At 32.1% G+C, this 45,103-nt stretch carries 31 protein-coding genes and 1 pseudogene; 4 read left to right on the forward strand and 28 right to left on the reverse strand.

The window, feature by feature from the left end; translation table 11 throughout:
• Nucleotides 1-409 precede the first annotated feature (409 nt).
• From B5D15_RS11615 to B5D15_RS11625, 3 genes are read left to right on the forward strand one after another with little or no spacing between them, the layout of a single operon-like run.
• Nucleotides 410-1,072 carry a HEAT repeat domain-containing protein gene (locus B5D15_RS11615; protein WP_078697295.1) on the forward strand — a complete coding sequence of 221 codons (663 nt, stop codon included), beginning with the start codon at nt 410-412 and terminating at the stop codon, nt 1,070-1,072.
• On the forward strand, nt 1,065-1,715 hold the full coding sequence (locus tag B5D15_RS11620; RefSeq protein WP_179122288.1) for a YigZ family protein: 651 nt from the start codon (nt 1,065-1,067) through the stop codon (nt 1,713-1,715). The genes B5D15_RS11615 and B5D15_RS11620 overlap by 8 nt, the downstream gene beginning before the upstream one ends.
• Nucleotide 1,716: 1 nt before the next feature.
• Entirely contained in the window at nt 1,717-2,094 is a 378-nt protein-coding gene (locus B5D15_RS11625) for a CoA-binding protein (protein WP_078697297.1), read from the forward strand.
• Between the two features lie 156 nt (nt 2,095-2,250).
• Here B5D15_RS11625 and B5D15_RS11630 read toward each other — a convergent pair whose 3' ends face one another.
• The 4 genes from B5D15_RS11630 to B5D15_RS11645 form a co-directional block, all read right to left on the reverse strand.
• Nucleotides 2,251-3,354, reverse strand: coding sequence for a DUF5050 domain-containing protein (locus B5D15_RS11630; protein ID WP_179122289.1), 1,104 nt, complete (start codon nt 3,352-3,354; stop codon nt 2,251-2,253).
• Nucleotides 3,355-3,624: 270 nt separating this feature from the next.
• Nucleotides 3,625-4,395, reverse strand: coding sequence for a histidinol phosphate phosphatase (locus B5D15_RS11635; RefSeq protein ID WP_078697299.1), 771 nt, complete (start codon nt 4,393-4,395; stop codon nt 3,625-3,627).
• A gap of 101 nt (nt 4,396-4,496) precedes the next feature.
• Complete coding sequence (locus tag B5D15_RS11640; protein WP_078697300.1) at nt 4,497-6,284, reverse strand: ABC transporter ATP-binding protein; 1,788 nt, start codon at nt 6,282-6,284, stop codon at nt 4,497-4,499.
• Nucleotides 6,284-8,023 (reverse strand): ABC transporter ATP-binding protein, encoded by a 1,740-nt coding sequence (locus B5D15_RS11645; RefSeq protein ID WP_078697301.1) that lies wholly within the window; start codon nt 8,021-8,023, stop codon nt 6,284-6,286. Before B5D15_RS11645 ends, B5D15_RS11640 begins: the two co-directional genes overlap by 1 nt.
• Before the next feature lie 396 nt (nt 8,024-8,419).
• Here B5D15_RS11645 and B5D15_RS11650 point away from each other — a divergent pair, with 396 nt between their 5' ends.
• Nucleotides 8,420-8,584, forward strand: a complete 165-nt coding sequence (locus tag B5D15_RS11650; RefSeq protein ID WP_078697302.1) for a DUF1540 domain-containing protein — start codon at nt 8,420-8,422, stop codon at nt 8,582-8,584.
• Nucleotides 8,585-8,628: 44 nt separating this feature from the next.
• On the opposite strand, the gene B5D15_RS11655 is transcribed toward B5D15_RS11650, so the two are convergent.
• From B5D15_RS11655 to B5D15_RS15495, 24 genes and pseudogenes are all read right to left on the reverse strand, one after another.
• Nucleotides 8,629-12,987, reverse strand: coding sequence for a phosphodiester glycosidase family protein (locus B5D15_RS11655; RefSeq protein WP_078697303.1), 4,359 nt, complete (start codon nt 12,985-12,987; stop codon nt 8,629-8,631).
• A 99-nt stretch (nt 12,988-13,086) separates the two neighbouring features.
• Nucleotides 13,087-16,014 (reverse strand): insulinase family protein, encoded by a 2,928-nt coding sequence (locus tag B5D15_RS11660; RefSeq protein ID WP_078697304.1) that lies wholly within the window; start codon nt 16,012-16,014, stop codon nt 13,087-13,089.
• A 24-nt stretch (nt 16,015-16,038) separates the two neighbouring features.
• Entirely contained in the window at nt 16,039-16,953 is a 915-nt protein-coding gene (locus B5D15_RS11665; protein ID WP_078697305.1) for a DMT family transporter, read from the reverse strand.
• A gap of 306 nt (nt 16,954-17,259) precedes the next feature.
• The gene (locus tag B5D15_RS11670) at nt 17,260-17,922 is read right to left on the reverse strand and encodes a hypothetical protein (protein ID WP_078697306.1); all 663 of its coding nucleotides are present in this window, start codon (nt 17,920-17,922) and stop codon (nt 17,260-17,262) included.
• A gap of 172 nt (nt 17,923-18,094) precedes the next feature.
• Complete coding sequence (locus tag B5D15_RS11675; protein WP_078697307.1) at nt 18,095-20,431, reverse strand: PAS domain-containing sensor histidine kinase; 2,337 nt, start codon at nt 20,429-20,431, stop codon at nt 18,095-18,097.
• Nucleotides 20,432-20,811: 380 nt separating this feature from the next.
• Nucleotides 20,812-21,462 (reverse strand): sugar transferase, encoded by a 651-nt coding sequence (locus B5D15_RS11680; RefSeq protein WP_078697308.1) that lies wholly within the window; start codon nt 21,460-21,462, stop codon nt 20,812-20,814.
• 11 nt (nt 21,463-21,473) lie between these two features.
• Entirely contained in the window at nt 21,474-22,037 is a 564-nt protein-coding gene (locus tag B5D15_RS15725; protein WP_242948748.1) for an acyltransferase, read from the reverse strand.
• A 25-nt stretch (nt 22,038-22,062) separates the two neighbouring features.
• Entirely contained in the window at nt 22,063-23,400 is a 1,338-nt protein-coding gene (locus B5D15_RS11690; RefSeq protein ID WP_078697309.1) for a nucleotide sugar dehydrogenase, read from the reverse strand.
• Entirely contained in the window at nt 23,388-24,644 is a 1,257-nt protein-coding gene (locus B5D15_RS11695) for an O-antigen ligase family protein (RefSeq protein ID WP_179122290.1), read from the reverse strand. The genes B5D15_RS11690 and B5D15_RS11695 overlap by 13 nt, the downstream gene beginning before the upstream one ends.
• A gap of 19 nt (nt 24,645-24,663) precedes the next feature.
• Nucleotides 24,664-25,707 (reverse strand): glycosyltransferase family 4 protein, encoded by a 1,044-nt coding sequence (locus tag B5D15_RS11700; protein ID WP_179122291.1) that lies wholly within the window; start codon nt 25,705-25,707, stop codon nt 24,664-24,666.
• A gap of 13 nt (nt 25,708-25,720) precedes the next feature.
• Nucleotides 25,721-27,133 (reverse strand): O-antigen ligase family protein, encoded by a 1,413-nt coding sequence (locus B5D15_RS11705; RefSeq protein WP_078697312.1) that lies wholly within the window; start codon nt 27,131-27,133, stop codon nt 25,721-25,723.
• A 3-nt stretch (nt 27,134-27,136) separates the two neighbouring features.
• The gene (locus tag B5D15_RS11710; RefSeq protein ID WP_078697313.1) at nt 27,137-28,435 is read right to left on the reverse strand and encodes an ABC transporter substrate-binding protein; all 1,299 of its coding nucleotides are present in this window, start codon (nt 28,433-28,435) and stop codon (nt 27,137-27,139) included.
• Nucleotides 28,436-28,440: 5 nt separating this feature from the next.
• Nucleotides 28,441-29,979 (reverse strand): murein biosynthesis integral membrane protein MurJ, encoded by a 1,539-nt coding sequence (murJ, locus tag B5D15_RS11715; protein ID WP_078697314.1) that lies wholly within the window; start codon nt 29,977-29,979, stop codon nt 28,441-28,443.
• A 14-nt stretch (nt 29,980-29,993) separates the two neighbouring features.
• Nucleotides 29,994-31,097, reverse strand: coding sequence for a glycosyltransferase family 4 protein (locus B5D15_RS11720; protein ID WP_078697315.1), 1,104 nt, complete (start codon nt 31,095-31,097; stop codon nt 29,994-29,996).
• A 26-nt stretch (nt 31,098-31,123) separates the two neighbouring features.
• The gene (locus B5D15_RS11725; RefSeq protein ID WP_078697316.1) at nt 31,124-32,347 is read right to left on the reverse strand and encodes a glycosyltransferase family 4 protein; all 1,224 of its coding nucleotides are present in this window, start codon (nt 32,345-32,347) and stop codon (nt 31,124-31,126) included.
• Between the two features lies 1 nt (nt 32,348).
• Nucleotides 32,349-33,407, reverse strand: a complete 1,059-nt coding sequence (wecB, locus tag B5D15_RS11730; protein WP_078697317.1) for a non-hydrolyzing UDP-N-acetylglucosamine 2-epimerase — start codon at nt 33,405-33,407, stop codon at nt 32,349-32,351.
• 16 nt (nt 33,408-33,423) lie between these two features.
• Nucleotides 33,424-34,164 (reverse strand): N-acetyltransferase, encoded by a 741-nt coding sequence (locus B5D15_RS11735; RefSeq protein WP_179122293.1) that lies wholly within the window; start codon nt 34,162-34,164, stop codon nt 33,424-33,426.
• Nucleotides 34,164-35,258 (reverse strand): Gfo/Idh/MocA family protein, encoded by a 1,095-nt coding sequence (locus B5D15_RS11740; protein ID WP_078697319.1) that lies wholly within the window; start codon nt 35,256-35,258, stop codon nt 34,164-34,166. The genes B5D15_RS11735 and B5D15_RS11740 overlap by 1 nt, the downstream gene beginning before the upstream one ends.
• Before the next feature lie 28 nt (nt 35,259-35,286).
• Entirely contained in the window at nt 35,287-36,600 is a 1,314-nt protein-coding gene (locus B5D15_RS11745; RefSeq protein WP_078697320.1) for a nucleotide sugar dehydrogenase, read from the reverse strand.
• Between the two features lie 138 nt (nt 36,601-36,738).
• Entirely contained in the window at nt 36,739-38,580 is a 1,842-nt protein-coding gene (locus B5D15_RS11750) for a polysaccharide biosynthesis protein (protein ID WP_078697321.1), read from the reverse strand.
• A gap of 643 nt (nt 38,581-39,223) precedes the next feature.
• Nucleotides 39,224-41,341, reverse strand: a complete 2,118-nt coding sequence (locus B5D15_RS11755) for a SpoIID/LytB domain-containing protein (protein WP_179122292.1) — start codon at nt 41,339-41,341, stop codon at nt 39,224-39,226.
• 83 nt (nt 41,342-41,424) lie between these two features.
• Nucleotides 41,425-43,128 carry a phospho-sugar mutase gene (locus tag B5D15_RS11760; protein WP_078697323.1) on the reverse strand — a complete coding sequence of 568 codons (1,704 nt, stop codon included), beginning with the start codon at nt 43,126-43,128 and terminating at the stop codon, nt 41,425-41,427.
• 519 nt (nt 43,129-43,647) lie between these two features.
• Nucleotides 43,648-44,547, reverse strand: coding sequence for a UTP--glucose-1-phosphate uridylyltransferase GalU (gene galU / locus B5D15_RS11765; RefSeq protein WP_078697324.1), 900 nt, complete (start codon nt 44,545-44,547; stop codon nt 43,648-43,650).
• A 307-nt stretch (nt 44,548-44,854) separates the two neighbouring features.
• Nucleotides 44,855-45,103: pseudogene (locus tag B5D15_RS15495) on the reverse strand (transposase); the annotation flags it as partial.

Below are 45,103 nucleotides of genomic sequence, written 5' to 3' on the forward strand. Positions count from 1 at the left end.
ATTCTAAAACATCAGGTAGCTTAGCCTTTATATCTGTTTTGCTGAAGCTCTCGCTTTCTTAGCTGTCGGCACAGCGAACCCTTGAAAAACAAATCAGACAAATGGTATGCTGAATTTTTCGAGGGCTTATTTGTGCTGCCCTTATATCTGTTCCCTTCGCCCTCGTTAAGATCTCTTTACCATTTGGATGATGTTTGTCAAGGGCGACAGCTGCGCTACGCGCTTTTTTGAGTAACCACATTTTTACAATCAGTGATTTTTCATAGAACTTTTGACATTACCTATACATATAAACATTTTGTTTTAGATTATGATATAATATTAAGAAGTATACAACAACCCTTATAGATATTATCTATAATTTATATAGAAATTATATTATTTTAAAATAATAAAAAGGAAGGTCAATATGAATAATCTTTCTTGGAACAATATAAAAAACTTAAATGAAGAGGAAATAACATATATGCTTTATCTTGAGGGAAAAAGCATAGATATTATTAGCAGAATAAGAAATATGGAGAAAAACACAATTGAAAAACAAATAATTGAATGTAAAATAAAATATAGAGTGTTTGAAAATTCTAATTCAGAAAAGGACATAATAAATAAGCTTAAAAGATGTCATAAAAACGAAAGGCAGTCAATTATAAACCTTCTTTCAAATAAGGATAAAGAAAATCTTGAAAATTATCTTTTAGATAATCTTTTTAATGCTGCAAAGGAAGACTGCGGTTTTTATATTTGGCTTCTTGGAGAATTAAAGAGCAAAAGGGCGCTTCAGCCAATATACGCATTTTTAAAGTGTAATGATGGTAATATAAAGAGAATTTGCTGCTCAGCCATTGGAAAGATTGGAGATATTTCTTCAGAAAACCTTCTTATATCATGTTTAAGCGATTCAAGGCCTCAGGTTGTACAGTATGCAATAAAGGCTCTTTCTAAGATAAAAAGTCAAAAATCTGTTTTCTATCTTAATAAAATAGCAGAAGATGAAAATCAAAGGGAATATGTTAAAAATGCTGCAGTATCAGCTATAGAGGAAATTACAAAGGGTGATAATTTTGAATAAAGAATGTTTTACTGTTTTAAATCAAGTTGAAGTATCTTTTGAGGAAAAAAAATCAATTTTCATATGCAACATTAAAAGAATTGAAAATGAAAATGAAGCAATGGAATTTATAAATCAAATAAAGGAAAAATATAAAGATGCTACTCACAACGTTTATGCATATATAACAAATAACGGAATATCGATGAGATACTCCGATGATGGAGAACCTCAGGGAACTGCTGGTCCTCCTGTGCTTGAAGTTTTAAAACGCGAAGGATTAAACGATGTTGCTGCAGTAGTTACAAGATATTTCGGAGGCACACTTCTTGGCGCATCGGGGCTTATTCGAGCCTATGGTGCATCATGTAAAATGGGAGTCGATGCTGCTAAAAAGGTTAAAAGATTAGAAGGATGTATTTTTGAAATGATTTTTGATTATGATAAATATGGGAAAATACAAAACTACCTTCAGAAAAAAAATATTATAATAAAAAATTCTGATTTTCTTGAAAAAATAAATTTAATCATCGTCTGTTTAAAGAAAGATTTTGATAAAATTAAATCCGACATGATTGAACTTATGAATGGTAATGACATATGCAGCTTAAAATATGATATAATGTGTTATGTAGATGATGATAATAAAATTATGGAGGTTTAATATGGAAATATCCGAGTTTAAATCAAAAAAAATATGGGCTGTAGTAGGTAGCATACATAACAAAGAAAAATTTGCTTATAAAATCTACAAATTTCTTCAAGAAAAGGGATATATAGTTTATCCTGTTGACCCCTCGGGTAAAAGCATTGACGGTAAAAAAAGTTACACATCTCTTCTTGAACTTCCAGAAATTCCAGATGCTGTTGATATGGTTATAAATCCTGTAAAGGGTGTTGAGTATATTAATCAAATTAAGCAGCTTGAAATTAAGTATCTATGGTTCCAGCCTGGTGCAGAAAGCATGGAACTTATTGAAAGAGCATCCTCAAGCGGAATAAATGTTGTATATAACAAATGTGTACTTGTAGAGTTTAAATAATCATTTAAGGGATGAGCAATTATTTCACTCATCCCTTTGTTTTCTCTATAATTTTTCATTTAACACTTATAGAAACTAACTCTTCGGTATTTGGCTCAGTTTCCTATGTTTTTTTATAAATTATATGGTTATTTAATATATTCTTTACCATAAAAATCAATTTAATTCAATAATAACTTTTCCATTTTTATCTGCAGCCAAGCTCCTTCCAAGGAAGAAGTCTTCTTCCTTTTCCCATTTTGCACTATAGAATATAAAGTCTTTTTTCACTTCATAAACATAAAGAAGCTCTCCCTTTGCTATAACCTTTTTTTCTTTTCCATCTAATGAAGCTTTATAAAGTTTGCCCCTATCAAAGCTGTCTATATAGTAAATTTCATCACCTACCTTAAAACTTACTGATTTTATATCTGAAATTTTAGTAATTTCTTTAGTTATTGTATTCATCCTATATAATAGCATATCATCATCAGCATTGGTATAATATATATATCCATTTTTTATATCAAAATTTCCAATCCATTCATCCCCTGTATCTCCTAAAACCCTGCTGTTTATTATTTTTTTCCCATCCTTATAAAGACATAAGTCCTTTTCGTTTATATAATATACCGAAGAGTCATCCACTTTAAAATCGTATATCCCTCCTGATACTATCTTTCCTTTATCAGTACCATCAAACTTTACTTTATATATTCCATCACTTAATAGAAAATAAAAATAGTTATTATAAAAAATCTTTTTAAAAGAATTAAAGTAATAGCTGCATATTTGCTTATCTTTATTATCTAATTTATATTCCTTTCCGTTTATACTAATCTTATAATATTTATTGTTAGAAAAATAATAAATATAGCCGTTTAATAAATAAAATCCATCGGAAGGATCTATACTTCTTTTAGCTATACAAACCCTTCCTGTACCATCCTTGTTAATCCTATAAAGTTTTTTATTATCCGAATCATTTATATAGTAAACATACTTATCATCAACAATCATACCTGATAAAAGCATTCCATCTGTATAAACTCTGCTGTTTACTATTTTCTTTCTATCCTTACCATCATTTTTTACCCTATATATAAAACTATCCCTTTGGTCAATATAATAGATATAATTCCCATCTAAAAAATACATCTTTGGAATAATAAACTTAATATCTCTATTTTCTTTAATGGCATCTGCAAAAACTGCGGAATTAAAGCTAAGATATAATAAAATCAAGCAAAAAATAAAATAAACCCTAAGTTTTCTTTTCATATTCATTACCTCATCACTCTGTATTTCTTTCTAAATATATTCTTTAATCAAATAAATATTCCTTCCATTTTTAGGTAATGAATCGTGCACAAAATTATAGTATATATTTACATTAGCTATCAATTATTAATGTTTACCAATAATTTTTTTGTAAAACATCATAGTAAAACATCATAAAAATATTTTTTTCCCTAAAAAATCTAAATCATTAATATAATAATGTAATTACAATAGATTTATGTCATATGGCTTCAACAAAATATACAATTTTTATATTTTATATTCAACAGCTTTCCTTTCTTTAAAATAAACTGGAATAAGATTTGCTTCCTTTACTATTTCACAAGCCTCCTTCAAGCCTTTTTCAATATCCGATGCTCTATGGCTGTCAGAGCCGATGGTAACTGTTTTTCCCCCAAGTTCTTTAAACCTCTTATAAATTTTTAAAAGGTTTAAATATGCTTTTTTATCATCAATCCTTCTTGTATTTACCTCGAGGGATATTCCTTTTTTGACAGCATACCTTAACACTTCATCTATATATTCTCTATGTTCATCATAGTATATTTCTTTATCATCATATCTTCCATATCTTGCAATATAATCTATATGCCCGAGGCAGTCAATAAAATCATGGGTTTTAAGGCAATTTAGCATGAAGTCAAGGTATTCTTCATATGCCATCTTTTTACTCTTTTCAGCATAATATTCATCATAAAATATATCATATCCATTAACAACATGAATTGACCCTAAAACATAATCGAAGGAATAACCCTCTGCTATTTTCCTGTTTTGGCTTTCATAATCGTTTCTCATACCGATTTCTATTCCAAGAAGAAGCTTTTCGCTTCTATATTCACTATATTCCTCAAAAAATTCATCAACATTAAAGGTAAATCTTCCATCCTCATACAGTCCTAAATCCATATGGTCAGTTACTATAATTCCAACTCCGGTTTTTCTTGAAATATCTATTGCCTCTTTTATATCCATATTACAATCCGATGAAAATTTGGTGTGAATATGACAGTTAAACATATTAATACCTCCGTTTTTTAATACTACATCTAAGAGTATACAGCAATATAATAAATATTAAAAGTAAAGCCTGTAATGCTTTTTGCATTACAGGCTTTATATTATGCTCCTTCACTTAAAAATCTATACTGAGTCATGTAAAGGTCGTAGTATAATCCTTTACATCTTAAAAGTTCATCATGAGTTCCTTCCTCAATTATTTTTCCTCCGTCAACAACCATTATCCTGTCTGCATCCCTTATTGTTGAAAGTCTGTGGGCTATTACAAAGGAAGTTCTTCCATATAAAAGCTTTTTAATTCCTCTTTGTACTATTCTTTCAGTAAAGGTATCAATATTTGAAGTTGCCTCATCAAGTATCAAAATTCTCGGATTTGAAAGAAGTGCCCTTGCAAAGGATATTAGCTGCCTTTGGCCAACAGAAAGTCTCGATCCTCTTTCATTAACCTCAGTATGATATCCATTTTCAAGTTTCATTATGAATTCATGGGCTCCTACCGCCTTTGCTGCAGCTATTACTTCTTCATCGGAAGCATCAAGCTTTCCATATCTTATGTTTTCCATAATAGTAGTTGAAAAAAGAAATGTATCCTGAAGCATAATTCCCATTTGGCTTCTTAAAGATTCAATATCGACATCTTTTACATTTTTACCATCTATTAAAACCTCTCCCCTTTGTGCATCATAAAATCTGCTGATTAAATTAACTATTGTAGTCTTGCCGGCTCCAGTTGGTCCAACAAGGGCAATGGTTTCCCCAGAGTTTACCTTAAAGCTTACATCATCAAGCACGACTCCTCCATCCTCATAGGAAAAGGTAACATTTTTAAATTCAACATTTCCTTTAATCCTTGGCATCTTTACAGCATCATGTATGCTTACAATATCAGGCTTAGTATCGAGAATTTCAAAAACCCTCTCTGCAGCTGCAAAGTTAGTTATTAAAGAATTATAAAAGTTGCTTATATTCATTATAGGTCTCCAGAACATTCCTATATAGGATGTAAAAGCTACTAATGTTCCTACGGTTATATTTCCTTTATCTATAAGTTTTACACTATACCAATATACAAGAACAATACCTATTCCTGATGAAAACTCAATTAATGGCCAAAACAAATCCCCAAGTTTTACAGCTTTCATAAAAGCTCCCATCATCTCTTTTACAAGCTCTACAAAAGCTTTAGATTTTTTTTCTTCAAAGGTAAAGGACTGAACTACCCTTATACCAGAAAACTCCTCATGGGTAAAGGCATTTACGCTGGATCTTTTAGTTCTAAATACCTGCCACCTTTTTCTGCTCACTGTTTCAATAAAGAACATAGATAGTGCAAGAAAAGGAAGTATAACAATCGCCGATAGGGCAAGCTTATAATTCATAGAAAACATAACTATAGTTACACATATAAGCGTTAAAAGCTCAGGAATAAAGCTCGTTACGCTGTTTGTAAAGAGCTCCTGAAGGGAGTTAATATCCCCAATTACCCTCGCAAGTATTTTACCAACTGGCCTGCTGTCAAAAAACTGAAAGGATAGCTTTTGTATATGAGAATAAAGCTCATGTCTTATTGTAAGAAGTATGTTATTTGATATAGATGCCATGCTCTTTATTCTTATTCTCGATGCAAACATTGCAATAAGGTTTATCCCAACCATAAAAATCCCTATTTTTAAAAGCCCTTTCAAATCATCACCTGCAATATATTTATCTATTGCTGTCTTTAAAAGATAAGGATTGGCTATATTACATGCCATTACAAAAATCATAAGAAGTATTACTATAAATACTTTAAATTTATAGGGCTTCATATATTTAAAAAGCCTTATAGTAATCTCAAAATTAGATTTCTTTTTAATATCTTCATCCTGTTTAACTATATTTTTAGCCATTATATCACCTGCCTGTTAAATTCTTCAAAATCCTTAAACTGCTCGCAGTAAACTTCATAATATTTTCCTTTTTTCTTTAAAAGTGTATCATGATTTCCTCTTTCAACTATTCTTCCGTTTTCAAGGAATATTATCTCATCAGCGTTTTTAACTGCAGATATCCTGTGAGCAATTATAAACGTTGTAATTTTTTTATCGCCGTGGTAAAGATTTTTAAGAAGCTGATATTCAGTTTCTGTATCGAGAGCTGAGGTTGCATCATCAAGAATTAATACCTTTGCATTCTTTAAAATAGCCCTTGCAATAGATATTCTCTGCTTTTGCCCTCCAGAAAGGCCTATTCCTCTTTCTCCTATTATTGTTTTATAACCATCTTCAAACTCCTCAATAAAATCATGGGCACAGGCTTTTTTACACGCTTCATATATTTCATCCAATGATGCATCGATATTTCCTATCCTTACATTCTCCTCAATTGTTTCAGAAAATAAAAAGGTATCTTGTGAAACATAGGCTATATTTTCTCTTAACTGCTTTAAATCCATATCTCTTATATCAACGCCATCGAAAAGAACTTTTCCATCGCTTACATCATAAAATCTTCCAATAAGGCTTACTAATGATGTCTTTCCTGAACCTGTTGTACCCATTATGGCAATAGTCTGCCCCGGCTTTGCCTCAATATTTATATTTTTTAAGACATATTCATCATTATATTTAAAACTTACATCTTCAAAGTTTATTTGGCCTTTAATTTCCTTTAGCTTTACTGCATTTTCACTATTTTTTATTTCAGGTTCTAAGTCCATAATGTTAAATATCTTTTTAGCAGAAGCACTGCTTTGAGCCATAACGTTAGTAATCCAACCAAGCATTCTCATAGGCCATATAAGCATCCACATATATCCATTAAATTCAACAAGAGTACCAAGTGACAGCCTTTCACCTATAACAAGCATTCCTCCAACAGAAATAACTATTATAATCGATATATTGCTTAAAAATTCCATAACGGGAAAATGATTTGCAATAATTCTCGCCTGCTCCATATTTAGCTTATAACTTGTTTTATTCATTTCAAGAAACTTCAATATCTCATGTCTTTCCCTTGCAAAGGCTTTAACAAGTCTAACTCCTGCTATATTTTCCTGAGCTGTTGTATTAAGAATAGCAGCCTGATCGCTTATTTTTTCATAGGCCTTATCTATTTTCTTTTCAAGCATCAATGCAAAATACGCAATAAAGGGCATTGTTACAAGGCTGATAAGCGCAAGTCTATAGTTTATTTTAAAGAGTATTATAGAAGCTGTAATAAAATATATGCAGTTTTCAATAAAAATCCTGGTTCCAAAGGAAACATTTCTCCATACATTATCAACATCTTCTCCTATTCTCGACATAAGTTCCCCAGTATTCATTCCATCAAAATACTTAAATGGCAGGCTTTGTATATGCCTAAAAAGGTCTCTTTTTAAATCAATGCTGACTAATGATGAAAGATAGTCAAATAAATACTCATTTATATATCCTAATATGGACCTTGTTATGGATATTCCGCCTATCCCCAAAAGAACCATTACTAATAATTCTTTTTCTTTACCCCTTATAACTCTATCCACCATTATCTTTGAAAGATAAGGATTAAACATATCAAGAGCAATGCTTAAGAGCATCGCAGTAAAGGGTATTATAACATAAATTTTATACTTTGATACATACTTAATTAATACGCGTTTCATTAACTGTCCCCCCTATTAAAAAATAAAAGACCAGGATAATCCCATGGTCTTATAAAGTCATAAATAGTAAAAAGAATATATGCATAAAATAAGGCCATGGGTACTCAACCCACGACCTGTTGTTACACCTTCACATATTAGATATAACTCTGTCCACGGAGGCAGGCTGAGAATTTAGTTTTTGACGCAAAAAAACTTACAGAATATGCATTAGCATTGACTAATCTTTGATTATTAACTCTTAATTTAATCATAATCGCTACCTCCTTTTCTTAAAATTCATAATTTTAGTTTACTTCATTTTACCAGTACTGTCAATAGATAATAAAATCCTTCTGAATAAAAATATTTAGAAGGATAAATAATATATATGTAATTTATTTTGGAGGTGTTTATATGAATCAAATCAATAAAAGCATTGGTTGTAACGTTACAGAGTGCAAGTATCATGCACAAAATGAACCCTACTGCTCCCTTGATAGAATAGATGTTACCCATCATGAAGAGCCGGCAAGAACAAAAGAAAGCACCGACTGCCACAGCTTTGAACCAAAAAGATAAAAACAGGCTGCCTTAAGAAAAATTCCTTAAGGCAGCCTGTTTAATTATTTTGTATAGTCCTTCAAAATATATCCAATTTTACCATTAAAGTTTATTTTATACCAGCCGTTTACTTCATCTATAACCTCCACTTTTGTACCCTTTGCAAGCTTACCTAACTCTTTTCCTTTTATCGATGCTGTATCCCTTACGGTTAAGCTTGAAGCTGTAATCGTTACATATTTTGTTTTAAGCTTTACAACATCCACTTTGCATTTTGCAGTTAATCCTTTAAATTCAACCGTAATTTCCCCTGAAACATCTTTATAGGTGCTGCTTGCTGTAAATACTCCATTTTTTATACTTCCAAGTATATTATCAACTTTAAAATTTATAAGACTATTATCTATATCATAGGAATTGCCATAAATATCATAGGCTGCAGCTTCTAAAGTTACGCTTTTTCCTGATAATATAGAAATATAGGATGGAATTAAACTAAATCCCGCAGGTATAATATCATTTTTATCTGTAACAATAATTTTAATTTCTGCTGTTTTACCTAATAGATTTGCCCTTATATTAGCAGTTCCAGCTTTCAAAGTTTTTATAACCCCAAACTTATCCACTGAAACAACTGAAGGGTTATCCGTCTGCCATACTACATCCTTTTCCCTAAAGGATGTTAAAGGTATTATATAATCGCTATAAAGCATTGAGAAATCACCGTATAAGTTAATCTGTTTTGTGCATCCTGCAGGAAGTTTCATCTCTCCAGAAATATCCTTTAAAGTATCAAGTATAGATATATTTTGAACTACAGGTACAACCTTTTTGTATACGCTGTTTCCTGATACAGTAAATTTAGTATAGGATAAAAATCCTCCATCTTTTGGGCTTACATATCTTTTGTTTCCAGCATTTCCGTCTATTGTATAGACAACTCCTCCTACGCTATAGCTTTGAAACACGTGAAGATGTCCAAATACCACATTTATGTTCTTTGAAGGATATTTCTTTTTGTAGTCGCTGAGCATGCTTTCAAGCTTTGATGCATCTGATGAAACCATTTGATGTCCTGTTTTAAAGCTGTCCCTTGTTGGAACATGGGTATATATAAATATATTATTCTTATTTGTTTTATTAAGAAGCCTTTGAAGGTAGTCAAACTGGGTTGGGTCAGATGCTGTAATGCTTTGACCTATTGCACTGTTTAAAGATATAAAAAGAGAATTTCCAAATTCAAAGCTGTAGGTTGGAGAGCCAAAATTTTTAATATAGTTGTTTAAGTTTCCTGAAAAGGCTTCATGATTCCCTGCATTAAACATTATAGGCTTATTTTTAATTATTGAAACTTCCTTCTGCGCATCCTGCCATTCATCCTGTGAATCATTATCGATTATATCTCCGTTTTGTATAACAAGCTGTGAATTATCGCTGTTTATTATATTGTAAATCTCATAGGCATAACCTTCATCATGGCTGTCTGAAACAAAGGATACAGTAAAATTCTCTCCATTATCCGGTCCTTTAATTGGGTCAACTGTAAACTTATATGTGATTTTATCCGACATATTTCCTGCTTTATCCTTTGCATAAATTAATACTGTATGCTCTCCCTTTGAGAGATTTTCAGGCAGTGCATATCCCCATCCAGAATTCCAATCATAATAAGCAGAGAGTCTTTTATCATCAACATAAACAAAAATATCTGAACTTAAAACTCCTGAGCGGTTGTCCTTTATGTTAAAACTAATTCTCGGTGTTGATGTTTTTACCACTGAGTTATTTAATGGAGTTATATTGCTTATTACTGGGCTTTCAACATCCTTGTCAAGGTCAACAGTAAAAGTTCTTTTAAAATATGGATTAGCACTATTTGACAGCTTATCAGATGCTTCAACTTCAAAAGTATGAATTCCCTTTGTAAGGTTTTTAGCATTGTATGTTAAAACCCCTGTTGCTTCATTAAATGATGCAGTAACAGCTTTTCCATCAAGCCTTGTCCTAATAGACTTTTTATCAACCCCTGATTTATCTTTTATGCTTAATGATATCACTGTGCTGCTGCTATATACGTTTTTATCCGGTTTAAAATTATAAAACTCAGGTCCCTTAAAGTCTTCATTGTCAGTATAGGTAAACCTTATATCATCAAAATATACAGTTCCCTTATAGCTTAGGCTTTTATCGCATTCAACCATATAGAAATAATCGAGGGATATTGGAAGAGGCATATCAGATGGAATGTCAGCATCAACATACTTCCATCCAGTCCAGTTAATTCTTTGTACAATATCCACTGTTCTTTTATTAGATTCTCCATCGGTTAAAACTGCCCTAAGCCAAGGTGCACGTCCATCTCCATACACCCACATTCCTATCTTTTTAGGTCTTACAAAGGTAGTATAAAGATTATTTATATCATTTCCATTTTTATCTTCAAAGGTTGGTCTTATATTAATCGTCCCATTATACTGCTTTGTCCAGCCTTTAGTATCATAGCTTACCTTTAAGCTGTACTTTCCGCTTTTAGATACTCCTGATGCTATTGAAGCCGTTCCCCCAATATACCCATCTATGTTATAGCGTTTTAAATCGTTATGCTCAAAATTATCTATGACCATAGAATCCTGACCAACTATAACATTAATTGATGCCTTTAATCCTCCAGCCTCTGCAGTTACTGTACCATAGCCTTTTTTAGAAGTTATATTTAAAACTCCATTGGAATCTATGGTCCCTATGTTTCCTGTAACGCTCCATTTTGCTGCAGAGCTGCTAATTATAACAGGTATTTCTCCATCGCATTTAGCATCAAGATAAAATTGTTTTTTCGCTCCAGTTTGAAGTAAAACAGGGCCGTTTTCTTTGATGCTAAGTGAGTCGAGAGTATCAACGACATTAACATAAGCTTTTCCAGATGTAGATTTTAAGGAAGCAATAACATTCCCCTCAGATGCCTTTGATGCTGCCTTAAAATTCCCATTTGAATCTATGCTGCCAATTCCCCCTTCAGTGCTCCATACTATACTGCTATTTGAGAGGTTAATAGGGTTTAAATTAGTATCTACTCCCTTTAGATTAAACTTGAAATTAGAGTTTTTATAAATATAAATATCCTTGTCAACTATTATGTCTCCTGCTTCATAGGTTTTTGAGCTGCTGCTTACAAACAATATACCATTGGTAATGGCTCTTTCCCTTCCATCAGAAGGCCTGTTTACTACATCTATAAAATTATTTCCATAGAGCCTTACATTCATCTGTGTTGAGCCTCCGCCATCTAATGCAGCGGCTGTTACTGCTCCCATATCAAGCATTACCTTTGCCATTTCACTAAAGGTTATTCCATCGCTTATTCCTGAAGAAGGCTTACCATAATCCACAGCAACCGCTATTATTTTGTTATCCCTTGTAATGCCAACTGCACTTCTTGCCTTTCTTGCTGTTACCTGAGAATAGGCTGCACCGTTTTTTACCATTTCATCAACTGTTAAGGCTCTCCCATCCTTTACAATATATGCATAGGTTCCAATAGCCTCATTAATTCCCTTTTTATTAAAATCAAATTTAAATTTTATCTTGTCCCCTTCTTTCACATGGGACTTTATCCAGTCAAATTTAGTCCCGTTGCTTGCAATAACTACGCAGTCCTCAGGTATTTTGATGCTTTTGCTGCCAATACCTAAAGATTCAACGATTCCTTCATATTCAACTCCAAGTTTTATAGGAGATTTTACTCCCCTGACTATTGTTAATGCTCCATTTGATGCATAGCTTGAAAAGTCAATATTTTTACTTTCATTTATTTGAGGAGTTAAAACTATTATATTATTTTTATAGCTCTCTCTATTAATATTAAATATATCAACAGTTTCTCCATTCGCTGTCAGTTTGCCTTCCATGTAAATATTCTCAATAAAAGGCTTTTTATTTTGATCTATTCCAAATGCAGGATATATCTTCTCTTCACTTCTTGCAAAATACCCTGCAAGTATTGCACCCTCTTTTATCTGAGGTCCTGTACTGACACCTGTTGTCATGCTGAACATATCACCATTGATACCTGCCACAACGTTGTTTCCCTTAAATATCTCCCTTTGTATCTGCTGCGTTAATGTGTTATATTTGTTAACCGTATCCTTAGCCTTAGAAAATATTACGTTTACATCACTATCCTTTAAATCTGCTGTAATGATGTTCATCCTCTGCTTTACATTTGAAGATGTATAAATCTGCTTTTCAGTATATATAATGCTCTTTGCAATTTGCTTATTATAAAGTTCAATCTCTGTACCCTTTACCTTTTTTACATCGAAAGCAAAAATTCCTGCTGTAAAAAGCAGGGCTGTTAATAATGAAAATACTCTTTTCTTCCCCTTCATTACATCACCCTTTACCCTTATGTTATTTTTCATCATTATTCCAAAGCCTCCTTATACTGCATTCTACAAAATATGACGCTCAAAATATACATAATGTTCCAAAAAACACAGGCATAAAAATAGGGCATTAATGCCCTATTCAAAAACATTTATTATATCTTTAAAAATATCCTTATTTTCTTTTATCTTAACCTCGCTCCCGAGAACGCAAATATATTCATGCTTCATTACATCAAATAAAAGTCTGTCAAAGCTTCTTATATCTTCTACAGTCGTATCTAAAACCTCATCTCTTTCCCTTTGCAAATCCTCCTGTGTTAAATGGGTTATATAATTTATATCTGCCCTCTCGCCTTTGCCCGCTGGAGTTAAAGGATAATCGAGTTTTCCTATGGTTCCTATTATATATTTAGTCATCTCCCTTTCATCAGCATCAAAGTTCTTTAAATATTCAAAGACGCTGTTATATACCGACAGAGTTTCTTTAAGGTTTGGATCTCTATAGGATACAAAGGCTAAATTTCCTGTTCTGTCAATCCTCATAAAACATCCATAGGCTCCTCCCTGAACTCTTACACGATTCCAAAGATAATCTCCTGATAATATAGTTCTTAAAACCTGAATCCTTCCTGTATAGCCATACCCTTCCTTCATAAAATTATATCCCTTTGCAACGTACTGAACATTTCCTGGAGTTAAAAGTCCTTCGTTTTTAGCTTCTAAATCGAATTCATAATTAACAGGATTATATTTTCTGTTTCCAATATATTTTAAAAGCTCCCCTGAATTTTTCTCGAATACTGAATAGTCGTTTTCCTCTGTTGTAACGCTTATAATAAGATTATCCTTATTGAATATAATATCTGCAGTCTTTTTAAGGTTTGATATAATCTCATCAGCTCTATTATCATAGTTTTTCTCGATATCTGACAAGAATTTATAATAACTGAGTCCGTAAAGTTTTTCTACATATGCACCTGATTTTGAAAAATAAGAAAAAAGTCTCATAGACGATATAAGATGTCCCGATTGGGATATTCTTATCTCGGATCTTGATTTAATTTCTTGAATTATTTCTTTTAACCTCTTTTTATCATCAAATTTAGATTTTCCTACAATTTGACCTATAAGCTCTATAAGATTTGGAATCTTATCACATAAAGCCTTTGATTTTACTATTAATTGAGGATAAAACTCATCAATGTTTCCTTTTCCCTGATAAACCTCAACTCCAAAGTATATACCCCCAGTGCTTAAATTTATCTTTTTAGAAAGCTCTGAGTAACTATACTTTTCAGTATCTATCTTTCCTAATACATCAGAAAGTAAAGCTGCATAGGGTAAAAGCTCATAGGGCACAGCACCTGTATTAAAAAGAAGGTTTATATAGGCTATCTCATTAGTAAATATTGGATGAAAAAGAACCTTAACTTCATCTAAAGCCCTTTCCTCTATAGGAAGAACCTCTGCCTTAGGATTTATATCTTTAATTGAAAGCAGTGGAAGTTTCTCAAGGTCTTCCTTTGAATCCGGCTCTTCCTGTCTTTTTTTCAAAGCCTTAGTCTGACTGATTATATTTTCTATTTCATCTTCACTCATACTCTTTTTAATATCTGAAAGTTTTCTTTTAATATCCTCTGCCTTTTTCTCGGCAAGGCCTTTTTTAGGCACGAGGGATAAAAGAAGACTATGAGTGTTATTTAAAAGATACTCTTCAATAAGTTTTTCAAAATAATCTGTTTTCACATTCTCTTTAATTTTACTTAATGTTTTCCCATACTCAAGATGCATTGAGGGATTTTCATCATAGAGCCAGCTGTCCATAAGTTTTACATCGAATAAAAGTCCCTTAGGAAGCCCCTCTTCATCAGCTTCCCTTATTTCAAATTCTCTTTTATTAATGGAAGCCTCTATAAGCTCCTTATCTATGCCTTCTTTAACAAGCTTTCTTAAAGTATCAAAAACAACCTCTTTAAATTTTTCTTTCATCTCTATATTTGAGTTTTTAACTACTATTGTAAATACAGGCTGCATTATGCTCGAATCGAATTGTCCAAAAACATCCTTTCCTATATTAGCTTCAATAAGCGCTCTTTTTAGCGGTGCAGCGGGGGTTTCAAGAAGAAGGTGTTCAAGTATATTCATAGCGAGATAATTCTGTGCATCCGTAGATTTTCCTGTAACAAAGCTAAGGCTTAAAAAGGTTTTATCCTTTTCTTCCTCATTTGGAGTTATAGGGTACTCTAATGATACCTCCTTCATAGCATCAAAGGGTTTTTGCTCATTAATCCTCGAATCAACTTCTATCCTTTCAAAATCCTTTAGGTATTTTTCGTTTAAAAATTCAAGTTCTTTAAGTGTATCTCCATCTCCATAAAGATATATGTAGCTGTTTGAAGGATGATAATATTTCTTATGAAACTCAATGAATTTTTCCTGAGTAAGGTTTGGAATATAGTCAGGATCTCCTCCCGATTCATTTTTGTACGGGCTGTCTGGGAAAAGATACTGCTGTATTCTTCTTATAAGTATTGATTCTGCTGAGGAGAAGGCACCCTGCATCTCGTTATACACAACGCCTTTATAGGTCATATCCTCATTTTTATCGTTAAGCTCATAATGCCAGCCCTCCTGCATAAGTATTTCAGGGTATTTATATATATTAGGATAAAGGGCTGCATCCATATAAACATCCATCAGGTTGAAAAAATCCTTCTCATTTCTGCTTGCAAAGGGATACATTGTCTTATCAGAGAAAGTAAAGGCATTAAGAAAAGTATTAAGTGATCCCTTTAGAAGCTCTACAAAAGGCTCCTTTGTAGGGAATTTCCTTGAACCGCACAAAACAGAATGTTCAAGAATATGTGGAAGTCCCGTATCATCATAGGGAGGTGTTCTAAAACCAATTGAAAAAACTTTATTGTCGTCATAATTAGAAAGCTTATAAAGCCTTGCGCCGCTTTTTTCATGAAGAAACAGCAGAGCTGTAGAGTTTATTTCTTCTATTTTTCTTTTTTCAATCAATTTGAAGCCATTATAAACCTTATTAACTTCAAATTCCATTTTTTTACCCCCTTTATAATAATTTTAATTATTTTCTATTTTTCTTTCTTCACTCTTTTTAATAAAATCAAACTTAGCCTCAGTTAATAGTATTGCTAAAAATATAAATAAACATCCTAAAACCATAGTAAAAGTAAATCTTTCTTTAAGTATTATAACTGAAAGTATGCTCCCAAATACGGATTCTAAAGATAAAATTATCGCTGCATGGGTAGATAAGGTATACTTTTGTGCAACGTTTTGAACAAGGAATGCTAAAAGAGTACTGAATATAACAAGATAAAATATAGCAAAGAAAGAACTGCTGTTTATTCCATTAGGAAAAGGTTCAAAAATTACTGCAAGTATAAGGGATGCAAAGCCTGCAAAACCCATTTGAATTATTGAAAGAAGTATGGGGTCTCTATCCTGTGCATAATGGCCTATTGCTAAAATCTGTGCTGCAAAAAACAGTGCACATAGCAGAGTTAAAATATCCCCTATGTTCAAATCAAAGCCATTGCTGTTTATAGTCAAAAGTCCTATGCCGGACAGAGTTAAAAAAGCTGCTATCATTGACTGAATACCTGGGCTTTTTTTGCTTACTATCCAATATAAAAAGGGAACTATAACAACATATGTACCTGTTAAAAAGGACTGTTTACCTGCTGTTGTATATTGAAGTCCTACGGTTTGAGTTGCAAAGCCAAAAAATAAATAAACTCCTATTATAAATCCTGCTTTTATATCTTCCTTAGTTATATTTTTAATTCTCTTATAAAAAACAATAGAAAGAAATATAAAGGATAATAGAAATCTTATTGATAATATATAAAAAGGTTTAACATTATCAAGGGCATTTTTAACTGCAACAAATCCTCCTCCCCATATAAATGCTACAATAATCAAAGATAAATCCGCATAAAGTCCTTTTCGTTTATTAATTTTATTATTTCCCATATACACCCTCCAATATTTATGCATGCATTTTGATTTTATACCAATATTTTGATTTTAACAAGCTAATCTAATTTTATTTTTATCTATATTATTCATAAATAGCATGATTATATAAATTGTACCAGAAAAAAACAAATATTAAAAGCTATCAAAAGCATCATAGATTAAAACAAAGCCCATAATACTGAGAAAGCCTATGTAAAGATGACTCGCAGTATTATGAGCTTTAATAGTTAATTTTAAATCTTATTAAGCATCCAAAAACTATTGTATATAAATAATTTATGAATATAAATTGTGAGAGAATTATTGTTTGTAAGGCCTTTGGATTCTTTGCTTTACTTCTCTTATGCAGCAATTTAAATTGCTGCAGTCTTTACAGCTATGGAGCATTTTTATTCTCTCTAATTCTTTATCAGCACCATGTATATAGCTCATCGACTTCGAAGGATTTATTGCATTCCCTTTCATAACTGATATGCCATGATTTTTTGAAGTTTCTATTCTTTCTACGATATCCCTTTGGTATTCAATAGGTATCTCTCCATCCCCAGGGGCTATCCTGCAGGTTATACCTAAATCCTCCTTTGCTGCCCAGTCAAATAAATAGCTGTACATCTGGCTGTTATATTCAAAAAGCAGTGAGCTTGACATAGCATCAAGAAGCACTCCTTCAAGAAAGCTGCCTTTTTTAAACATTTCATCTATGCTTTCAGTTACAGTATTACCTAACGTAATAATACAATAAAGAATTTTACTGCAGTTTTTGATAGTTTCAAAATCGTATTCCCTATTTTTATCTTCAATCTTAAATAGTCCAACAGGTTGAATGTTTTTTTGAAGTAAATTTAATAAATCATCATAGGCCTTTGAAGCAGTTTCATGGTCTTCTATTTTATAATAGCTCTCTACAACTTTTAAAACATGATTTTTATCTAAGACAAATTTAAAATCATTAAAACTATACATCCAACCACCTCATATATATTATTACATACTTGTATACAAATGTGCAATACTTTTTTAATAAAAAAGCCCATAATACTTTTTGCCAATTTAAGTAATTGGATTATTAGTATTATGAGCTGTAAGCTGCTCTCAATTATACAAGTAAAGCTTATATTGATGATTAGTTAAAGATTTAATCGCAATATATATTTGAAAACTCAATATTTACATTTTGAATAAGTCTGCTGTCCTCAAATGTCTGTTTATTTTTGCTTTCCTCCAGTTCTATTATAAAATCAGGCAAATAAATTTTAAAACTGCTTCCTTTTCCTTCATTGCTTATAAGCTCTATCCTGCCGCCTAAGGCATCAACAAAAAGTTTTGTAAGGCAAAGCCCTATTCCTGTTCCATCACAGCTTCTTGACAGGCTGTTGTCTATTTGCCCAAAACGCTGAAATACAATGTCCTGCTTATCCTTTGGTATACCTATTCCCTCATCCTTCACCTCTAAACAAATGCTGTTTTCAATAGTAGAGATATTAACAAAAATATTCTTTTTAGGCTGAGTATATTTAATGGCATTTGAGAGAAGATTTAAAAGTATTCTCTCGTACTTCTCATCATCGATTGCAATTATTTTACTTTGAGTATCAGATATAAAATGAATATTTATATCCTTCTGCTTAGCATATATTGAAACTGATTCGGTTATATATCTTGTAAGCTTTACTATATCTATATTTTTCTTATAAACTTTTAAATACCCTGCATCTGCTCTTACGATATCAAGAAGGTTGTTAACAAGCCTAAGCTGCTGAAGGCAGCTTTGTTTAATCCTTTTTATATATCCTTTAGCTCTTTCTGAAAGTTCATCTTTGCATAAAAATTCCATGGCTTGAACAGCAGCACTTATAATAGAAAGAGGTGTTTTAAACTCATGAGTTATAAAAGAAAAAATCTCTCCCTGCATTTTAAGAAGCTTTGCAATAGCTTCCTTCTCTTCCACCTCATGCGTAATATCTATAATTATCATAAGTATTTCATATATTTCTCCCGATGAATTTAATATAGGCTGAAATATTAAATTAGAATAAATTTTTTTATCTTTTTTTATTATTTCAACGTTTTCAATTTTAACTGGGTTTTTATTTTTTTCCATTTCTAAAATATAAATATATGTCTCTTCTTTTTTGTAATCAATGGGGAAATATTTTAAAATATGATCCTCTTTAATCATATCAAGATTCATATGAAATCGGGGCACTATTTCTTTTATAAATTCCTTAGCTCTTTTATTCATCTCAATTATAACAAAATCAGGATAGGTTATCCTAACAAGCGGGAGTTCAAGGGAATCAATTATTTTATAAAAGTGCTCCATCTGAGTTTTTAATATTTCTTCATAATTTATCTGCTCAGTAATATCCCTAAAGCATAAAACTGCTTTTGCGATTTCCCCGTTTTTATCGTATATTGGGCTTCCAAAGGTACTGACATATACTGTCCTATCAGGCCGTTTTATGATTTGCAAAAAATTTTCTATTCTCTCTCCCCTGAGCACCCTGCATCCTATAAAGTTTTCAAAGGATATTATATTACCATCTTTATCATAATATTTTGTATTCTTTAATGAATCACCATATCTTTTTATACTATCAAAATCATAAAATATTTCCTTTATAGTATCGTTTAAAAGCTCATAATTTAATTCTTTATCAACAACAGCAATTCCATCGGATATATTTTTTATAATAGCTTCAAGCTCATCCCTTTGCTGTTTTATTATAGAAGCCTGCCTTTCAAGTTCCTTTCTCTTTAAAACATCATCCGTTATATCTTTTATACTCACTATGCAGCATTTTATTTCTTTTTTTTCCTTAATAGGTGTTATCTGTATATTATAATAGGCAGTATCGCCATTCGATTTTATATGCCTGTATTCCTTTACGTTATATCCTTCTCCTGTTTTTAATATACATTCCCATATCTTTCCCCAAAAGCTGCTGTTATAATTTGCTTCTATCTCATTCTTGATTTTTTTTCCTATTAGATTCTCCCTTTTGCTTGTGGATTCATATAGATATTTATAAAAATTTTTATTAGCTTTTAAAAGTATAAAATCTGGATAGGAAAAAAACGCTATGCCTAAAGAATTATCTGAATAAAACTGTATTCTCTCAAAAAAGCTAAGCTTTTGTCTTATATACTTTTTGTTCCTTTCTATAAAAGTATAAACATATTCTCCCCTTTTTTTCATTTCATCTTTTATTATTGTAACAACCCTGACTTTAAACATGCTGTCAAAAATAAAATACTCTTTTTTCCCAAATAAATCATTTTCATCAACTTCAGGGTAAATTCTAATAAGTTTAAAAACTTCTTCTATGCTCTTACCTTCTATTTCCTGCTTATCATAATTAATTAATTTAATAAAATTGCTGCTAACTTTTTTAATAATTCCATCTTTAACTATTACATAGGGTTTAAACTTTTTAGATTTATAAGGAAGCGACTTTTCACCATTCCCCACATCTCATTCCCCCAAAAAAAATTAATATTTTATATATTCTACAAATTTACAGAATATCCTCTTTTATTCATTACAAATGCTCCCAATATGTAAAATTTATATAATATAATTTATAACTATTTGTTTTTATGTAATAAATTGTTAACAGGTCATGACTAATAAATAGCCACAAGGAATGTATGAAAAAGTTTGTTACTCGTCAATTGGGTGGTATTTTTGAACATGAGGGAACATGAGGGACGGTTAATTATTATATTAATTAATCATAATATTTTATGCATGTCCCCCTAATTTTGCAGATATTGTGTATGAAATAAGTAACCGTCCCTCTAAAATAGCAATAATTGTTAACTGTCCCCTATAAAAAATAAAAAAGAGCCTTAATAGGCTCCTTCTCTCATAAAGACAACTTTAAAGGTTTTAAGGAATATTTTAAAATCAAGCCAAAGAGAAAAATTCTTTACATATTTGACATCATATTCAATAGTCTGTCCAATGTCCAGCTCCCCTCTTCCGTTAACCTGAGCTAAACCTGAAACACCGGGTTTTAATAAAAGCCTTATTTTTTCATAATCGCTGTAGAGCTTTACTATATCTGGTATCTCTGGTCTTGGTCCGATAAGGCTCATATCACCCTTTAATATATTTATAAGCTGTGGAAGTTCATCAAGGCTCGTTTTCCTAAGAAACCTTCCTGATTTAGTAATCCTTGGGTCATCCTTTTCCTGAAAAACGAAATTTTTAAGGTTTTCCTTATCTACTTTTTTGTTAAACAGTTTATCTGCATTTTTAACCATTGTTCTGAATTTATATATTGTAAAGGGTTTTCCCTTTAATCCTATTCTTGTTTGTTTAAAAACTGCCTCTCCCTCGGAGTCTATTTTTATCCATATAGATATAAAAAGAAAAAGAGGGCTCAAAATAATAAGCAAAACTAATGAAAAGATTATGTCAAAAAACCTTTTGATGGCAAACTGCATCTTCTTTTTATTGAGACTGCTTTCTATTTCTCTTAATATATCGCCTTCCATAGGACCCTCCTTTATTTTAATTCCTTAATGAATTTTGCAGGTACTCCTCCAACTACCGTATAATCAGGAACATCACGATTTACAACTGAGCCTGCCGCAACAACAGAACATTTTCCTATTCTAACTCCGCAAAGTATTGTTGCATTCGCTCCAATCCAGCATCCTTCTTCTAATATAACCGGAGCAGCCTTTCTTTTATAAAACCTGTTCATCATTCTATTTCCAACATCCTGATGGGTTAAAATGCTTACCCCTTCGGATAAAACTGCATCTTTTTTTATAGTTATACTGTCTGCCATGTCAAAGAAAACTTTTCTTCCTATAAAGCAGTTATCTTCTATTATAAGGTTATTATAATTAAAATAGGTGTTGTCGAGTATCATTCCAGGCCTTATATTTGAAGATAGGGATACCTTTGCTCCAAGAATATTTAATGCTGTTTTAATCTCCCTTTCATTGCAGTGCTCTATATATCTATTTATAATATAGTCGCCTGAAATTTTAGCCCTTAATTTAAGACATCCTACTTTTACTGAAGTTAAAAATTGTACCAACCATCTAAATAAACTTTTCAAGTTAATTCTCCTTTGCTTGAAGGTTTTATATTGACATAACATGTATTCCTTTTTCAATAAGCTCATTTTTATATTTTATGAATAAACTCTTAGCGTCGAATATTACTGCTCCATTTTTTAAATTATTTAAAAGATACTCTAAATCTATTGCGTCGAATTCCCTTTGCTTTGCAAGAATCATAACAGCATCCATGTTTTTTACAGCTTCATCTAATTTTTCAACTTTAAAATCATATACCGTCGGAACAACAGGGTCATAGGCAAAAACCTTAGCTCCCCTGTTTTTTAATATATTTACAATCTCAATCGGAGGGCTTATTCTATCATCGTTAGAATAATCCTTCATTGCAATTCCAAGAACTCCAATGCTGCTGTTTTTAAAATCTTTTCCTAAGCTCTTTAGCTTTTCTTCAAGCATAGTTACCATAATTTCAGGAAGGTTAGCATTTTTTTGTCTTGAAAGCCTTAATAAGTCAAGGCTTACACCAAGCTCCTGCGCCTTTGGCTCTAAATAATGATAAGCATTAGGGATGCAGTATCCTCCAACTCCAGGACCTGGCGTTAGAAGTTTTACTCTTTTATGAGTGTTAGCTACCTTAACAACTTCAAAAATATCTATTCCAAGGGCTTCAGTAAACCTTGCAAATTCCTGTACCATTGCTATATTTACATCCCTTTGAACGTTTTCAAAGACCTTTGATGTTTCTACTATCTTTATATTGCTTGCAGTTATAACATCAACTTTGCAAACTATTGATAAAAGTTCCTTTGCCTTATTTGCACTCTCTTCATTTATACCTGCAACAATCGTTGGCATATAAGCAAATTCTTCAAAGGCATGCCCCTCAGCAATTCTTTCTGAGGAATAGGCAAGATAGAAATCTTCTCCAGCCTTAAGATTAGACTCCTTTTCTAATATTGGAAGTATTTTTTCCTCCGTTGTTCCTGGAATTACTGTGCTCCTTATAACCACAAGGTCTCCTTTTTTAAGGTTTTTACCTATAACTGTGCAGCAATCTAAAAGATCCTTAATGTCGTGGCTGCCGTTTCTTATTGGAATACCAACTGTTACTATTATATTGTTGCACTCTTTAAGGGCAAGTTCCATATCAGCTGTTGCTCTGTATCTATTGCTTTTAAGTTCCTCCCTTAAAATCTCCTGAATAGTTTTTCCTTCAAAGCTTTCGGTATGATATGTTATTCCACTGTTTATGTCATCAACAAGCTCTTTAATAACATCTACTCCATAAACATTGCATCCTCTAAAGGAAAAACTAAGTGAAAGAGGGAGGCCAACAAATCCCTGTCCAAACACTGCCACGTTTTTATATCTTTCCTCTATTTTTTCAACTAAAATTCCCATTTTTTATCCTCCTGTTCTTCTAAAAAATTACCTTTATATAATAAAGCAATTATTATCCATACAAATACATTAAGCTGAGGTATAAACATCAAATTATTAAAGAAATTCTGGAAAATATATGATGCCCCAAAGCATAAAAAAGCTAAGGCATAAAGATTATATTTTTTACTATTTTTATAAGTATAATATATTAGATAAAATAGCATTAAATAAATACCTATGAAAAGGATTCCTCCAAAAATCCCAAGCTCTGCAAACATCTTTATATAGGAGTTGTGAACGCTGAACTTCCATCTTCCAAGGTATAAATCCTTATACTTTTTTACATACTCTGTATACCTGTAAAGATAGTTTCCGTTTCCAACCCCCGTCCAAAAATGTTCCTTAAACATTATAATACCAGTTTTCCAAAGCTTCAACCTTTCATTATTAGTAAGATTTGAAAAGCTGAAAATAGAAAGTATCCTGTTTCTTATATATGGAACTATAAGAGCTCCTCCAAAAATAAAGGGAAGAGATATAAGTCCCTTTTTGTACCTTATAAAAAATAAAAGTAAAAGTCCTAATCCAAATCCTACCCATGAGCCTCTTGTAAAGCTCATTAAAAGATTAAAAAGAAAAAGAATAAAAAGAAGTATGTTATATAAAATTTTAAGCCTTTTACCTTCAATCATATCAATTATTGGAATGAATATAACTGAATTTACTGCACATCCCCAATAGTTAGGATTTTCAAAGGTTGCAAAAACTCTTCCTCTTCCAAGGGGATAAACTGCACCTGCATCTCTGAAATTGGAAAGGTTAAGTACAAACTGCATAACCCCATAGAAATTTGCAAATATCATAGACAGAAAATAAAGCAAAAATGAAACCTTAATAAATTTATCATCAGCGATTATAATTATTAGATAGAAAAGAAGAACATATTCTAAAAACCTAAAAGTTTCAGATATTGCAGCTGCTTTATTTACGGAGTATCCTACAGATATAAGGCTAAGAAGAACAAAAAATATAATAAATATGTTTAAAAGTTTAATTCTTTTGCTGAAAATTGTTTCAAGGAAGGCCTTATCTTTAATACAAAAAAGTCTGATACAATATAAAGCCCCAATAAATATTGCAAGTCCCCCTAAAATAAAATCAGCAGACATGGGAAAATATTTTATCTTTACTTTAAGGGGCATAATAGGAACAATTAAAATAAAAGAGTACATAATTATATTAAATAATCTCTTTAAAAACATACAACCCTCCATTTATCCCCTATTTAATCATTTTTTCATAAAGCTCTTCTACCATTTTAATATTATTGCTCCAAAGAGCTTTATCTTCAATTATTTTTCTGTTAACTATTGAAGCTTTTTTTATCTTTTCTTTATTGCTGCAGCACCACAAAATAGATTCTTCTACCTCTTTGCTGTTTATTTCTTTAACTATATAACCATTTTCCCTATCCTTAACCCATTCTTTATTTGCAGGAAGATTTGAAACTATGGGGAAAAGTCCGCAGCACATAGCCTCAAGTAAACTTACAGAAGTTGAATCCGATGATGGTATAGAAATAAATACATCGTTAGTATAAAGAAGCTTTCCTATATCCTCAGGTCTATACCTTCCTGTAAATTTAACTTTATCTTCTATTCCATACTCTTTAACCTTATCTTTAAGCTTTTCCATCTCACTTCCATCTGCTGCAATAGTAAGATTTATGTCTTTGTTTTTAGAAAGTGCACTATAAAAACCATCTATTATTACATCTATGTTATAAAGTTTTTCAAGCCTTCTATTACTAATAAAATTCAAATTATTATTTCTAAACTCATGAATATAGTTTAAAAGTTCATCCTCAACTCCCATAGGAAATGTAAAAACCTTATTTCTATCCCCGCCAAGCTCAATAATTTTTTCGCTCATATAGTAAGAATCTGAGGTTATATAGGATGCCTTTTTAATAACATACTTTGTTATCATCCTTAAAATGAAAGACTTTTCAGGGCCTATAAGTATGTCAGAGCCCCATGTTGATAATATGAAATCATATCCCTTCATAGTTGCTGCATAAAGTCCGCAGGTATTCGCCTGATGGGCATGAAGTATATCAGGATTTATTTTTCTTATAAGGCTATGGACTTTTTTACGCATTTTAAAATAATTTTTAAGGCTGTAGTTTAAATAATGTACATTAGCCCCATCAATAACAGCATCTCTGTGGGATATGACATGTACCTCATGTCCTATTTTTGCCATTTGCTGTGCCCACTTTTTTGTATGACTAAGGGAAGCATTAGCCAAAAAACATATTACCACCTTTTCACCACCTTTACTCAATTTCTCTCTGATTTCCTTTAAACTCAATTATCATAAATACTGTCCATATAATTAATGTCATAGTGATTATTCCTTTATGCTCAAATTCCACACCTGTTAAAACGGAAAAAATCAAGTATGATATTAAACAGGCAACCTCTGCCCTGCAATTTTTAAAGTTTTTAACAGCATAGATAAATCTGCTTAAAATAATTATGAAAAATGCTGCTGCACTTATTATTCCAAATTCAACAGCTATTTGAAGCCAAAGGTTATGTGCCGCTTCAAGATTGTAGGAAGCGACTGTTATATTATCCCTAAGGCCCGTTGGCATCATATAGTATCCTTCAATAAGGCATTTCTTATAAACCTGAGCAAAATTTCCTCCCCCTACTCCAAAGGGGTACCTTATCATTATAAATAGGCTTGTATAAAGGGACTGGAGTCTTGCTATGCTCGATTCATTCATAAACAAATCCATATTAGTTCCACGCTTTAAAATAAACGTCATAGCAGGTTTTATAAAAACTATACCCAAAGCTATTAAAATATAAAATATTTTTTTATACTTTTTGCTTATAAGCATTATTAATATCGATAAGAAAAACGCTATCCATGCTCCTCTTGTAAAGGTTATAAAAAGTCCTCCTGAACACAGAAATAAAGATATAATTAAAAAGCTCTGTATTCTTTTGCTGTTTTTAGAATATAAAATCTCGTTTAATATAAAGGGAAGTATAAGTATTACTATTCCTGCAAATATATTTACATTATGATACCCAAAGGTAATGTTGAGCCTCTTTTCAACGATTGTTGAAGGTGTTATTCTGTTTGATATAATTTGAAATGCTCCATATACGCAGCTTAAATCGCACTGCAGTATAAAAGCATAAATTATATGTTTAAAGTTTTTATCTCTAAACCTCACATAAACAGCTAAAGCAAACATAACGGGTATAGCTGCTGCAATATAAGTGCTTGCAAAGCTACTTTTAATGTTATCTGAGAAAATAGCGCTGTTTAGAGAAAATATTACAAATATAAAAATATATATAATATAATTCAGCTTATCCTGCTGCTTATAATATACTTCCTTTATAAAATTTATTATATCTTTAATACAAAAGATAAATAAAGTAGTTATATATATTGTTTCATAGGTAATTTTAAACACAAACAATTCAAAATACACTGCTTTTCTTGCCGTAACGAGAAAGGGAAAGGAAAATATAAACAAAAGAATTGAAAGGTTAATATCCTTATTTAAAAAATAAACTTCAAAAAACAGAGCAAAGGTTGCAGCAAAAAGCATTGCTGTATCTTTAATCCCAAGATCTTTATAATTTAATATTGAAACCATAAAAGATAAAATAATTATAAATAATATAACTATATAATCTCTCTTTGTTAAATTATATCTTTTCATTTTTTACTCCTTATCAACTATATAGTCTTTTAAAAAATCCGGCTCCTGTTTTAACTTCGTATCCTTTAACTCGTTAAAATAGCTGTTTAGACTTTTAGTTACATTCTCAATGTTCTCCTGACCTTTAATCCCCTTATATATTAAATCGTTTACCTTTGAAAAATTTACATTAAAGCATCCAGTAGGATCATTTCCTTCAAAATCAAAATAGGAAACGTTATTGTATTCAGCATATTTATAATCTTTTACGTTCTTCTTTTCATTGTTTAATTTATCATACTCATCATAGAGCCATTTATAAACTTTTTTTACCTTTTCTGAGTCGTTATCGTTTTTATACATTACAAGAACGTTTATATTTGCATAATAATATTTTCTGCTAATTTGTCCATAAAATTTTGGAAGGTCAGTGATCCCCATATCAAAGCTTAGATTATTTTCTTCAAAATATTTTTTATCATCTCCTATGCTTATTATCATAGCAGCTTTTTGATTTATAAAATCTTCTCTTACTTTCTTAATACTTTTTTTATCAAAATCCTCGGGTATTAATCCTTCTTTATAAAGGTCATTATACTTTTTTATAATATCCTTTGCATAATTAAAGTTATATTCTCCATTTTTATAATCCCAAAAGGAAGTGTATATATCTCCCTTTGAAACGCTTGGCTGCCCAATCGAAATTTTTAAATCTCCAAAGTTTGATGCAGGAAATTCAAAGGGTATTACATCGGGATTTTGCTGTTTTATTTTCCTTGCAAAGTACAATAATTCTCCAAAAGTTTTTGGAGGATTTTCAGGGTTAAGTCCGCTTTTTTTAAAAATCTCCTTATTATAAGCGAATTTAACAGTTCCGCCTGAAACCTTAATGCCTATCGGGGTTCCTTTATAGGTGAAAATCCTTTTTGATTCCATTCCATTTGTATCAGTTCCTATTTCATCTAATGTATACACTTTTCCTTTATCAACTATATCATAAAAACCGAGCTGAAATATATCTGGCCTGTCCTTTGATTGCAGCGACAACCTTAAAAGGTTGTTGTACTCATCGCCGTAGTACTGATAATCTATATAAATATCCTTATTTTCTATGTTAAATTTCTTTATATCTTCACTAAGCTTTATGCTGTCAGAAGATTCCCTTGTAAAAAGTATAACAACAGTTTTTTTGCTCGATTGCTGAAGAATTTTTCTTTCCATATCTTTTCTAACAAAATCAGCTTTATAAATCAAAGATACTATAAGCATAAGGACAGTTATTATTATATATTCTGTTACCCTTTTTTTCGCATTAAACTTCAACTGCTTCACTCTCCTATTTTCTTTCTTTTCAAAATTCCCATAAGCATCTTAAACTCTTCTACCTTTAAAATGTTTAAAGCTATACAGTAGACGACAGCTCCTATAAAAGTAGAGACTGCTATTTTTAAGCTTAATATTAAAGTTCCTCCTTTTATTATGTTATCCATATATCTATATACTAAACCTACGATTACAGCCATTATTATCCCAGATAAAAGGGCTTTTAATAAAGTAATTATGTTTTTAAAATAATCCTTATATTTTATCTTTCTTATAATCTCAATGAACATTACTGTTGAAATAATAAGCGTTGAAAGGGTTGTTGACAGAGCAAGCCCGCTTATTTTAAATTTAGGAACAAGCAAAAATATTAATAATACGTTTATTGCTACGTTTATGAAACCGTTAATCATTGGAGTTACTGTATCCCTTGCAGAATAGAATATCCTGCTGAATATGTCAATAAGTGAATATCCAAGAGCTGAAAAGGATATAAACTTAAGGCACATAGATGTAGTCAAGGTTGCATTCCTATCGAATTTGCCATGCTCTAAAAGGAGAGTAACAACAGGAGTACTGAGTGCATATACTCCGAGAATAAAGGGGATTGCAACTATTAATATAAGGTTTATGGATTTTAAAATCATATCCTTAAACTCATCAAACCTTTCCGTTGCATATTTTTCTGTAAGGCTTGGATAAAGTACCGTTGTAATAGAAGTTATAAAAACAAGGTTTATTATGCTGTTTATTTTATAGGAATAATCATATACAGAGATACTTCCAGCAACAAGATTTGAAGCAAAATTTCTTCCTACCATGAGGTTTATCTGTGACACCGCTGTGCTTATAATAGTTGGAACTGACAGCTTTAACATTCTTTGCACGTTGCTGTCCTTTAAATTTATATAGAATTTGTATTTATAACCTTTCATATATGGTCTTTGAGTATAGGCCTGTGCTACAGCCCCCAAAAAAGTTGCAATAATTGCAGATATAATACCATATTTATAAAAAAGCAATATTCCTGCTATAATCACGAAATTAGCAGCAATAGATGCAATTGTTGGCTGAATAAATATATCATAGGATTGAAGATATCCTGTATAAAGTCCGCTTATGCCGAGGAATATTATTGAGGGCATGAGAATCCTTGTCATATAAACAGTAGTATCAAAATCCTTTCCCTTAAAACCGCTGGCAAACATATATGTAAGCTGCGGTGAAAACACTATACCTATAATTGAAAGAATAATACAAATAAGAAGTATTATGTTAAGTATATTATTGAAAAAAACGTTTGCTCTGTCCCTATCCCTTTTTATCCCTGCAAAAACCGGTATAAAAGCAGTTACGAGAGCTGCTGCAATACAGCTGAATAGAACCGTCGGCATAGTTGATGCTATTTTAAAAATATCCGATTCCCTTGTTGCTCCAAACTTTGCTGCGATTAAAAATTCCCTTATGAATCCAACGAGTTTGCTAATCGTTAAAAGAATAGTAACTAATATGCTGTATTTTGCAACTTTTTTTATCTCAGACATGATACCCTCCGGTTCTATTTATTTAGTATTTCCTCATAAACCTTAAGAAGCACTTTGCTCTCTGCTTCCCAGGAGTAATTTTCTTCAACATAAACTCTTCCCTTTTTGCCAAGCTCAGCCCTTAGATTTTTATCATCTAAAAGCATTTTAATCTTTTTTGAGATATCTAAAGGATCCATTGGGTTTACAAACAATGTGCAGCCATTGAATAGTTTTTGCCAGTATTCAAAGTCTGACATAACCATAGGAAGGCTGCAGGTCATGTATTCAAAGGGCTTATTAGGCTGTGTTGTATTGTGGTTAGGTGCTGGAAGAAAGTTAACAATTCCAATATCAGCTCTTTTCATATAAGAATAAGCAGTTTCAAGATCTAAAAATCCAAAATCCTTTGTGTATTTCCATCCCTCGAGCTTTTCGCATTCATCCTTAAAACTTTGACTATCCCACTTCCCTAAAAGCCAAAACTCTGCTTCTCCCTTTAATAGTCCAATGGCCTCAATTATTTCCTTAATTCCTCTTATCTTATTTATGCCTCCTGCATAAATAACTACCATCTTATCCTTTTTTATATCAGCAGGTTTAACTTCATCGATAAGTTTTAATATTGCCATATTCCTTACTGTTGTAGTTTTATCCTTTGGAAAGTTCTCTGATATATCAGGTCTTGCGGAAATAACTCTCGAAAAGTATTTTACTGAATTTTTTTCAAACCTGTTAAAGGTTTTTGATATAATCTTTTTTAAATAGGGTTTTACCCATTCTCTCGTCATTACGCTTTTGGCATAATCCTCGTGAACATCATATATAACCTTCTTGCCAAGCAGACTTAAAATCCTGCCTATCAAAATAAGCTCTGGATCGTGAAAATGATATACGCTCGACTTTGTTTTAAGTGCTATCCTCATCGCTGTAAAGGGTTTTATCAAAAATCTATAGAATCTGTTATTGTTTTGAGGAAGGGGAACTATATGAACTCCATCCTTTATTGTTTCTCTCTCGTAGTTTGCAACGAGATAAACTTCATAGCCGTTTTGAGATAAAGTCTTACATTCTTTATGAAATATTCTTATATCCTCTGCTATGTGCGCTGTTGTTATGTGGCATACCCTATGTGCCATTTATAAACCTCCTTATGATATGAGCTTTACTTTCCATGCCTTTTTAATATATCCTCAAATCTTCTTGTTATCTTATCCCTGTCATAGTTTTCTTCTATATATTTTCTTCCATCTTCTCCAAGCTGCTTTTTAAGTTCAGGCTCTTTATAAAGTTTTAAAACCGCCTGTGCAATTTCTTTTTCGTTTTCAGGTTCAACGCATATTCCTCCATTGGCATTCTCTATAAATTCTTTTGCTTCACCTTCAACGGAAAGAACTATAGGGACTTTTGATGCAAGGGTTTCAAACATCTTTGAAGGAAGCGCCCCTTTAAACAAATCGAGTTTCTTAAGGGGAACTATTGCACAGTCAAAGCATGCAACAATCCCTGGCATATTCTTCTTTGGCTGAACAGGAAGAAATAATACATTTTTTAGGTTTAAATCTTCCTTCATTTCAATAAGTTTCTGTTTTTCTGGTCCATCCCCTACAAATACAAAAACAATATCTTTATAATCTTTAAGTATATCTGCTGCCTTTATAATTACTTCAAGCCCCTGTGCTATTCCATGAATTCCTGCATATCCTGCAATGAATTTTCCTTCAAGATTGTTTTCCCTGATAAATTCAAAATTTGCCTTATCTTTACCGAAAAGCTTTGTATCAACCCCATTAGTTACAAGGTATGTCTTATCTTTAAACCCTCTTCCTGATATATTATCTACTATTCCCCTTGTTTGTCCAGTTATTATGTCCGCCTTTCTGTAGCAAAACTCTTCAAGATAGGTTGAAAGAGCTATAAAAAGTTTATTATTAAGAACTCCAAGCTTTACAGCTGACTCAGGCCAAAGGTCGGAAATATTAAACACATATTTTGCTCTGAGCCTTTTTGATATAACATATCCTGACCAGCCCAAAAAAAGAGGAGGGGATTCAGTTATTACAACATCTATAGGCTTTTTAATATGCTTTAATCCCTGAAATACCGATGAAAAGGTAAAGGAAAAATAATTTAAAAGCCTTTTTACAAACCCCTTGCTCTTTGTTGCATATATGCTGGTTCTAACGACCTCTATTCCATCCATATCCTCTACTAAAAAGCTTTTGCCCTTATATCCCTCATAAATTTCTCCTTTAGGATAATTTGGCATTGCCGTTAAAACTGTAATATCATGTCCATTATCCTTCAATCTTTTAGCGAATTCAAAGATTCTGTTTTGAGGCGCACCAACCTCTGGAGGAAAATACTGTGTTAAAAATAAAATGTTCAACTTAGAATCCCCCTTTTAAAACCTCTACAATTTTATCTGCTGCATTTCCATCTCCAAAATGATTTTCTCTTTCACGTTCAGGCTTAAAATATTTAATTGCTTTTATTATCTTTTCCTTATCGCAGCCAGTTATTATATTCCATCCGTTATCCACAGTTTCCACCCATTCCGTTTCATCCCTTAAGGTTATACAAGGTTTTGCCATGAAAAAGGCTTCCTTTTGAACCCCTCCGCTGTCTGTTACGATCTTGCTGCAGCTGCCTTCGAGCATAATCATATCAAGATAGCCAACAGGCTCTATTATTTTTATGTTTTCTGTGAATTTAAAATTGTACTCCTCTAAGAACTTTTTTGTTCTCGGATGAAGAGGTAAAACAATGTTTTCCTCTGATTCGCTTAGAGCCTCTATTATGTTCTTTAACCTTTCTTTACTGTTTGTATTCTCTGCCCTGTGAATTGTGGATAAAATATATTCTCCATAGTTTAATCCTAATCTATCTAAAATTCTACTCTTCTCTGATGCAAGATTTTTAAAGAAAAGCACCGCATCATACATAACATCCCCTGAGTTTACAACTCCCTTTTTAATTCCCTCATTATAAAGGTTATTTACTGCAGTCTGCGTTGGAGCAAATAAAAGCTTTGAAATATGGTCAGTTAATATTCTGTTCTGCTCTTCAGGCATTGCCATATTAAAGCTTCTAAGACCTGCTTCAACGTGGGCAACAGGGATTAAAAGCTTGCTTGCAGAAAGTGCTCCTGCTATTGTAGAATTTGTATCACCATAGACAAGCACCATATCAGGTTTTTCATTTAATAGAATCTCTTCTATTTTAATAAGCATATTCCCCGTCATATACCCATGGTTTCCTGAACCTATGTTTAAATTATAATCAGGTTTTGGTATTTGAAGCTCTTCAAAAAATATTTTAGACATGTTTTCATCATAATGCTGACCAGTATGGATTATGATTTCATCCATGCTTTTTCTTAGCTTTCTTGAAACTGCAGCAGCCTTTATAAATTGAGGCCTTGCACCTATTATAGTTATAACTTTCATCTATCTAACCTCACTATTACTGATTTTCAAGAAGTTGATCTTTAGGTACATCCTTTAAATATTTTGCAGGATTTCCAGCAACTATTTTTCCTCTCTCAACATCCTTTGTTACAACTGAGCCAGCTGCAACAAATCCGTCTTCGTTTATAACTTTTCCTGGGAGAATTGTTGCCTGTGCTCCAATCCTTCCTCCTTTTTTAACTGTAACCCCTTTAAAATGGCTGAATCTTTCCTTTGAACGTGCAGCAAAGTTATCGTTTGATGTAACAACTCCAGGTGCTATAAAAGCATTATCTTCAACTGTTGAATATGCAGTTATATATACGTTGGTTTCTAACTTGCAGTTGTTTCCTATTGTGCTGAAATTTTCAACAGCAACTCCTCTTCCAATTATAGTTTTGCTTCCTATTGAAACATTTTCTCTTATCGTTGATAAATCAGCGATTAGAGATTTTTCTCCTATACTGCAGCCGCAATAAATTATTACCCCTGCTCCTATAAGGCATCCATCTGAAATTACAGCAGGATCAAGTTCCTTTTCGTCTTTAAATATGCTGTTAACCGCTCTCATAGGTTTTTTCCCTATTACAGTATTATCATCTATTCTTACGTTGTTTCCTATTTTTGTTCCGCTGTGTATAACAACGTTATGACCTATTATGCAGTTATCTCCTATAACAACATTATCCTCTACAACAACAAAGTTTCCAAAGCTGACGTTCTCACCAATAGTAGAACTGTCAGAGATACAATACATCATAATACCTCACCTTTCATATCGAGAGTTGAAAAGCTTCCGATCGGGAATTTAACAGGCATACCTGTCTTTTGAGATTTATAGGCTGCAAGTATTATCTCCATTCCCTTTCTACCTTCCTGCCCGTTTATAAGCGGCTCTCTGTTATTTTTTATTGCATCTATCATATCCTTAAAAAGAGGAGTATGTCCATGTCCATATACTGTATCTGGATCTGCCTCCTGCTGCTTTAAAATTTCCTCTTCGCTGTCCTTTCCATCGGAAAATCTCCAGGTTTCAACCCTGTTTACAGCAAGTCCACCTATCACCGCAGTACCCTTTTCTCCGAATATGCTCAAAGTTTCCTCGAGGTTTTTAGGATATACGCAGGCACTTCCTTCTATAATTCCTATCGAACCGTTCTTAAATCTAACGATTACCGCACCAAAGTCCTCTGCATCTATATCCCTTAAAAATCTTCCTGTCTGTGCATATACTGAATCTACTTCTCCTCCCATCATCCACTGCAGAAGGTCTATATCGTGTATGCACTGATTCATAAGAGTTCCTCCATCCAGTTCCCAGGTTCCTCTCCAAGGTGCCTGTCTGTAGTAGTCCATATTTCTATTCCATCTTATGCTTGCCATTCCGCTGACTAATTTTCCAAAGCGCCCTTCCTCTAAAGCGCCTCTTAGCATCTGAATTGACTTATTGAATCTATTTTGATGGCTCACGCAAAGCTTTACGTTCATTTTTTTTGCTGTATTTATCATAGTTTCTGCATCATCCGTTGAAAGAGCCATAGGCTTTTCCACTATAACATGCTTTCCTTTATTCATTGAGTATATTGCAATTTCTGGATGATAACCGCTCTCAGTCGCAATCGTTACAACATCAATCTCTTCATTTTCAAGCATTTCCTTATAATCTTCATATATCTTAACCTGAGCATCAGGAAAAAACTTTTTATAAATTTCCGACTTTTCTACAGCCTTATCTTTTAATATATCGCAGGTTGCCACAAGAACTGCCTCATCTGAATTTTGAGCTATTGCATCAACATGCCATTTTGAAATTCTTCCGCAGCCTATAATTGCAAACTTTAACTTTTTCATAATAACCTCCAAATAGCAAATTTAATCATTATAATTTGTTTATTTTATTCCTGTTATTTACAACATCCTTTGAAGCGTTTCTTGTATCATAGAAAAGCTTTGCCCTCTTTACTATATCTTCGTAGTCATAGCAGCTATGATCCGTTGTAACAATTACAATATCTGCATCGTCTATCTCATCTTCGAGGTTTACTGTGTTTATCTGTCTTCCTTTGTATTTAAAGGTTTTAACATAAGGATCGTTAACTAAAACAACAGCCCCCTGTTTTTCTAACTGCTCGATTATCTTTAAAACAGGTGATTCCCTGTAATCATCTATATCCTTTTTATATGCAACTCCAAGTAAAAGAACCTTAGAGCCATTAAGAGCCTTCTTTTGAGTATTTAAAAGCTGCATAGCATTTTCAACTACAAACTGAGGCATATAGTCATTTATTTCCCCGGCAATTTCGATTAGCTTTGTATGATAATCATACTCTCTTGCTTTCCATGTAAGATAGAATGGGTCAAGAGGTATGCAGTGCCCTCCAAGGCCTGGACCTGGGTAAAATGCCATAAATCCATAGGGTTTTGTCTTTGCAGCCTCTATAACTTCCCAAACATCGATTCCCATTCTCTTGCAAAGTATTGCCATCTCGTTAACAAGGGCAATATTTATATTTCTAAAGGTATTTTCAAGTATCTTTTCCATCTCAGCAACCTTTGGGGAGGATACTGTCATTATTTCCCCCTCTAAAACATTTCTGTAAAGGGCTGCTGCAATCTCTGTGCAGTCAGGAGTTACTCCGCCTACAACCTTTGGAGTGTTTTTAGTTTTAAACTGCTTGTTGCCTGGGTCAACTCTCTCTGGAGAGAAGGCAAGAAAAAAGTCTTCTCCGCATTTTAATCCGCTCTCTTCGAGAATTGGCTTGCAGACCTCTTCAGTTGTGCCAGGATATGTAGTGCTTTCTAAAACAACGAGCATATCTTTATGAAGATATTGTGCAACGCTTTTTGTTGAATTTACTACATAGGAAATATCAGGCTGTTTATAGTTGTCAAGAGGTGTTGGAACGCATATTGAAACAGTGTCAACATCCTTAACAAAGCTGAAATCAGTAGTTGCTGTAAGTTTCCCTTCATTTACAAGCTTTGACAGCTCGTCATCAACAACATCCCCTATATAATTATGTCCTGCGTTTACCATTTCAACCTTTTTAGATTGAACGTCAAAACCTATAACCTTATATCCAGCTTTTGCCTTTTCAACAGCGAGAGGAAGACCTACATAACCAAGTCCTACAACTCCTATAACTGCAGTTTTATTGTTTATCTTTTCAATTAACCTTTCCTTTGAAGACATAATAATCCTCCTTTAATGCTCATTTTTATTTGTTATAATTCTTCTTTTTAACAAGTCATTACTAATCAAAAATAATTTTTCATTCAGCAGCATTGGGCATAAATTTATTTAGTTCAAAGCCATTCCCATACTTAAAATTTAGTTCTTTTTTCTATGATAAGTAGGTACAAGCTGCTCAACGCTGTCAAAAACCTCCTCATCGCTGCAGCTTAATTTATTATAAAGTCCAATTATGTTTTCTTTAAGCTCCATAAAATCGTAGCTTCCGGGTTTGCCTATAAATATCTTTTTATGCTTTGTATTTTGAATTCCTTCTTCATCCATCAAAAGCTCTTCATATAACTTTTCACCTGGGCGAAGACCAGTAAACACTATTTTAATATCCTTATCAGGCTCAAGTCCCGATAATCTTATAAGATCCCTTGCAAGGTCAACTATTTTAACGGGTTTTCCCATATCAAGTATGAATATCTCTCCGCCCTTTGCCATGGCTCCCGCCTGAATTACAAGCTGAGCTGCTTCTGGAATAGTCATAAAGTATCTGTTTATTTCTGGATGAGTTACTGTAACCGGACCGCCTTCTCTTATCTGCTTTTTAAAAAGAGGAATAACGCTGCCGCTGCTTCCGAGTACGTTTCCAAATCTTACAGCAACAAACTCAGTATTACTTATTTTGTCTATTGCCTGAATTATCATCTCGCATATTCTCTTTGTGGCACCCATTATATTTGTAGGATTTACTGCTTTATCCGTTGAAATCTGCACAAACTTTTTAACGTTATATTTATCTGCACATTCAACAAGGTTTAATGTTCCAATTACATTGTTTTTTATAGCTTCCTTTGGATTTGCTTCCATTAATGGAACATGCTTATGAGCAGCAGCATGAAAAACAACGTCTATTTTATATTTTGAAAATATGTCTTCAAGCCTATTTTTCTCTCTTATTGAAGCAATTATTACTTCCTTATCAATGTGTGGATATTTTCTGTTAAGCTCCATTTGAAGATCGTATGCACCGTTTTCATATATATCGAGTATCAAAAGCTTTTTAGGAGAAAACCTAACAATCTGTCGGCAAAGCTCTGAACCAATCGAGCCTCCTCCTCCAGTTACAAGAACGACCTTATTCTCAAGATATCCTGCTATCTCGTCGATGTTAAGCTCAACAGGCTCTCTTCCAAGCAAATCCTCTATCTCAACATCTCTAATCTGGTTTACGCTGACCTTCCCATCTATAAGCTCGTATATGCCTGGCAGGGTTTTAAGATGGCATCCTGTATTGCTGCAGATTTTAAATATCTTTTGTCTCTCCTCAAGACTTGCCGAAGGAAGGGCAATAAGTATCTCATCTATATCTTTAGAGGTTACTATATCTTCGATATCATCTCTGCTTCCAACTATGGGCACACCATGAATAATCTGACCTTTTTTGCCTTCGTCATCATCAACAAAAGCTACAGGTATAAAGCCAAGTTCTGGATGTTTTTTCATTTCCTTAACTACAATAGCGCCCGCATCCCCTGCGCCCACAATTAGTGTTCTTCTGCTTTTTTTTAGAACCTCCGAGGGAACCATCTCAACGCTTGCCATAATTCTTCTTAAGAATCTTATTCCTCCGGACATTAAAATGGTAAGGGCCCACATTATAAGATAAATACTTATAGGAAGCCTGTTGCCTATAAATGGTTTTGCTATCTGTCCAAAAATAAAGGATAGAAAGGTTCCAAGGCTTACAGCAAGAATCACCGATATAAGTTCATCTATGCTCGCATACCTCCATACGCTTTTGTAAAGCTTAAATGCGCTAAAGCAAATTATCATTATAATAGATATAGGAATGAAGGACCTATAGTAAATCGTTAAATATGGGCTTGGAATCTTCCAAGAAAACCTTACAAAATACCCAATAAATATAGATGCATTAATAAAAAGAACATCAAGAATAACAAGAAAGATTTGTTTAATTTGCCTGTTCATTTCAATTTCCTCTCCGTTTCTTCATAAGCCGCTTAATCATAACACAAAGGTTACATTATTCAGCAATATTAATTATATATCAACTATAATTAGTAGTAAAACATCTCGGTAACATTATATCATTTATTTATGAACATTTTTTTAATTATGCAATTTTTGTGGGACAGTTAATGAAAATTGGTAAAATTATATTTTATCTTGTTGAGGCATGAGGGACGGTTAACAACTTTATGTAAAAAATCACATTCATTTCATTAAGGGACAGTTAACAATTTATTGTATAATTTCAAACTATCTTCCTTTAAGCTTTCTAATATCTATTTAAACGTTTTAGAATCTTGAGTTTTAAAACAAATTTTATTGGTTGTTTAACATTTGCTGAAAATTTGAGGGACGGTTAAGAATTAATTGCTAAACTTTTTATCTTCATTTTTAGCTTTAAAAATAATTATCATAGTTAGAACTTAACATTGAAAGGTTACAAATTTTATATATTAGCTGTATTAGTGAAAAAGATATTTTTAAAAACATAAATAATATGGAACGCAATTATATTGGAAACAAAATAGTCAGCTTTAAATAGTAATATAATTGTTAACTGTCCCTGTATGTAACTGTCCCTGTATGCATTTAAAAAGGCTGCCTATCGCAGCCTTAGTTTTTGCTCTAATAATTGTATAGTTTTATTTCCAACAATTCCATCTGATACCAATTTATTTGATTTTTGAAATTGTTTAACTGCAGCTTCAGTTTTAGAATCAAATTTACCATTAACATCTATATTATATGATAAATATTTTAAAGCTTCTTGAAGTTTTTTTACCTGTTCTCCCGAGCTTCCTTTCTTTAAGATGCCCGAAATACTTAAGCTAACCACTGGCGATTTTTCGCTTTCACCTCTTGAAGGTATAACTGTTGTAACATATCTGCTTGTTACTGCTTTATTCAATGCAGTAACTGTTTTTATTCCAACTATACCTGAAGAAGTTATTTTGTTTTTCTTTTGAAAATCTACTACAGCAGTATAAGTTTTATTATCAAATGTTCCATTTATATCAACTTTATATCCAAGTATCTTCAAATATTCCTGAAGCGCTTTTACATCATTACCTTTCATTCCTTTAGTAAGTGATCTTGAAATATTTAAAGTTCTTATTAAACTTTCCTTTGATGTATTAGAATCTTGTTTTGTATTGGTATCGGATGGCTTTGTTATATCTTCAGTAGTTGTTTTTGAAGAATCTTTGTTGTTCTGCGTTGATTCATTATTATCTGAAGGAATTGTGCCATTAGTATCATTTGGAACAGAACTTGACTGAGAATTGTTAACTGTCCCTGTCTCAATTATAAACTCAGCGCTTTTTTCTTCATCATATGTATTTTGTGAGTCATTATATCTTATATAAAGATGAATCTTATAATTTCCTGCCTTATCACATTTATATGTAAGAGTTTTATCCTTTGAATAGTCCCTTACGAATACAACATTCCCATCTTTTTCAATAACATATTTATACAGATAACCCTCAAAATCGCCATCATAGGTTATAAAAGCACTCTCACTCTCTACGAATTTATTTTTATTTATTATTATGTTTTTGCTCTGATTTAAAAGATTTATTAGATAAGTGCCATCATAATAAAAGTTCAATATAGAATCATAATTTTGTCCTGCAATGGCCCTGTTTTTAGCACCAATCTGGCTCATGCCTATGCCATGACCATATCCTTTACCCTTGAAAGTATAAGTATCAATACTCTCATCATAAGTTACATCATACATTGAGCTTGGCAAAGATAGAAAAGTTCTTGCTCTATCCTTAGTAAAGGTCAATCTCTGTTCTATTCCGTTCATGTCTTTATAAATAACATCGATTGAAGCAACTCTTGCACTATCATATTTTTTTATGCTGCTTAAATCAATCCTTAAAAAACTGCAATCAGACTTTATGTATCCTTTACTTTTTAGTTTTAAATCTATATCACTTGATTTAAAACTCATATCACCATAGGGCCAATTTTCATTATCGAATTCATCAATCTTCGTTTTTAAATAAGGTTCTGCCTTGCTCCATATATTTGAGCTATCTTCCGTATAGCCTCCATTGCTTGCTGCATAATAGCCATCTACAAGTTTTTCATTATACAAAAGAACAATGCCTCTCGTATCTTCAACTGCTTTTGCTGAATTATTATAGTTTGAATTATATCCCCTGTACACTTGGCAGTCAGTGGTATCACATAAATCATATCCCCTATCTTTATGTTTACCTATATTTGCTATTGCATAATTCCTTGCAGCAACTGCTTGTGCCTTTAATGCTTCTAAAGGATAGGAATTAGACATTTCGTAGGGAACAACTCCTTTTAAATAATCTTCAATATTTACAATATTAATCGGCACAATATTCCCTGATTTTATAGTAAATTCAATAGTTCCAATATAGCTATATGTTTTCAATCCTGCTTTTAATGTTAAAGTATTATCCTTATTTTGAGGGATTAAAACAATCCCATCATAATCAATTCCATCCATATTTATTTTATCAATATTTATATTTAAGACATGGCTTGTACCAGATAACATAATATTATCATTAAATTTATAATCTCCATTTAATGTTATCTGTAGTGAATTTGAGGACATGTTTTCAAGGCCGATTCTCAAATCCTGAAAGTATAAATTACTATCCAATGCTAAGGATATACTCGAGAAAATAAATAAAAATACTACAGTAAATGCTATTATTCGCCTTTTCATCCCATCACCCCTTGAAAAACTTTCACTTAATAGCATTATATAACAAAAACCTCCGTGTTACAACTTCACGGAGGTTAATTATATTATAATTTGCAAAATTCCATCGTTTCTTCTTCCATTTTTGAAATTTTTTTGTTTACCTCTTCTATATCATTTCCAACAGCAGCAAAATAGAATTTTATTTTGGGTTCTGTACCAGAAGGTCTTACAGTTATAAGGCTTTTATCTATAAGCCAGAGCTGAATAACATTTGATTTTGGAAGGTTTATTGATTTTTCTTTTCCATCTTTTAAATCCTTTTCTATACCCTTCAAATAATCTTTAACTACAACAACTTCCTGCCCTGCTATTTTCAAAGGTGAATCATTTCTCATATCTTCCATTATATTTTTAATTCTTTCATTTCCTTCTATACCCTTTAAAGTAACTGATTTTAGTCCTTCTTTATAATATCCATATTTTTTATATATTTCATTTATACCATCATATAAAGACATGCCTCTTGATTTATACCATGCAGCCATCTCACATATAAGTGCACATGCTATAACACCATCTTTGTCTCTTACAAAACTGCCTGATAAGTATCCATAACTCTCTTCAAAGCCTAATATAAAATTCTTTTTACCTTCATATTCTTTAATTTTTTCACCTATGTACTTAAACCCTGTTAAAACATCTATAATCTCAACATCATAATATCTGCAAATCTCCCTTGCAAGCTCTGTTGTTACAATCGTTTTTATAACCATAGGATTTTCGGGCATTTTTTTGTTTTCTTTAAGCTGTGATAGCATGTATTCAGTAAGAAGCACACCTGTCTGATTTCCCGTTAAAACAACATATTCTCCTGAATCGTTTTTAACAACAACTCCGACTCTATCACAATCGGGGTCTGTTCCAAGTATCAAGTCTATATCATCTTTTCTTGCCATTTCTATAGCAATTTTAAAAACCTCATGTTCTTCTGGATTAGGATATTTAACAGTACTAAAATTATAATCCGGCATCTCCTGCTCTGCTACAACCTCAACATTTTCAAATCCAATCTCTTTTAAAACCCTTCTAACCGGCTTGTTTCCTGTACCATGCAGCGGAGTATATATAATCTTCATTTGCTGCCCTACATTTTTAACAAGCTCTTTATTTATAATAAGTTCTTTAACAAGTTCTATATATTTATCTTCAACAGATTCATCTATAAAATTAAAAAGTCCTGTATTTTTTGCAAAATCATATTCACATGTCTTAATGTCTTCATAGTCAACTCTTTGAATTTCATCGAGTATTCCCTTTGCATGTTCTTCAGTAATCTGTCCTCCATCGTTCCAATATACTTTATAGCCATTATATTCTTTTGGATTATGGCTCGCTGTAATAACTATTCCGGAAGTTGCTTGAAGTTCTCTTACAGCAAAGGATAACATCGGTGTCGGTCTTAACTCTTCGTACATATATGTTTTTATTCCATTGGCATTAAGTACGAGAGCAGCTTCTTTAGCAAAAACATCAGAATAAAGTCTTGAGTCAAAGGCAATAGCAACAGAAGGATTTTTTATATCTTTTTTTAATATATAGTTTGCAAGCCCTTGAGTTGCACGCCTTACAGTATATATGTTCATTCTGTTAGTTCCAGCTCCTATAACTCCCCTTAGACCACCTGTTCCAAACTCAAGATCCTTGTAAAACCTATCTAATATCTCCTTTTCATCTTTTATAGACAAAAGCTCTTCCCTCGTCTTCTCATCAAAGTTCATCCATCTATTATACATTTGCTTATACTCCATGTAACCACTCCCTTTGCATTTTCATATTATTATAAATCAATTTTTACCATATTAAAAGGCTCTCTTTAAAGGGGTTTTGGGGGTTTTGGGGACGGTTAGTGTGAAAATGTAGTATTCCCATATTTGGATATATATTGCAATACGCAGTGTTAGATACCGGATAAAGGAGGTATACCGCAAAAAAAGTGCCACCCAGTTGACAAGTGACAAACTTTTTCATTCCGTCGTTGTGGCTATTTTTTAGTCATGCCCTGTTAATGAAATTAATAGTTTTATATTTATATGAAACATATTTAAAAATTTTATTATTTAAATTTAACATATTTATTTCTCATTGATTATTAATTAAATGTTATAAATTTTAAGACAAAATATCAATAATTTTCGCATTAAAAAAGTTAAAGATTAATTTTTAAGTTTTTTAAAACATAAAAAAGTGCAAATTTTTTATCTAATTACTATATAAAATAAATAGTTTAAACACCTTTTAAATATAATCATAAATTCTTAATTTAAGCTTTATTTCTGATTAGTATTATTTTTGTTAACTGTCCCTTTACCTATTATTTTTGAAAGATAGCATAGAAAATCATCTCTTAATTCATCTCTTTTTAGTGCAAACTCTACCGTTGCCTGTAAAAATCCTAATCTGTCACCAACATCGTATCGTCTTCCTTTGAAGGTATATGCGTACATAGCTTCTTTATTTAAAAGTTCTTTTAATGCATCAGTAAGTTGTATCTCTCCACCCTTGCCTGGCTTAGTATGTTCTAAAATATCAAAAATATTATGAGTTATAATGTATCTTCCAAGTATTGCAATATTAGATGGTGCTTTATCTATATCTGGTTTTTCAACCAAATCCTTAACCTTATATACACCATCTTCTATATGCATTCCTTTTACAATTCCGTATTTATTAACATCCTCTAGTGGTACTTCCTGCACCCCAAGTATAGTTGTTTTATATTCATTATATATGTCAATTAACTGCTTTAAACAAGGTTCTTCATTGTCAACAACATCATCACCTAACATTACTGCAAAAGGCTCGTTCCCAACAAATGTTTTAGCACAATATATAGCATGTCCAAGTCCCTTAGGCTCCTTTTGCCTTATATAATAGATTTGAGCAAGATTTGAAATATATTCAACTTCCTTTAAAAGATCATCCTTATGCTTTGACTTTAATTCCATTTCAAGTTCAACAGACTTATCAAAGTGGTCTTCAATTGCTCTTTTGTTTCTTCCAGTAATAATCAGGATCTCCTCTATTCCAGATGCCACAGCTTCCTCAATAATATATTGAATTGTAGGTTTATCTACAATAGGAAGCATCTCCTTAGGCTGTGCTTTAGTTGCAGGTAGAAAACGGGTTCCAAGTCCTGCAGCTGGAATTATTGCTTTTCTTACCTTCATACTTTTCCTCCTTTTTTCCTTTTGGTCCTTTTGGTCCTTTTGGTCCTTTTGGTCCTTTTGGTCCTTTTGGGACGGTTAATAATTGTTTTCATTTTTAAATAATGTCCTAAACAGTAATAACTTGTTAACTGTCCCTTTAATTTTATTTTATTTAATCATCAATTTAATCACGAGTCCATTATATTTGTCATCTATATTTATTAATTTATCACAGCTTGTACAAAAAAAGAATAACTTAATAAAATTTTTCTCATTTTTACCATTTGGCAATATATTTATTAAATTAATCTATTAAAAAATTTTAAATTTATACGCCATAGATTAACAAAAACTCTTTCATAGCACTTTTATATTCTATATTCTCATTAACAAGATTAAGTCCTACGTTTGTAAGCCTCGATACCCCAGAGCTTGTTATACTCCCAATTATTTCACATATATCTTTACATTTTAAATTGCACATACATCTTAAAAGCACTACAAGCAGAGCCTTGGCTGCAATTGTATTTCTTTTATATTTACCATAAAGGCTCATTCTATCTATACCTGTTTTATT

Source organism: Caloramator quimbayensis (genome assembly GCF_900167605.1).
GTDB lineage: Bacteria > Bacillota > Clostridia > Clostridiales > Caloramatoraceae > Caloramator_B > Caloramator_B quimbayensis.

Coding starts and splice junctions, on each gene's coding strand:
- B5D15_RS11615 (WP_078697295.1), top strand. CDS start 410: ATGAATAATCTTTCTTGGAACAATATAAAAAACTTAAATGAAGAGGAA.
- B5D15_RS11630 (WP_179122289.1), bottom strand. CDS start 3,354: ATGAAAAGAAAACTTAGGGTTTATTTTATTTTTTGCTTGATTTTATTA.
- B5D15_RS11635 (WP_078697299.1), bottom strand. CDS start 4,395: ATGTTTAACTGTCATATTCACACCAAATTTTCATCGGATTGTAATATG.
- B5D15_RS11720 (WP_078697315.1), bottom strand. CDS start 31,097: ATGGCACATAGGGTATGCCACATAACAACAGCGCACATAGCAGAGGAT.
- wecB (WP_078697317.1), bottom strand. CDS start 33,407: ATGAAAGTTATAACTATAATAGGTGCAAGGCCTCAATTTATAAAGGCT.
- galU (WP_078697324.1), bottom strand. CDS start 44,547: ATGAAGGTAAGAAAAGCAATAATTCCAGCTGCAGGACTTGGAACCCGT.
- B5D15_RS11645 (WP_078697301.1), bottom strand. CDS start 8,023: ATGAAACGCGTATTAATTAAGTATGTATCAAAGTATAAAATTTATGTT.
- B5D15_RS11745 (WP_078697320.1), bottom strand. CDS start 36,600: ATGTCTTCAAAGGAAAGGTTAATTGAAAAGATAAACAATAAAACTGCA.
- B5D15_RS11650 (WP_078697302.1), top strand. CDS start 8,420: ATGAATCAAATCAATAAAAGCATTGGTTGTAACGTTACAGAGTGCAAG.
- B5D15_RS11640 (WP_078697300.1), bottom strand. CDS start 6,284: ATGGCTAAAAATATAGTTAAACAGGATGAAGATATTAAAAAGAAATCT.
- B5D15_RS11705 (WP_078697312.1), bottom strand. CDS start 27,133: ATGAAAAGATATAATTTAACAAAGAGAGATTATATAGTTATATTATTT.
- B5D15_RS11660 (WP_078697304.1), bottom strand. CDS start 16,014: ATGGAATTTGAAGTTAATAAGGTTTATAATGGCTTCAAATTGATTGAA.
- B5D15_RS11670 (WP_078697306.1), bottom strand. CDS start 17,922: ATGTATAGTTTTAATGATTTTAAATTTGTCTTAGATAAAAATCATGTT.
- B5D15_RS11655 (WP_078697303.1), bottom strand. CDS start 12,987: ATGATGAAAAATAACATAAGGGTAAAGGGTGATGTAATGAAGGGGAAG.
- B5D15_RS11625 (WP_078697297.1), top strand. CDS start 1,717: ATGGAAATATCCGAGTTTAAATCAAAAAAAATATGGGCTGTAGTAGGT.
- B5D15_RS11665 (WP_078697305.1), bottom strand. CDS start 16,953: ATGGGAAATAATAAAATTAATAAACGAAAAGGACTTTATGCGGATTTA.
- B5D15_RS11760 (WP_078697323.1), bottom strand. CDS start 43,128: ATGGAGTATAAGCAAATGTATAATAGATGGATGAACTTTGATGAGAAG.
- murJ (WP_078697314.1), bottom strand. CDS start 29,979: ATGTCTGAGATAAAAAAAGTTGCAAAATACAGCATATTAGTTACTATT.
- B5D15_RS11680 (WP_078697308.1), bottom strand. CDS start 21,462: ATGGAAGGCGATATATTAAGAGAAATAGAAAGCAGTCTCAATAAAAAG.
- B5D15_RS11750 (WP_078697321.1), bottom strand. CDS start 38,580: ATGAACAGGCAAATTAAACAAATCTTTCTTGTTATTCTTGATGTTCTT.
- B5D15_RS11690 (WP_078697309.1), bottom strand. CDS start 23,400: ATGGGAATTTTAGTTGAAAAAATAGAGGAAAGATATAAAAACGTGGCA.
- B5D15_RS11695 (WP_179122290.1), bottom strand. CDS start 24,644: ATGTTTTTAAAGAGATTATTTAATATAATTATGTACTCTTTTATTTTA.
- B5D15_RS11740 (WP_078697319.1), bottom strand. CDS start 35,258: ATGAAAAAGTTAAAGTTTGCAATTATAGGCTGCGGAAGAATTTCAAAA.
- B5D15_RS11755 (WP_179122292.1), bottom strand. CDS start 41,341: ATGAAAAGGCGAATAATAGCATTTACTGTAGTATTTTTATTTATTTTC.
- B5D15_RS11735 (WP_179122293.1), bottom strand. CDS start 34,164: ATGTATTGTATCTCTGACAGTTCTACTATTGGTGAGAACGTCAGCTTT.